Here is a 57,671-nt window from a genome sequence, read left to right on the forward strand (position 1 = left end):
CATCAAGCACCCTCTGGGTGACGTGGTACACCTGGATCTTCGCCACCTGGGTGAAGAGTATCTGCACGAGCGTCTGCCGTTTATCTGTGAGCTGGCCAAAGCTTACGTAAACGTTGACCCGGCGAAAGAGCCGATCCCTATCCGTCCAACCGTACACTACACCATGGGTGGTATCGAAACCGACAAGCATAACGAAACCAAAATCAAAGGTCTGTTTGCAGTTGGTGAGTGTTCTTCTGTTGGTCTGCACGGTGCGAACCGTCTGGGTTCTAACTCTCTTGCTGAGCTGGTGGTATTTGGCCGCGTAGCCGGTGAAGGTGCGGTGAAACGCGCTGAAGAATTCAAAGGCTGGAATGATAAAGCGATCGACGCACAGGTTGCTGAAATCCAGGCCCGTATCGAAGCCCTGCTGAACCAGGAAGGCGACGAGAACTGGGCTGATATCCGTACTGAAATGGGTAATGCCATGGAAGCGGGTTGTGGTATCTACCGTCAGGAAGACCTGATGCAGGCGACTGTCGACAAGCTGGCTGAACTGAAAGAGCGTTACAAGCGCATCAGCGTGAAAGACAAAGGTAAAGTGTTCAACACTGACCTGCTGTACGCGATTGAAATCGGTTACGGCCTGGAAGTGGCAGAAGCGATGGCTCACTCAGCTATCCTGCGTCGCGAATCCCGTGGTGCCCACCAGCGTCTTGACGATGGCTGCACCGAGCGTGATGACGTGAACTTCCTGAAGCACTCTCTGGCTTACTACAACAAAGATGCGGCTCCGACCATCGACTACAGTGATGTCACCATCACCAAGTCTCAGCCAAAAGCCCGTCTGTACGGTGAAGCAGCAGAGAAAGCAGCAGCTGAAGAAGCAGCGAAAGCAGCTGCAGACAAAGATGGCGCAGAAGAGGAGAAGGCATAATGGCGGCGAACCGTATTCAAAAAGTCGATATTCTGCGTTACGACCCGGAAAAAGACGCAGAACCGTATTTCCAGACTTTCGAGGTTCCGTTTGACGAAACCATGTCTGTTCTGGATGCACTGGGCTACATCAAAGACAACCTGGACAAAGACCTGGCTTACCGCTGGTCATGTCGTATGGCTATCTGTGGTTCGTGCGGCATCATGGTTAACAAGGTGCCAAAACTGGCGTGTAAAACCTTCCTGCGTGACTACCCGGACGGCCTGAAAATCGAAGCGCTGGCGAACTTCCCGATCGAAAAAGACCTGATCGTAGACATGACGCCGTTTATCGAGCGCCTGGAAGCGATCAAGCCTTACATCATCGGTAACGACCGCAAGCCAGAAGACGGCCCGAACCTGCAGACTCCTGAGCAGATGGCAAAATACAAGCAGTTTGCCAACTGTATCAACTGTGGTCTGTGTTACGCGGCGTGTCCTCAGTTCGGCCTGAACCCTGAGTTCATCGGCCCGGCAGCACTGACCCTTGCTTACCGCTACAACCTGGACAGCCGTGACGCTGGTCAGGCAGAGCGTATGAAGCTGATCAACGGTGAAAACGGCGCATGGGGCTGTACCTTTGTGGGTTACTGCTCAGAAGTGTGTCCGAAGAGCGTTGACCCGGCAGGTGCTGTTAACCAGGGTAAAGTTGAGTCTTCCAAAGACTTCGTTATCGCCATGCTGAAACCTCAGGAGGCTTAAGGATGAGTAACCGTAAACCTTATGTTCGTGAAGTAAAACGTACCTGGTGGAAAGATCATCCTTTCTACCGCTTCTACATGCTGCGTGAAGCAACGGTATTGCCGCTGATCCTGTTCACCCTGTTCGTCACCATCGGTCTGGGCAGTCTGGTGAAAGGTCCGGAAGCCTGGCAGGGCTGGCTGGAGTTCATGGCAAACCCAATCGTGGTAGCGATCAACATCGTTGCCCTGGCGGGCAGCCTGTTCCACGCGCAGACTTTCTTCAGCATGTTCCCGCAGGTTATGCCTGTGCGCCTGAAGGGCAAACCAGTCGACACTAAAGTGATCGTTCTGGCCCAATGGGCAGCAGTTGCGGCGATCTCGCTAATCGTACTAATCGTGGTTTAAGGAGACTGAAGATGGTTAATCGCAATCCAAAACGTTCTGACGAGCCGGTATGGTGGGGACTGTTTGGTGCCGGCGGCAGCTGGTTTGCCATGCTGACTCCTGTGACCATTCTGGTTCTGGGCATCCTGGTACCAATGGGCATCATCGGTGAAGAAGCGATGAGCTACGAGCGCGTATCTGGTTTTGTAACCAGCATTATCGGCGCCCTGTTCATCATCGCGACTATTGCCCTGCCAATGTGGCACGCAATGCACCGCCTGCACCACGGCATGCACGACCTGAAAATCCACACCGGCGTAGTCGGCAAAATCGTCTGCTACGGCATCGCAACGATTTTCTCAGCGCTGGCTGTTGTGTTTGTGTTTATGGTGTAAATAGAAGGCGCTGGGTACTGGGCTCTGGGCGCTAGGTGGTGCTTGTGATTAGTATCCAGGTCTAAACTAAGAAGCTGCGTAAGTTACGCAGCTTTTTTGTATCTGGCCTAAGAGCTCTGTTCAAACAGTTCTTTCAGCCAAAAGAAAACCAGTTTGCTTAAACCTGCCTTTCAGCACTCTCCCCCAGAGCCTAGCGCCCAGAGCCCAGCGCCTATAAAAAAGGCCGCTACAAAAGCGACCTCTTCTCTTCCCGTTTATTAATCAAACAGAAATTACTTAACGCGACCCACGTATTCTGCAGAGCGGGTATCAACTTTGATCACTTCGCCGATCTGGATGAACAGAGGAACACGTACTACCGCGCCGGTAGTCAGAGTCGCTGGCTTACCACCGGTGCCCTGAGTATCGCCTTTCAGGCCTGGGTCGGTTTCAACCACTTCCAGCTCAACGAAGTTTGGTGGCGTTACTGTGATTGGGTTGCCATTCCACAGAGTCAGCATACAGGTGTTGTTTTCTACCAGCCACTTAGCATTGTCACCTACCGCTTTTGCATCTGCAGCGATTTGTTCGAATGTTTCGTTGTTCATAAAGTGGTAGAATTCACCGTCGTTGTACAGGTAGTCCAGATCGATGTCCATTACGTCAGCAACTTCACAGCTTTCACCTGACTTAAAGGTCTTCTCAAGAACTTTACCAGACAACAGTTTACGAATTTTCACGCGGTTAAACGCCTGGCCTTTACCTGGCTTCACGTATTCGTTTTCCAGAATTACGCAAGGCTCGTTGTCCAGCATTAGTTTCAGACCGCTTTTGAATTCATTCGTGCTAACAGTAGCCATTTTTTCCTCTATACACTATTCGAGTTAAAATTTAATGCCGCACATCATAACCCGAAACGCCCCAACTGTTGAGCAAAATTGGCTCAAACAGCTGGCGAATGCGATCTCTGACCCTGAGCAGCTGCTTTGCGAGCTGGGTATTGATCCTGTGCCGTGGCAAAAGGGGTTTGTGGCCAGGGAACTGTTTGCGATGCGGGTACCGCAGAGCTTTGTACGCCGGATGGAGAAAGGCAACCCGAATGACCCCCTGCTGCGCCAGGTGCTGCCCCTGATTGATGAGTTTGAAGTGACTCCGGGCTACAGCGCTGATCCACTTGAGGAGCAGGACAACGACAAACCCGGCCTGCTGCACAAGTACCACAACCGGGTACTGATGATTCTCAAAAGCGGCTGCGCGGTAAACTGCCGCTACTGCTTCCGCCGCCACTTCCCCTACCAGGAAAACAAAGGCTCCAAAGCGGTGTGGCAGAAGAACCTCGAATACATCGCTGCCCACCCGGAGCTGAACGAGGTGATCCTTTCCGGCGGCGATCCGCTGATGGCCAAAGACCGCGAACTGGAATGGCTTATCCGGGAAGTGGAGCAGATCACCCATATCAAAACACTGCGTATCCACTCCCGTCTACCGGTGGTGATCCCGGACAGGATCACCACTGAGCTGTGCGCCCTGCTCAAACAGAGCCGGCTGAATATGGTTCTGGTGACTCATATTAATCACGCCAATGAAGTGGATCACGAACTGGCGCAAAAAATGTCACAGCTGAAAGCATCCGGGGTTACCCTGTTAAATCAGGGTGTTCTGCTCAAAGGCGTGAATGACAGCGTCGATGCACAAGTCGCCCTGAGCGAAACTTTATTTGCTGCCGGGATCCTCCCATACTATTTACACGTACTGGATAAAGTGCAGGGAGCAGCGCACTACTTTGTCTCCGATGACAGGGCGAGAGAAATCATGGCGGGTCTTATCACCCGGGTATCGGGTTACCTGGTGCCAAAACTGACACGCGAAATCGGAGGCAGGCCAAGTAAAACGCCGCTTGATCTGCATCTGGAATGATAATGAAAAGACAACTGGGATTTACCCTTATTGAACTGGTGGTCGTGATTGTGATCTTAGGGATCCTCGCGGTCACCGCGGCCCCACGTTTTCTGGATACTCAAAAAGACGCCCGCATCGCCGCACTGCACGGTCTGAAAGGGGCAATGCAAAGCGCTTCAAATATCGTTCACGGTAAAGCGATTGTGGCAGGCCAGGATAAAGCAGTCAGCGCTTCGCTGGACCTGGGAAATGGCGATACCGCACTGATTTACTACGGCTATCCCGGTGCCTACAACGCGCAGACCTGGTCAAAAATTTCCGATATTCGGGCAATCGATGCAACACACGATCCCGGAGAAGCTGACTGGTATTTCTCTCACAGCGGCGACAGCCCATTTATTTATTACAAACCCAATGGTAAACGCAGTACAGCCGACAACTGCTACCTGCTTTACACCCAGGCAACCTCTGTTGCCGAGCCCACTTTTGAGCTGACAACTACGGGTTGCTAGGGTACTGGGTACTGGGTACTGGGTACTGGGTACTGGGTACTGGGTACTGGGTACTGGGTACTGCAAGTAGGCTTCGCTATGCTGATCTTACCGTCAAGCTAAGACCCTGCTTTTCGGCAATACTTTCAAAAAACTCCCCCAGAACCCAGGACCTTAAAGCGAAGCGCCCCAGAGTCCAAAAAAAAGCCGCATTAAGCGGCTTTTTTTGTTTACTTCGCAAAGTTCACAATCGGGAAACAAGGCAGGAAGCCGTTGTCCGCACAGTTCAGCAGGCCGATCTGTACGCCGTCAATTTGTTTGGTCTTGTTGAACAGACCCAGCTGGAAGTTAGACTTCTCAGACAGGCTTACCACACCCACATCAGCCATGGTGTGACCTTCTGAGTAGTTTACCGCACTCCAGTTTACGCCCTGCACGTCGTTGGTTACGTTAACCAGACCCAGGTTAAGGCCTTTTGCGTTACCGGTGTTCCAGTTGAACAGACCCAGAGAAGCGCCTTTCATCTCCTGGTTTACTTTAGAAGCACCAAAGAAAAAGCCAAAGTTTACGCCAGTAGTTTTGTCGGTTTCAGACATACCCAGTACAGAGAAGTCGACACCTTTTACTTCGCTTACTTTGCCGTGCAGAACAGACAGACGTACACCTTTCACAGCATCATTCGCTGGTGCGTTGTAGCCATCCAGGGTTGAGAACATCGCACCTGAGCTGTCAGCCATTACAGGTGACGCCATTACAGCCGCAGCCAGTGCGGTAAACACGATTTTTTTCATTTTTACATTTCTCCAGTTGAGACATTAGTCACATTGCGGGGAATATAAGCGATTCCCTGCGCGGCAACAACCGATTTTTAATACTGCTCTTCAGGACTGTCACCCCTTCGGTGGTTATGTGTGTGACTGAATATCTTTTGCTTCTGTGCGGCCCACAGGTGACTGAAATCATCATAATGGTGAACAGGGAAGCACAGCGCCTTCACCGAAAGCGAAATGTCGATGCGCCCCCCCTGCTCCAGCCAGCATGGAGACAGCCTCAGCTCGGAACTGAGCACCTCCGCCAGCCAGTCTGCATGAGCCGGAGACTCAGCTGGCATAACGATCAGCAGGTCTCCTTCTTCATTCTGGGCAAACAGGTCCTGCCCGCGCAGACGCTGACCAAATACCTGAATCGCGTGCTGCTTCAGCTGCGAAACCACGCCAATCCCATACGCCTGGCGATACTCCTGCCACTGTGCGTCAGGTACCAGCAGAGCAGCAAGATACGGCTTCTCTTCCAGCCGGGTCAGCGCATCTTCCACCCCATTGAGGTTCAACAGGCCACTATCAGAGTGATTGAGCATCAGGTAGCGCTCATAGGCATACTTTACCGACCAGTTCTTTTTCATCAGCATTGAGATGACAAACAGGTACACCATGATCAGTGTGATCATCTGATAGTACTTGTTATGCCACAAATGACTCAGGTGCTGCTGCCAGCTCTGCTCCACGTTGAGGTACAAACGGGTATCCATATCCGCACTACGCAGCGGCTTCGAAATAGAATAATTGGTCAGCCGCATATGATTGCTGCCCGGCCAGTCTGAAATACGGTACTCACGGCCATAGCGCCCTTTGATCCTTGCGGCCTGCACATCCATCGCCAATACACCGATAAACTGCCCTTTACGGTACAACCCGGCCGTCAGTGTCACTGTCTGCCGGCCGGTAACCAAATCCTGATACTCGCCGGTAAAAGTAATATCACCATTATTTTCCGCCAACCCCTGCCGCATGGTATTAAGCCAGAACGGCCGCTCCTCTATAACCTTATCAAAGCGGCTGCCATTGACACTCTCTGCCAGTGACGAAGGCGACGCAATCATGTATTTATCCCGGGAGATAAAATAAAACGACGATACCTTGTCCACCAGCTTGACCAGATAGGCCATTACATCCGCAGCGGGCAAAAGGTCTTCTGCCTGATGCGCCAGTGCGTTGCCAGGCTCACACATTTCAACCGGTCCGGCGTAGACAAAGTCAAAACCCGGATCACGATGCTGGTCACTGTAGATGTAACACGCGTGCTGTTCGCGCTTTTTCACCAGTGAATACGGGTAGTTGGTACTGTGCACATCACTGTGCGCCGTCATCTCAAACTCAACCGAACGCAGGGTATGGGTAAGGTCCTGCAGCTGAATAAGAAGCTGACGTTTTTCAATCTGATACTCTTCCTGAGCCTCATCCAGGGCATCTATCAATATTAATAGTATAAAGATGCCGAATATCGCGGTTACACCCAACAGTGCCCGCTTTATGGGAAAAGAGTATTTATAAGCCACTGTTATACCTAGCCAAATTGTTTTTATATAGCGAGATAAACATAGCAGAAAAGCAGCAGATAGAAAGTAAAAACTGGGTGATTTTATAAGGGATCGGATGAGTATGGAAGGTTCTGGGCTCTGGGCTCTGGGCTCTGGGCTCTGGGCTCTGGGCTCTGGGCTCTGGGCTCTGGGCTCTGGGCTCTGGGCTCTGGGCTCTGGGCTCTGGGCTCTGGGCTCTGGGCTCTGGGCTCTGCAAGCAGCTTTTCTTACTCAAGCCTTACTGTCAACGCGATAGCTTCGTTTTCCACTTCAATGATCACGAGCTCCCCCAGGGCCCAGCGCCTGAAAAAACAAAGCCCCATCTTCCGACGGGGCTCTTTAGCATCAACAAGTGACGTGAACGATGATTACATCATCCCAGGCATACCGCCCATGCCACCCATGCCGCCCATGTCAGGCATGGCTGGTGCGTCTTTCGCTGGCATGTCAGTTACCATTGCTTCGGTGGTGATCATCAGACCGGCAACAGAAGCCGCGAACTGCAGTGCAGAACGGGTTACTTTTGTTGGGTCCAGGATACCCATTTCGATCATGTCGCCGTATTCGCCGGTTGCTGCGTTGTAGCCGTAGCTGCCTTCGCCGCCTTTCACGTTGTTGGCTACTACTGACTCTTCGTCGCCTGCGTTCATTACGATCTGACGGATAGGCGCTTCCATTGCACGAAGGGCAACGCGGATACCTACGTTCTGCTCTTCGTTGTCACCCTGCAGGTCAACAATCTTGTGTGCTGCGCGGATAAGCGCTACGCCACCACCAGCAACCACACCTTCTTCTACCGCTGCGCGGGTTGCGTGCAGGGCATCTTCAACGCGGTCTTTCTTCTCTTTCATTTCAACTTCAGTTGCTGCGCCAACTTTGATTACCGCAACACCGCCAGCCAGTTTGGCTACGCGCTCCTGCAGCTTCTCTTTGTCGTAGTCTGAAGTCGCTTCTTCGATTTGCTGACGGATTTGAGCAACGCGGCCCTGAATCATCGCTTCTTCACCGATACCATCGATGATAGTGGTGTTTTCTTTGGTGATGGTGATGCGCTTCGCCTGACCCAGGTCTTCCAGAGCTACTTTCTCAAGCTCCAGACCTACCTCTTCAGAGATAACAGTACCACCAGTCAGGATAGCGATATCCTGCAGCATTGCTTTACGACGGTCACCGAAACCAGGTGCTTTAACTGCAGCCACTTTCACGATGCCGCGCATGTTGTTCACAACCAGAGTTGCCAGCGCTTCGCCTTCCACGTCTTCTGCGATGATCAGCAGCGGACGTGATGCTTTCGCGACTGCTTCCAGAGTCGGCAGCAGTTCACGGATGTTAGAAACTTTCTTATCGACCATCAGGATGAACGGGTTTTCCAGATCAACTGCGCCCGCTTCCTGGTTGTTGATGAAGTAAGGAGACAGGTAGCCGCGGTCAAACTGCATACCTTCAACCACGTCCAGCTCGTCCTGCAGAGCCTGACCTTCTTCAACGGTGATAACGCCGTCACGGCCTACTTTTTCCATCGCTTCTGCGATGATGTTACCAACGGTCGCGTCAGAGTTTGCAGAGATAGTACCTACCTGAGCAATCGCTTTAGAGTCCGCACATGGTACAGACAGCGCTTTCAGCTCTTCAGTTGCCGCAGCAACCGCTTTGTCGATACCGCGCTTAAGATCCATCGGGTTCATACCCGCAGCAACAGCTTTCAGACCTTCGTTTACGATAGACTGAGCCAGTACGGTTGCAGTAGTGGTACCGTCACCTGCTGCATCGTTCGCCTGAGAGGCAACTTCTTTCACCATCTGAGCGCCCATGTTCTGGAACTTGTCTTCCAGCTCGATTTCACGCGCTACAGAAACACCATCTTTGGTGATGGTTGGTGCACCGAACGACTTGTCCAGTACTACGTTACGGCCTTTAGGGCCCAGGGTTACTTTTACTGCGTCAGCCAGAACGTTTACACCTTCCAGCATTTTGATTCGTGCGTCGTTACCAAATTTAACGTCTTTAGCAGCCATCTTTGATTTCCTTTCTTAATTCGTTTGTCGTTTTTAAGGTTCTTGAATCAGAGCAAAAAATTACTCAACGATTGCCATGATGTCGTTTTCAGACATGATCAGAACTTCTTTACCGTCGATTTTCTCAGTCTTGGTGCCGTAGCCCTCAGCGAAAATAACAGTATCACCAACTTTAACGTCCAGTGGCTGAACTGAGCCGTTCTCAAGGATGCGGCCTTTGCCCACAGCCAGAACGGTACCACGGGTAGATTTCTCTGCAGCCGAACCAGTCAGAACGATGCCACCAGCAGATTTTGATTCAACTTCCTGGCGTTCAACGATAACACGGTCGTGTAAAGGACGAATATTCATTGGTCGTCTCTCCTGATTAGATATTTCCATTGGATTTAAAGGGATTGCCGTCAACGGCTTGTGAAAGTTATATGTGGTTAGCGGGTGCGGATCCCAAGGGCTGAAAAGAAAAAAAGTGTGAGGAAGGTTGGAAAAACGGGTATGTGGGCTGGGTTCTGGGTTCTGGGTTCTGGGTTCTGGGTTCTGGGTTCTGGGTTCTGGGTTCTGGGTTCTGGGTTCTGGGTTCTGGGTTCTGGGTTCTGGGTTCTGGGTTCTGGGTTCTGGGTTCTGCACACAGGCTCATCCACGCAGGCCTTACCGTCAAGTCTATTTACAATAGTTTCAGAAAAATCCCCAGGGCCCAGGACCTGTAAACCCAGGACCCCAAAATAGTTCACCCCCCGCCCCTCCAGATTCAAATCCCTCTTCTGGTACGTCCCCAAAGTTTTCGCTATGCTAGCTCTCCCTCCATCAATAAGTTGTACCTGTTCCATGCAAGATAAACACGGGTTATTGAGCGCTCCGATTGCCGAAGTACTTCGGCGGATGACCATTCCGATGATTTTCGGCATGGTGGCGATCCTGATGTTTAACCTGGTGGACACCTTCTTTATCTCCCTGCTCGGTACCGATGCGCTGGCGGCGATCAGCTTTACCTTTCCGGTCACCTTTGCGGTCAACTGCATCACCATGGGGATCGGCACGGGGCTGTCGACCAATATTGGCCGGCTGCTGGGCCAGGGCGATATCCGCTGTGCGGCGCGGTTTTCTTCTCATGGCCTGCTGCTGGCGGTGATCCTGGTGGCCATCGCTTCGGCAACCGGCCTTGCAACCATCGACCCGCTCTTTCGTCTGCTTGGTGCAGAAGAGAAACTCCTGCCACTGATCAATCAGTATATGCAGGTGTGGTACCTGACCATTCCACTACTGGTAATCCCAATGGCAGGAAACGCCGCCATTCGCGCCAGCGGGGATACCAAAACCCCCGCCAAAATCATGATGCTGGCCGGCATCATCAATGGCGTGCTCGACCCGCTGCTGATCTTTGGCTACGGCCCTTTCCCGGAGCTGGGAATCCAGGGCGCAGCAATTGCCAGTGCACTGAGCTGGCTGGGCGCACTGTTTGGCTCATTATATGTACTGGTGAAAAGAGAGCGCCTGCTGGCCTGGCCACGCCTTGCGACCCTGCCGGATGACTGGAAGCAGATACTGAAAATTGGCACCCCGGCAGGCCTTTCCAGCGCAATGAACCCGCTCTGTGGCGCAGTGATGATGATGATGCTGGCAAGCCACGGCACCGCAGCGGTCGCCGCATATGGCGCAGCTCAGCGGGTTGAATCCCTGCTGATGCTGGTACTGATGGCACTGACCTCTGCCCTGACGCCGTTCATGGCCCAGAACCTTGGCGCTAACAACCCGGGCCGCAGCTTTAAAGGGCTGTTTCTCAGCATGCGCTTCTCCATCGTGTTCCAGCTGCTGGTATTTGTCATGATGGTCCCGTTGAGTATTCCGCTTGCAGCGCTTTTCTCCCAGGAAGAAGGAGTACGCAGCCTGCTGTGGCACTATCTGCTGGTCGTGCCCTTCAGTTATGGCTTCCAGGGCGTGGTGATGATGCTGGTCAGTGCGCTGAATGCGATGCACAAACCACTGAATGCGTTTTACTGGAGTGCGATGCGCCTGTTTGTGTTCACCCTGCCAGCGGCCTGGATTGGCAGCCAGCTGTATCAGGTGGAAGGACTGTTTATCGGTATTGCGCTGGGTAATGTGCTGGGTGGGGTGCTGGGGTATCTGTACGCATTAAAAGAGCGCCGAATGGCGCTCAGTCAGTAACTTTATACAGCACTTCATAACGTGCCAGAATGTTCTGCCGGAACGCTTCCGGGATACGGTTCCACGGCATCACCTGAACAAACAGAGGGATGTTGGAGTGCTGAAGGGCCAGTTTAAACTCAGCCAAATTATCTTCCACTCCTTCAGGTGAGATCAGTGCCAGGTCGAGATCGCTGGCATCATGGCAGGTTCCCTTTACCCGGCTGCCGTATGCCCACAACTCACTGCCGGCCGGAAGCAACTCCTGAGCCAGCAGGCAGATCCTGCTGCGGTCTTTCTCGCGTAACTCAATCATAGCTGTGTTGTTTAAATACCTGCTCAAGCCGCGTTGCATCAGCAATAAAATCCGGCAACAGCTTTAATGTAGTATCGGCAAACTCAACACCGTAATCATGCGCGGTGTTATTACGGTTGTCCCTGTACTCCAGCCAGCGTTCTGCTTCATCTGTGTCAATCAGGCCAAACTGAGCGGCATGACGAAATATGTCTTTAAAAAACAGTCTCTCTGCGGCTTTATCGGTGTGAAAATAAGGTTTAAGACACTTCTTCAGCAGCTTGCCTGACTGCTCAAGCAGGATTTCAAACTCCTTCACACACGCAGAGCGGTACATCTCATACTCAATACTCTCCGGATCCGCCTGAGAAGCCAGAGTGTATGCACGCTCCAGAGTTTGGATGCATTTCAGGTAAAAGCTGGTATCTATCATAAGTATCCTGATTGCGAGATTGCGAGATTGCGAGATTGCGAGATTGCGAGATTGCGAGAAGCTTAATCTCTCGTTTCTGGAAATCCAGCCTCTCGCCTCTGATATCTAAATTCCATCCCCGCCGGTAAAAGTCTGCGACTTACCGTTAAACTGCTGGTCCATATCCAGTGATGGCTTATCGGTTTTAGGCCGGCCAACCACTTTTGCCGGTACACCCGCAACAGTTGTGTGAGGCGGCACTGCCTGCAATACCACCGAGCAGGAGCCGATCTTGGCGCCCTCACCCACTTCGATATTACCGAGGATCTTGGCACCGGCACCGATCATCACGCCTTCGCGGATCTTAGGATGGCGGTCTCCGCACTCTTTACCGGTACCGCCCAGGGTTACATCCTGAAGGATCGATACATCATTCTCTACTACCGCAGTTTCACCGATCACAATGCCGGTCGCGTGGTCGAGCATGATGCCTTTACCGATACGGGCGGCCGGGTGGATATCCACCTGGCAGGCAACCGAAATCTGGTTTTGCAGGTAAGTCGCCAGTGCGCGGCGGCCCTGGTTCCATAACCAGTTGGCGACACGGTGGCCCTGCAGGGCATGGAAGCCTTTGAGGTAAAGCAGCGGCTGGGAATACATGGCCACCGCCGGGTCACGGTTGACCGTAGCGCAGATATCGCAGGCGGCAGCACTGGTCAGCGACGGATCGGCCTGAAAGGCCATATCGATCACTTCCCGCACCGCCATCGGAGGCATAGAAGCGGTTCTCAGTTTATTGGCCAGAATGTAACTCAGCGCTGCACCAAGACTGTCGTGGTTAATGATGGTCGCATGGTAAAAGCTGGCCAGCATCGGCTCCTGATCCGCCTGCTCGCGCGCTTCTTTAACGATCGCGTCCCACACCACTCTCTTCTCACACTGATTCATATTGCATTCCTGCCTTTCGACATTCTCATTACCCATCGCGTTCCCCTGCTCCTCCAGTAACTTCCCAGGGCCTCGAGCCCAGCGCCCAGTGCCTTTTACTTACGCTTCTGATTTCTTATCCCGCGCCAGCAAATCCTGCGCCGCCGCACGGGCATCTTTATCCTGATACAACACCTGATAGATCTGGTCAACAATTGGCATTTCTACACCCATGCGTTTGGCCAGCAGCCAGACCTCTTTGGTGTTGCGGTAACCTTCCACAACCTGACCGATTTCATCCTGCGCGGTATCCACATCTTTACCCTGACCCAGCGCCAGACCAAAACGGCGGTTACGGGACTGATTGTCAGTACAGGTCAGCACCAGGTCACCAAGGCCGGCCATACCCATAAAGGTCTCCTGCTGCGCGCCCAGCGCCATACCCAGGCGGGTCATCTCTGCCAGGCCGCGGGTAATAAGCGCGGTACGGGCGTTGGCACCAAAGCCAATACCATCCGACATACCGGCGCCAATCGCAATCACGTTTTTCACCGCGCCGCCAAGCTGCATACCGATAAAGTCACTGTTTGCATAGACACGGAAGGTTTTGCTGCAGTGAATTTTCTCCTGCAGATCCGCCACAAACTGATTGTCCGGAGAGGCGACCGAAATTGCAGTCGGCATTCCCATCGCCAGCTCTTTGGCGAAAGTCGGGCCGGACAGAACCGCCAGCGGGTATTCTTCACCAATTGCGTCAAACGCCACTTCTTTCAGCAGGCGGCCTGTTTCCGGCTCAAGGCCTTTGGTCGCCCAGCAGATGCGGGTGTCTTCACGCAGGTGCGGTTTCAGGCTCTGCAGCACGATACCAAATACATGGCTCGGCACCACCACCAGCAGATCGCGGCTGGCTTTTACGGCTTTTTCCAGGTCAGATTCAACGATCAGGGTATCAGGAAAGCCAACGCCAGGCAGAAACTCTTCATTGGCGCGGTCGCGCTCCAGGCGCTGCATATGATCCTCTTCATGTCCCCAAATCACTACATTGGCACCATTACGAGCCAAAGAGATCGCCAGTGATGTACCGTATGAACCGGCACCGATCACCGTCATCGAGATCTCTTTTCCATATACGTCTTTACCAGTTGTTTCCATTATTGTTCCGCCTGACAGCTTTATCGTTTATCGGGAGTAGTATAAATAAAAAATGCACATCATGGGATGTGCATTTACAAAAGGCGCGGGGTTCTGGGTACTTGGCTCTTGGCGGTGACGGTTATAAGTCACGAAACCACATAAACTACAGGCAGTTATACTTCCCCTGTTATAACAAAGCTTCCCTGTGGGAAGCTTTGTTGCTTTACCAAGTGCCCAGGAGCGAAGCGCCCCAGGGCCCAGAGCCTTCAGAAATTATGCTTCTGCTGTGCCTTCTTCCTGCTGTGCCTGGTTTTGCAGGTAGTTCATGAACAGTGCGTCGAAGTTAACCGGTGCAAGGTTCAGCTGAGGGAAAGTCCCCTTAACTACCAGGCTTGAAATAGTTTCGCGAGCGTACGGGAACAGGATGTTCGGGCAGAATGCGCCCAGGCAGTGTGCCAGCTGGCCTGCTTCCATACCTTCTGCAGAGAAGATACCGCCCTGCTGCACTTCACACAGAAATGCAGTTTCTTCAGCGTTCTTAACAGTTACGGTCAGGCGAAGTACCACTTCGTAAACGCCTTCGCCCAGCTCACGGCTTTGAGTGTCCAGGTCCAGTTTTACATCCGGGTTCCACTCTTTCTGGAACATGTTTGGAGAGTTAGGCGCCTCGAAAGACACGTCTTTCAGGAAGATGCGTTGAATTGCGAAGTTTTGTGAATCTTGTTGTGGTGCTGCTTCAGCCATCGTAAAAATCCTTTCAGTATTCGGTTTAGTTGCACTGAGCCTAAACGAGTCATATCCGATAAACCAGCAGGTTTCTCCAATACGTGCCAGCGCTCACAAGTTGTGGCGGACGATGGCGATGTTTCGCTCAGTGCTTAGATTCTGTCTCGGGTAAGGCTTATTTCTTACCGCGGATCAGTGGCATGTTTGCCTCACTCCAGGCAATCAGACCGTTTTTCAGCAGGTAGACCTTCTCAAAACCGGCTTTGTGCAGATCGTTTGCACTCGCCGCAGCGGCCTGGCCTGACTTACATACCACAGTAATTGGGCTGGATTTGTACTTTTCAAGGCTTGAGATGGAGCCATTTTTGATATCAGACGGCAAAACGTGAAGTGCCCCGGTAATATGGCCTGATTTGAACTCGTCCTTTGAACGGATATCCACCACCACGCCTTCTTCTTTGTTGATGAACTGAGTCAGTTCAGCCGGGGTGATCTCGGTGTAACCCGCGGTTTTACTCTTAAAAATGTTCATGATCAGGGCAACGAACAAACCCGCCCAAACCACAACCATAATCATATTTTGCGAAATAAAATCTGTGTACTCTTGCATGTCCTACGCTCTTGCAATCAGGTTGCTAAATTCAGTGAAGGGCTGAGTATAGCCCGGGAGTTGGTGAGATGCGAGAGGTGTGATTGCGGACTGCGAAGTTGAGAGAGGCTTTATATCACCGGTCCTATGGTTCTGTGGTTCTATGGGGAGCCGACAAAAAGACACAGAACCACAGAACCACAGAACCACAGAACCACAGAACCACAGAACCACAGAACCACAGAACCACAGAACCACAGAACCATTATCCACCAATCCCATTAATAGTCATTTCCTCTGTGACACGTGAGATGAGATCGTATATAAATAAGTAAGTTGAAATTTTGTAACAGCCATTGACGCCCATAATTTGATCTCACGGGGCTGCATTCGGCTCAAAGTGTAGTAAAATTACGCTAATTTTTTCTTAAAGTTTGAATTTGACGAGGTAGGAATATGTCAGCTAAGAAGCCTATGGCTCTGGTGATCCTGGACGGTTGGGGATACCGTGAAGATAACGCAAACAACGCGATTGCTAACGCAAAAACGCCGGTAATGGATGAACTGTTTGCCAGCCAGCCTAACACGCTGATTTCTGCGTCAGGTATGGACGTGGGTCTGCCAGATGGTCAGATGGGTAACTCTGAAGTTGGTCACACCAACATCGGCGCAGGCCGTGTGGTATACCAGGACCTGACCCGCATCACCAAGTCAATCCAGGACGGTGAGTTCGAACAGACTGAAGCTCTGGTTGCGGCAATGGACAAAGCGATTGCAGCAGGCAAAGCAGTACACCTGATGGGCCTGATGTCTCCGGGCGGCGTACACAGCCACGAAGACCACATCTACGCAGCCGTTAAAATGGCAGCAGAGCGCGGCGCAGAGAAAATCTACCTGCACTGCTTCCTGGACGGACGTGATACGCCACCACGCAGCGCTGAAGGTTCACTGAAGCGTTTTGACGAGCTGTTTGCTGAGCTTGGCAAAGGCCGCGTTGCTTCTCTGGTTGGCCGTTACTACGCCATGGACCGTGACAACAACTGGGACCGCGTTCAGGTAGCTTACGAGCTGCTGACTGAAGCGAAAGCAGAATTCACTTACGACTCTGCAACCGCAGGTCTGGAAGCGGCTTACGCCCGTGAAGAGAACGATGAGTTCGTTAAAGCAACTGAAATCCGCGCTGAAGGCCAGGAATCAGCAGCTATCGAAGACGGTGACGCTGTTATCTTCATGAACTACCGTGCTGACCGTGCCCGTCAGATCACCCGTTCATTCGTACCAGCATTCGAAGGTTTCGAGCGCGCGAAATTCCCTGCGATCGAGTTTGTCATGCTGACTCAGTACGCGGCAGACATCCCTCTGTCTATCGCGTTCCCACCAGCATCACTGGAAAACACTTACGGTGAGTGGCTGTCTAAAGCAGGCAAAACTCAGCTGCGCATCTCTGAAACCGAGAAATACGCACACGTAACCTTCTTCTTCAACGGTGGCGTTGAGAACGAGTTTGAAGGCGAAGAGCGCAGCCTGGTTGCCTCTCCTAAAGTTGCCACTTACGACCTGCAGCCAGAAATGAGTTCTGAAGAGCTGACCGAGAAAATGGTCGCGGCTATCAAGTCTGGTAAGTACGATGCGATTATCTGTAACTACCCTAACCCGGATATGGTTGGTCACACCGGCGTTTACGACGCTGCAGAGAAAGCAATTGAAGCTATCGATGTATGTGTAGGTAAAGTGGTTGAAGCTATTAAAGAAGTTGACGGCCAGATGCTGCTGACTGCTGACCACGGTAACGCAGAAATGATGGTAGACCCTGAGACCGGCGGCATCCACACTGCGCACACTAACCTGCCTGTACCTCTGCTGTACGTGGGTAACCGTGAGCTTGAGTTTGCTGAAGGCGGTAAGCTTTCTGACCTGGCTCCAACCATGCTGAAACTGACCGACATGGAAATCCCGGCAGAGATGTCTGGTCAGGTGATCGTTAATCTGAAATAATCATTCCCATAATCAAGGGCCTGGAGTTCCCGGGCCCTGACTATGGCGGAAAGATGATTCGGATGATCCTGACTAAGCAATTTCTTAACGCCAGTGCCCTTCGCACTGGCGTTTTTGCATGCCTGTTGTGCTGCGCTCCCCTCCAGTCCGCCATGGCCAGCCAGGCCAGTGAGCTCAAAGGAGTAAAATCAGAGATCTCCCGTCAGCAACAGCAACTCAAAACCAGCCAGCAGGAACTCAACAAACTCCAGGCTGAGCTGAAAAAACACGAACTGAGCATCTCCCACGCTGACAAAGAAATCCGCACCAGCGAACTCAAACTCCAAAAGGCCAACCAGAAGCTGACCCAGTTTCAGTCCCGCTACGGCGACCTCGAACTGCAGCGCGACCAGCAACTGAAAAGCCTCGAAGAACTGGTCAAAAGCTACTACGTTTCCCGCCACAAATACGATGCGGCCTCCATGCTTCAGGGCGGAGATAAAGCCGAACTGGACCGGATAAACCAGTACATCGGCTACCTGGCAGAGCAGCGCAGCAAAACCATCGCCGCACTCGAGCAGACCGAGAACGACATGGGTGACACCGCCCGCGCTCTAAAGCAGGAACGCGAACAGATCGCCTCCATTCTGGAAAAGCAAAAACAGCGCCGAAGCCAGCTGCAAAGCTCGCAGAAAAAACGCAAGCAGACCATCGCCAAAATCCGCGGTAATATCAAAAACGACAAGAGCTACCTTGCCGAGCTGCAGCGCAACGAAAACCGCCTGAAAGCCGAGATAGAAAAAGCCCGCAAACGTAATGCGGTACCAATGGATGGCCTGGCAAAACGCAAAGGCAAACTGCCATGGCCACTGAAAGGTAAAGTGCTGCACAACTACGGCAGCCAGCAAAACGGCCAGCTCCGCTGGAAAGGCATGGTGATTGGTACCAATTACCGCCAGCCGGTCAAAGCCGTCTATTCAGGTACTGTCGTGTTCGCCGAATACCTGCGCGGCTACGGCCTGATGGTACTGATCGACCACGGCAAAGGGGACATGACCCTCTACGGATACAACCAGACCCTGATGAAAAAAGAAGGGGATAAGGTGACGGCCGGGGAGACCATTGCCCTTGCCGGAGATACTGGTGGGCAGGATCGCGCTTCACTTTACTTTGAGATCAGGCGGAATAGTGAGGCGCAGGATCCGAGGCGGTGGTTGAGGTAAGAACACCCAGATAAACAAAGCCAGCATTAAGCTGGCTTTGTTTATTGAATTAGTTGCTATGATGGCGGGCATTCCAGACCAGATCACATATGCCATCTGTTGGCGTAAAACCTGTCGGTGCCTGCAAAAGAATTTCCCGGATGGCTTCATGATCGAACTCATGGCAAGCCCGGTCCAGCTTATCCAGCAAACTGGTGAAATCATCCAAAGAAAGGGAGTTTTCATTGGCAGCCATAATCCGGGGATGCTTAGTTTTAGACACGTTGTCGCCAATCAATAGCTCTTCAAAAAGCTTTTCTCCTGGCCGCAGCCCCGTAAAGCGGATCTCTACATCCCCGAGAGGATTACTGTCAGACTTAACTTCCAGGCCGGAAAGCCGGATCAAGTTCCTTGCCAGATCAACGATTTTTACCGGCTCCCCCATATCCAACACATATACGTCGCCACCTTTTCCCATGGCTCCAGCCTGGAGCACTAACTGAGCAGCTTCAGGAATAGTCATAAAATATCGAATGATATCCGGGTGAGTAACCGTAACTGGCTTCCCTTCCTTGAGTTGTTTTTTGAACAACGGAATAACCGAACCAGAGGAACCCAGTACATTACCAAACCGCACCATACAAAAACGGGTTCCATTCGTTTTCCGGGCTTCTTGCTCAGCAAGGGCCTGAAGACCTAACTCCGCCAGCCTTTTAGTCGTTCCCATTATGTTTGTTGGTCTTACAGCTTTATCCGTAGATATCAATACAAAGGACTCTACCCCGGCTTTAATCGCGGCTTTTGCTGTATAATAAGTACCAAATACATTGTTTCGTACGCCCTCTACCACATTGTACTCAACCAACGGGACATGTTTATATGCTGCTGCATGATAAACAGTTTGGACACCAAATGATTCCATCACAGCAGATAATCTGTTACTACGCTGAACTGAACCTAAGACAGGGAGAATTTTACAGGCAATTCCATGCTTTTTTGCGTGTTCCGTAAGCTCACGCTCTATTTGGTAAAGACCAAACTCCGACAGCTCAAACAGCACCATTCGTACGGGATTTTGAACCAAAATCTGACGGCATAGTTCTGAACCAATAGACCCGCCCGCCCCCGTAACCATAACAACTTTATGCTCAATATTTCTCTTCATGAGCTCATGGTCAGGCTCAACGGAATCTCTTCCTAACAAGTCCTCAATGGCTACCTCTTTTAAATTATCCAGGTCAAAGCCGCCAGCAAGAATGTCATCCATATTGGGCATTGAAAGCACCTCTACTGGGTACTCAGCCAATATTTCAACAATGACTCTTTTCTGACTTCTCGAAGCAGATGGCATTGCCAGCAGCACCTTACTAATTGAACTTTTCTCTAACAAGCGCTTAAGTTTGCTTCTGTCGTAAACCACAACTCCCTGTACTGTAGTTCTGCTCAGTTCTTTATCATCATCCAGAAAAGCAACCACTTTGTACTCGTTACCTTGCCTGATAAGATTCAGCAACTGGCGGCCTGCTGAGCCGGCTCCATAAATCACCACTTTCTCTCTTTTCGGCGATAAAACACTATTTATATAGTGCTTCATCAACATCCTGCTGCCGCCTAAAAACATCATCAGGTAGCTTGCAAAAATAACCGGAACAGAGCGGGGTAAGAAAGCCTGAAGATAATGAGAAAACAACACTAACGAGAACGCTGAGATAACTGATGCAAAGCACACTGCCAAAAAAGCCGAAGTACTCATATACCGGATAATCGCCCGATACAAACCAGCACGATTAAGAGCTACTATCGAAATACAGATCAGAATACACAGAAGCAACCAGTATTCGGGCTGGGCCATATAGTCGGCGACTTTTCCCATTCGGGTGTAATAAGCAGCCCAGAATGCAGCCGTGACACATAATGAATCAGATACATAACTGACTATTTTCTTTAATGGTCTGGATAGCGTAAGTAAGAAACGCACAGAAAGCATAACCTCTAGTTTGTTTATAGTGAGAACGTTACTTCAAAGATGCGAGTTCAAGCACCTCTCGCAACACTCGTGCTGTCAGTGCCATCTCATCTTCTGTCAGAGTCGGATGGACAAGCAGCATCAAGCTCGTCTCTCCTAATTCTTTCGCCTTCTCTAAACGTGCCCTCGGCCTCCAGGGGGTGCTATCAAACGCTTTTTCCAGATAAACTTCAGAACAGCTCCCCTGATAGACAGGAACACCTCTCTGATTGATGGCTTCAACAATACGGTCTCGTGTCCAGCCACATGCTAAGTGTTGTGAATTAACAAAGAGATAGTGTTTATACTCTGCATGCTCGCTATACTCAGGCACAACAACAGTGCGGACCACGCTTAAACCGGCCACGGCCAAATCAATCAATGCAGCATGCTCTTGTCTTTTTGCTGTCCACTCCGGCATTCGTTTAAGCTGTATACGGCCAATAGCGGCCTGCATCTCTGTCATACGCCAGTTAGTGCCAAAGCTTTCATGCAGCCATCTGAAGCCGGGGGGATGCTTACGGTTATATATAGCATCGTAGTTCTTACCGTGATCTTTGTATGACCACATTTTTGACCAAAGCTCTCTGTCATTGGTCGTTACCATTCCGCCCTCACCGCCAGTCGACATAATCTTGTCCTGACAAAACGACCAGGCCCCTATGTGGCCAATAGAGCCTACACTACGACCTTTATACTTAGCGCCATGTGCTTGAGCGCAATCTTCAATAACGTAGAAACCACACTCTTTGGATAGCTCCATAATTGCATCCATCTCGGCAGGCATACCAGCCAAATGAACCACAATAACCGCTTTTGTTTTTTCGGTCAGTACTGCTTTGATTGATTCAGCAGTAATTGCCTGGCTGTTAAGATCTACATCAGCAAAAACAGGGGCAGCACCAGCCGTAACGATAGATGATGCAGAAGCTAAGAATGTTCTGGGCGTAGTGATGACCTCATCACCCTCTCCTACATTAATAGCTTTTAGCGCCAGATCGAGAGCTAAAGTGCCATTACCTAATGCGATGGCATAATCACAGCCAACCCAGGCGGCAAATTCTTTTTCAAACTCCCGGCACTCGGTTCCTGTCCAGTAGTTCACCTTATTAGAGAGCAATACCCGAGATACAGCATCTGCTTCTTCTTGCGTATATAATGGCCAAGGGGAAAAGGGGGTATTTAGCACAGTAAAACCTTATTTTATAAAAGAGAGCGAGCGGGAGTTCCTACTACAACATCATCGTCATCGACATTGTTAATAACAGTAGCGCCAGCACCAATTGTGGCACCGGAGCCTATTGTTATCAGCTGTTTTACCTGAGAGCCAACTCCAATCCATGAATTTTCACCGATTGTAACTGAACCCGAAATGTTTGAACCAGGGCTAACATGAACTCCATCCGATAGTATACAGTCATGATCCACTGAAGAAGAAGTGTTGATGATACACCCGGCTCCCACCTTAACAAAAGGATTCACCACTGCATTGGCCATAACGACCGTACCATAACCCAGTTCTGCGTAACGACTCACGGTTGCTGATGGGTGTATCAGAGGCGAAAGCGTACTCCCCACTTGCTGTAACATTCTGAGCTTAATTAGACGGGTACGATTGTTCCCTATAGCCACCACAACCAGATCATACTCTTGCACTCTTTCTAGCAGAGATTGAGTATCTCCGCCGACATGCCAGTGTTCAACATTAGCCAGGCATGGCCAACGATCATCGAAGAAATGGATCTCTTTATATCCATTCAGCTCCGCCAACTCAGCGATGACTTTACCATGCCCACTCGCTCCTAAAATGGCACACTTAGTCATCAGCGTTTCCTTTAAATGGTTCTATCGTGACATGCCCATCCGCTGAAATCCCCTCTTTGATGAACACTTTCTTCACGGTCAAAAACAGAATTTTAATATCAAGCCAAAGGGAGCGATTATCCACATACCACACATCGAGCTTAAATTTTTCATCCCAACTGATGGCGTTTCGACCGTTAATCTGCGCCCAGCCTGTTACACCAGGGCGTACATCATGGCGCCTTGCCTGTTCTTTGTTGTAGAGCGGTAAGTATTGCATCAGCAAAGGTCGCGGGCCAACAAGGCTCATGTCACCTTTCAGTACATTCCATAGTTCAGGAAGCTCATCTAAACTTGAGTTTCGTAACTTGTCTCCAAATGGTGTCATCCGCTCAGAATCAGGCAGTACATTGCCTTGCTCGTCTTTTTCATCTCTCATGCTTCGAAACTTAACCATTTCGAACGGTTCACCATTTAAACCAGGGCGTGTCTGACGAAAAAGCACCGGTGAGCCCAGATTGTTTTTTATCTTATAAGCAACCAAAGCAATAATGGGTGACAAGAGCACAAGCGCAGTCAACGAGACCACGATATCAAACAACCTTTTCATTCCCCTAACCCCATAATTTCACATAACGCTTTGTTTACATTATGAACATCAAACTTATCAATAGCCATTTGATACCCTTTGTCACCCATTGTTTTCCATTCATCCGGATGCTCAATAAACCAAGTCATTCGTTCAACCAACTGGTCTACATTGGCTTTCTCAACTAGCCAGCCATTTTCGCCATTAACGACAGTTTGACGACAACCAGGCACATCAGTCGTCAGAACCGGGCGTCCCATTGCCATCGCTTCTAAGACGGTTCTCGGCATACCTTCATGGTACGAGGGCAACACAAAAATACTTGCCTGTTTCAAAAAGGGCCTAACATCGCTGCTTGGTCCATAGTAAGTAATACTGCCATCCTTCTGCCAATGTTCGACTTCTTCAATCTTAATACCATCTGGTGAAGGGTCTTCTGGTCCGACTAAATTAAACTCGGCTTCAGGATATCGCTGTTTGACGATTTTTGCGGCCTTAGCGTACTCGCGAATTCCCTTATCTCCCAGCAGACGAGCAATCAAAAGGAAGCAGGCACCTTCCTGTAATGGCTCTTTTTTAAAGTGAGATAAGTCAACACCAGAACCATTCACTACATGACACTTTGATTCAGGGACTATTCCCTGCTCAATAAAGACCTTCATATTATCGCTGTTCTGAAAAATCACCCCCTTCGCGCCTTTCAATGCGACTTTATACAGAAACTTAACGATTGAATTGAGCAAAGATTTGACTAATCCGCCGGGCTGAAAGGCATAACCCAGCCCCGTAACCAATGCATAAAAACGCCCAGCCCCAGCCATCCTTGATGCGATACCACCCCATACGATTGGCTTAATCGTGTACGCCAGAATAATATCAGGCTGACGCTGACGAAAAACACGAAAGAGCTCTAACAGTGTCTTGGTGTCAGAAACAGGGTTTAGTCCTGTTCGAGCAACATTGTAATCAACATAGCGCGTTGCGCGCTTTTCAATCTCACGCACTTCTGGCTCGGTTGCGCCAGATCCCATGGCGGTGACTTTAAAGCGTGCAGATAACCGTTTTAAAAGTTCGCCACGAAAATTGACAAGAGAGGAAGGCAAAACGCCTATTACCACAATGTTCATATACCCTCTGATAGAAAGAAATTTAGATTTACAGCCTTAAAACTGGCGCTCAGTGTAATGTAACTACTTCTATACTCTCACACCTCAAGGACAGATAAGTACTCCTCAACGATTCTTTCAATAGAAAAGGACGACCTCACATGCTCTATCATCGCGCGATTGGCCTCATCTTGCGCTGAAAGAGGTAATTGCAAGTAGCTTTGGATGTTACTCGCCAGGTTACCCGCATCACCAACGGGTGTTATTCTGCTTGATTGATTTAAGATGATCTCAGCATCTCCCACATCTGTACTGAATGCCGCGCAACCATGAGCGACCGCCTCTGCAAGTACGTTAGGAAAACCTTCGGTTTTCGAGCTCAGCACAAAAATATCCACTTGCTGATAGAAATCACTCATATCCTTAACCAACCCAAGCAGTTCCACCTGGCTGGAGCATATATCGGAATCTCGTATCAACTTGATGAGTTCCGGGTTGGAAGAGTCCATATTGTGACCACACAGTAACAATTTAGAGCCCGGGTTTGTTTTGAGCAGTGGCGACAGTGCTTTAAACAAAGTCGGATAATCTTTTGCGTCATGATAGCGACCGGCAGCGCCAAAGCGAACACTCGATAAATGAGTGCTCGTTCTATTTACAGGAGTCGAAAACTCATAGCCGTTAGGGATATAGCGTGATTTGAAAGACAGGTTGTAACCAAATTCTTCGTGCTGTGACATAGCTCTTCGGGAGCAATAGATAACTCTCTCAGGGGAAAAGTTTAAAAATTTTCCTATATATATCGCGATCTTAGTACTTAAGCTCTCACCTTCGAAGTCATCCAGTGAGTGCCTGACCCCCCAAACAAGAGGCGTATTACGCGCAGCAATCAACCTGGAAATTGCTGCAATCGCATTCGCATGATACATCCAGGCGTAAGCAATATCGTGCTTTTTCATGTATCTCATCAGCTTAAACGATGTCAACAGCATGGAAACTGGTCCGGTAGCTCCCAGACTAACAACCTTTACATGCCCGGGTAAACGCTCTTCCATTTGAGGAGAAACGCCCATCAATGAGACTATTGTTTGCTCTACATCATTTGGAGTGGCCCTTACTAAACGAATTAACATGCTCTCCGCCCCACCGGGCAAAGTAAAGTTAGTAATGACATGCAATATTTTTTTCATGATAAACCCTGGCATTTAATAGTTAAATGCAAACAAAAAACGGCTCAACACATTTATGTCAGCCGCTCATATAAACTAATTATGATTGTGTCACTTAACTACAAACAAAATCGCGAATTCCGCTTGCCCTGATAGCCCATGTGTAGTTATTAAGTAAGTCGTTGTAAGCACACAAAGCTATTTCACTGGCGTAATCATGATCGTGCATTAGCGTGCTTAATCCACTATGCCACTCTTCAACAGAACTCTCGTTTACCAGAAGCGCGTTACTACTGTTGAGGACCTCACCAAGAACTGGCAAATCAGAACAAACGATTGGCTTTTGTGCAGCCATATATTCAAAGATCTTTAATGGTGACATGTAATCAACGGTGTTTCCACCACCACCGGACACATTTACTACCTTCTGATACGGAGCCAGTAAAACATCGAATGAGTCAAGGTAACTTGCGACTAATGAGTTAGGCTGATGTCCATAAAAATAGACATTTTCGGTATCTGACTTGTTCTTCCAACGTTGAATGTCACTATCGGTACCACCAACCAAATGAAAACCAATAGTTGGGTTTCTATTAGCTAAACCAAGAATAATCTCTACGCCCCGTCCATTATACAAGTGGCCAGTGTACCCCACATTAAAGTCGTGACAACCTCGCAATTCTACTGTTTTCAACTGCTCCTCTTCCGGCAAGGTAGCACCATCATGGAATACTTTGATATCGCCGCTATTGACTACGCCTTCTGACAAAATCAGTTTCTTCAACGCTTCAGAAATGACGACAAACTTAATGTTTCGTCTTTTCCTGTAGAGTGTATCAATAGATTTCTTAATAACAGGATGAAGCTCACCAATAGGTTTATGCAGCTCAATAACAACGTTTCGCTTTCTATCAAACAGAGCCACAAGTAATAATGGGATAATGTCACGACCAAACACCAATTTAGGCCTGGCAGAAAACACTGAGATGGCAGAAAACAATGAGTACAAAAACAATGCAAGCCTTACCGGTAATTTTGAGAAAATTCTGGGCAAGGGATTAAAAACTGAGAAGCTTTCGTTGCAACCATACTGCTCTAGAACACTATCTAACGGCACATTTCTGTCATAACGAGCAACTAAAGTCACCTCATACCCCAATTTTGAAAACTCATCACACATCTTCATGACGTGAACACTATTAGCATTTTTTGAGGGTATTATCGATCGTGATAGATAAAAAAAGCTTTCCACTAACTGGCCTCGCTTATACTCGCGTTATAAATACTACTAAACTCTGGACTATTCACTAGTAGCTCATCAAATGTCCCATATGAATCAACATCTCCTTCTTTGATAACGAAGATCTTATCGTAATCTTTTATCGTAGATAATCGATGTGCAACAGTGATGACTGTTGTCTCGTGGAGTAGGTCTATCGCTTGCTTTATCTTTGCTTCTGAAACGTTGTCCAGTGCGCTCGTAGCTTCATCCAAAATAAGTATCTCAGGGTTCTTTAGTAAGGCCCGGGCAATACTAATGCGCTGCCGTTGACCACCCGATAACTGCGCTCCACTTTCGCCTATTATTGTTTCCAGTCCCTCAGGTAGTTCCTGAACAAAATCCCACGCGAATGCCGCTTTCAAGGCAGCCTCGACTTCTGCATCATCAGCATCACGAAAAAATAAAATGTTATCTTTAACCGAAGCGTTAATCATAAACGCTTCCTGAGGCACATAACCTAGTCGGTCATACAATTGCTCAATTCCATTTTTTGAAACTACTTGAGGCGCATAGTGGATAGAGCCGGACTGAGGTAACACAAATCCCAAAATCAAATCAATGATCGTTGACTTACCAGCCCCGGAACCACCGACAAACGCTAGCTTTTTGCCTTTTTCAATTGAGATAGACAAGTCATTAATCACAGGCTTGCCTTCATTATAACTGAAGTTAACACCATCGAATTCTATGATATTAGACTTAGACTTCACTGGTGGTTTAAGAGAAGAAGAAGGTAATTGATAGGCCTCAATCTTCTTGATCAGTCCGTTCACTCGCTGGATAGAAACGTAATGAAGTACAGTTTTATAATGGAAATTTTGAATCGACTGGAGACAAGTGTACAACTTAATTACTGCAGCCACATACACAAACAAGGTAGCTACGTTAAAATCGAAGATATGATAACCTGTAATAACTATCAGTAGTGCCAATGGATAAAATATACTGGACAGAGCCGCCTCAACAACTGATAATTTTACACTTGTATCCTTAAAACGAGTGTGAAGCTCATCTTGCTCACCCATTATTTTCCCATAAGCATTGGAAACTTTTAAACTTGAGAAACCGTTGAGAATTACATTTAAGTTAGAATAAAGAAGATCACTAATCGAACCAATCGCCTTACCATTTTTCTTGGCTGTTCTGTAGATTTTCTTAATGCAGAGATAGACTGCACCACCGCAAAGAACAGTATATAACGTCATTTGCCAGGATACAGTAAGAATTAATAGCAAGTAAACTATCGCCTGGAGGACTAAAGAAACGTTTTTTACAAAGTAATCCAGTAAGTTGGATGACAGCCGTGCATCATTTTGAACCGTATACGATATGTTACCGAAGTCAAGATTGGACATCATACTAGGGCTAACTTTTGCCAAGGCCTGATATATCCGGCTCTTCTGATGAACATCAAAATTAAATTTAATTTGGCTTTGTATCCAACTTGAATATACCGACAACATCGAAGCACTAGCCATAATTACAAAAGCAAAGAGCAATACCGATGATACTGTTAATGGCATTGAGATAAAGCGAAACATTTCACTTATAATCTTGCTTAAATTAGTAGATGGATCAGAGGAACTTGACGATAACTCAATCATCGGTGCAATAACAGATAGAGATAGGCCTTGTAACAAAGAAGATATAAAGAAAGTAAGGAAAAGCATAGTAGCCCACGCCTTTCTTTCATAAACCAAGGATAGAATATTTTTGTACATAATCAAATAGTCTTAATAATTTTCTTTATCTTTATCTTGCTGAATTTTCTTAAATAGGCAAATGTCATAGCCAAGCTAAACCTACTACGGTATTTCCTATAAAAGTCAGCCATACCTACAAGTATACTATCAAAATTAGTCAGCCTCTCTCCATCATATGCCCTGTGGTAGACACCAATATCATCTAGTATCAGGACACCATTTTTTTGATCCAGAATTTTAATAAGTAAATCTTTGTCTTCTGAAGTTTTTAGCTTTACATCAAAACCTCCAACATCATAAAACAAGTCTTTAGTTATGAAAATATTGCTTCCTGTAACTCCAGGATTTCTAATGAACAATGTTTGAAAAGAAAGATCAGCACTAGAAATAGATTTATAAGGAGAAACGACACCATCAACATACTTATCTAAACGAGTTAAGCAGACTTTATCCTGAGGGGACCAGTTATTTAAAACATGTTCTAAATAATCTTTTGGCCACAAATCGTCATCATCTAAAAAAGCCAATATTGAGTTCGATGCTAGTGATGCTCCGATATTCCTTGCTTGACTTACCCCACAGAATGGTACTGCGTTAATTACACGCACCACCCTGCCTAAATCAATATCATTGAAAACATCTTCCGCTATAAAGTCGGTATGGTTGTTGACAACAATGACTTCGTTGACAAAACTCCCTTCTTGCTTTAGCACACTTACTACTGCTTCGCGAAGTAAATCTTCCCTACCACACGTGGGAATAATGCAGGTTACTTCATACACAGTCAAGCACCTTATTATTGTTATTTGATTTAGCGATGTATGTACTAGTTGGCATTGTGGGCTTTCGCTCCATTAACATATCAATAAAGGCATCTAAAGTATTTCCCTCACTCTCATTATGTTCAAACAAGCTCTCCTCATAACCAATCAGCTTCAAAAAATCTGAACATTTCTTATGGTAAGACAATGTAATAAACGGAATATCTAATAGGTAAGACAAAATAATACTGTGTAGCCTTTCACCAACAAAGAATCCACATTCAGATAATTCTTGAGTAAAACCTATTGTTTCTTGATAGTCCACGACCTCAATGTTTTCTGAAACCTTAGCCAACTCATAGTTCATATTTTGGTCACCAAGAGTGGGACTTGTACAAAAACTAAAGAGTTTTACTCGCTTATACCTTTTAGCTAAGTTGATTAGTATGTTTTTATTACGTTCGATCAGGTGTGAGGAACCTGTTCTAACAAAACTAACACCAACAACATCATTTTTTTTCTGCCAGAGCAGAGAGTTAACTTGCTCGATATAGGCGCCAGCCAAATCGGTAGACGCAAAATACTTAGAGCTGAGATTATGTTTCTCAGCCCAGTCAAACGAAGCCTTGTCACGAAGTGAAAAAGCATCTAGTGAGTTCAAGAAATCAACACACATACTTTCGGCTAAATCTGTTTTCAATGGACCAACAGAAAGGTTAATGCCAACAACAGGAATACCTCGCTGACTAGCGCTATCGACCACTTCCTGCTTCCAGCGAATACTTTGTTCTGAATGTAAGATCGAACCTCCCCCAATCACAACGAGCTCACTGTTTTTAACCTGCTGCAGTGCGAACAATTTTTTGACTTGTTTCGGCAACCATGAAACAGGATATATAGAACTATGTGAACCGACATTCCTTACAGCCCCTTCACACATAACCATGTTTTCAACTATGCCAAAACGATCTTCGAGCCATTTATCCACAACATGACTCATTAGGTCATCGCCAAAATTTGCATGCCCTAACCATGCAACTCTAATTACTTTTTTCATTAAGCTTTCGATTTATTTCGTTTAAATATATAGAGTTCAAGATGCCTCTTGGATCTTTTTTATCATTCTCCCAAGCATCTACGTAATTATAATCCCACCCTGTATCATAAGCAGATGCTATAAAATTAACTAAACTCGCGTCATACTTTTCTTCATCGAGAGTCGAAAATTCATTAAGGAGTGATTTAATTTTCAATGACAATTGCCCCATATCCGTGTAGTGATGAGTATTCGGCAAAGCCATTGTTGTTCCCAAGCCACCAAGTTGAATAGCTGGAATCCGATAAATAGCCGCTTCCATTAAAGTCGTACTATTTGGGCTGACCACTAGTTTACTCTTTTTAAGGACCTCTTCTGAAGGTGTATCCCATCGGACTAATTTCACATTAGGGATATGGTAGATCTTATCGAGCAACTTGTGACTTCTAAAACCTAAAGCCGCCGGGTGATCTTTAACCACTAGCGTGAAATCATCAGGCAGGGCCATTGCAACCTGTCGAATTGCATCTAGCTGATTGGAGAAAACTGGAGCCGCAACATCGATTGAAGCTTCAGGCTGAAACTGAAGCGGAAAATAAACAACATTGTCTAAGTCCTCCAATTTATAGTAACATCGGCTAATACTCTTACGGATATTAACTTCGCGCTGAATAAAGTCTCTGAACAAGATTTTTGCAGGTTTATTGTCTATAGTAATACCCAATGTTTCAATAACGTTCACATTGCCCTTCAGAATACGTCGAGCTACAGACTTTGTCATTTTCAAGAATGATATTAGTGTCTGCTTATTACTCGCAACTACTGTATTTTTTGCCATGTAAACAGGTTGAGATAGTTTTTGACGATTCTCTTCCAAATAATTACGAGCCTTGGAGATATTTTGTGACTCTACCTTTCCGCTCTCTAATGCATTGTACCTATCAATGAACTCACAATCATCGTCAAGATAAGAATAAGCAAAAATATGATAACCTCGCACCTTACAATCCGTAACCCCTTGCATCGGAATTCCTTGCTTCTTTCCTAGGAGGTTAAGCATGATATGAGGCAATGCTACAAAGTTGGGTGCAATAATAATATCCGGTTTAACCTTATCCAAGATGTCACAACAAAACAAAAACAATGCTTTTACATAGGTTATAATCTCTTCATCACTACAATTTTGCTTGAATCCGTAGTAATACTTCTGGCCATAGTTACGCACGTGGTTGCGCAAAGAGTTTACTAAAGGCCATATCGAATCAACGCCTAACGCCTCACATACTTCAGCCAATGTAACTTCACGACTTAAGTATTCCTTAGGATTCTCCATTACGTCATCATGGCCAAATATGTAGCTAAACTTATCCTTATGATTGTTTTTTATTACATCATGAGTGCTTTTTTTCAACGTTAGTGCAGAGACTTTGAACCCTTCAGACAATAGTTTATCTGTCAAGGGTAAACCTATATTTAAAGCCCATTTTCTTTGTTGGAGGATTAATACATTTTTATTCATTTCTTTAGATTCGCAAGCAGATTTATTCCAACACCTACCTTGTAGGGTTATAATAGTTTGTTAGTAATGAAAATCACTAATTAATTACTTTCTTAGGTGTAGAATTACACCAATTTCATTACAAAAGCCAGATTTAAACTTCGCGATTGAACTCTCCTTTTCACTAGAACCATAGTATTCAGAAAAGCCAATACCTATTTCATAGCGCTTAAGGCGTTTAGACAACATTAGTTCAATCGCTTTATATTGAACAACATGCCCTAATGGCTCAGAAAATAAGTCCCGGCGATATGCGGCGCTACCATACGTTCCACACTGGGAATTGTACATAAAGAACCCTGCTCCCACCAACTCATTACTGTCATCTCTAAGCGTCACCAGAAAAGCTTCACCTTTATTGAGCATATCCAATTGTTTTTGCCAAGACTCTATACAACGTGTCTCTCTTCCTGCCACAGCAACATGCAGCTTTTTGTACTCCCAGAGTACGTCCGAGTTGCTTTCCTCAATAACATCAACCGCCCACTTTTTCAGACCTTTGTTGATAAGCGGCTTGTAACTTTTCCTGAAATTACTCTTAATTTGATCAAGTGATTTGTTCAAATTCACATCAAATTGTTGGCCCACACGAAGAACACTACCAGTTTGCACAAGGCCAGCCCCCCACATTGAAAGACCTTTAGATGATGTCGTGACTTGATACTCGTTTGCTTCCACGCCTAAGCACTTAGAAAGGTCACTCAGTATTTCCTCACAAACCCTAATAACGGTCTTCTCTTCTTTGTCTGACGCATTCTGTACAAGTAGCGGCTGATAAATAGGCCCACCATTTGAGACAATTTTCCCTTCACCATTTTGACTCAATATGGCAAGTGGAAATACAGCTATCGGCTTACCTTTAGTGTAGAATATAATAGGCAGATTCTGATATTCAAATTTCGCACTAAAATATGCATCCTGATATACAATATTGCCCCAATTATAGTGTGGTGAAGGAATAGAAGAATCATCTAGCACGCGATTCCACTCATCCCCACTACCGTCATAAACTTCAGGAACAATGTCTTTACTTGCATATTTACTTATTTCATCTAAAATTGAAGCAAAACTTTTCAATTTTCACTACCTTTCTGAGATTAACTTGGATATACCAAGAAATCGGTGCTATATAGTTTTTAGGTTATTATATTAACTCAAAGAAGTTAAGAGCATTACCCAAATGCTAACTATCTACAAGTCAGCAAGTTAATATAACCACGTCTGTATCTGCCCGACACAGTCCTATGAGAGCAGATACAGTTCAAACTTACGCAACCAGAACAAACAACAGATGTCGATATCGTCACCTATGAGTTTCGAGTTAATATTCGCTCGGTAGGCTATCTTTTTTAGACTGGAGAACTTCGTAAAGGAACTCAGCAAAATTCCAATCCTGCATATTGTCAATATCAACACAGTATTCTTTAGGCAACACAAATCCCGAGAAACCAAGGTCGCCTGAGTCACTTGTTTCTCCTCTGATGCGCTCAGCACTAAACGCGGAGAAAGTACCTGTGTCAAAATAAGATGGCTTTAAGTCTTGTGAGCGAGTTGAGAATGCCCCTGGAGTTTTAGGTTGCAAAAGTTCGCCACTCTCCATAGAAAATGCCCACTCCGCCGGAGCGGGAAACTCACCTACGGCCAGTAAAGCACTACTTTTACAAGAGTCAAAGGTATGAGCCGCCTCTAAAAGATGTGAAGATTGCAAAAGAGGTGCGCACGCGGATACAAGCCATACCTGATCAAACTCCTCTCCTCTTGAGCAATAGTCCTTGTAAGCATGCTCCAGGACCGGAAAGACACCGATCCAATCTCCAGCCAGCTCAGCAGGGCGTAAAAATGGCACGTCAGCCCCACAGGCCTTTGCAATTTCTGCTATCTCTTGATCATCCGTCGATACGACAACCTTATCAAACACACCAGACTTAAGTGCGGCATCAATAGAATACTGGATTATTGGCTTTCCATTGAAATGTCTTATATTTTTCTTAGGAATTCGTTTGGAACCGCCTCTCGCGGGTATAACGGCTAAACGTTTCATAAAACCTCCATTCTCAAGTTATCCTTAGCTGCATCTATACCAACATTCGCAATTAGGTCAACAATTGACAAATATGGGGTAAATTCCCCATTTTCTTGCGGATACTCGAGAGGCTTTTGCTCAAAATACCGAAGATTGATAGGCGAAGACTTGAAGACTTCAGACTCCTCCAGGTAACCCTTGGAGCCCGGCGCTGATAAATAAGTAGTAGCATCGACAGCCTCAGCAATACTATAAATCAGCTCTCCTTTAGATGAGTTCAAACTCAGTGAACTCGAGTATGAAAACTTAGTATCAATGGATAAAGCCTCACAGAACGCCATTATTATACGTATATTTAGACTGCATAAATCATCTGGCAAGGATTTATATATGGGCTCGATAATACTCAATACATCATCCAGGTAAGGTGAACGGCTATATCGATCCTTTATAAGGTTTAAATGTGATACTACAGCAGCCTTTTCAGCTAAAAGAACATCTCTTATTTTAGTCTTTTGACCATCAACCAAAGTAACAGGGACGGTCAACCACTTCTCTTTAGAGTTGCCCTCAATCTTATTTCTCTGCTGCCAAGATCTCTTATTAAATTGAACTGAGTCAAGAAAAACAAACTCATCTACGTTAGCGATTAGATTAAAATAACCGACCCAAGGCAAATATGTTGGTTGCATAATGGCAACAGTTTTATTGGTTTTATCCATGACTAATTGTCCTGCACTGCAACACAAATACCGTGCTCGCCATAATTGTTTCCATTATAGAAAGCAATATGTTGGTCGCCCAATTTCAATACAACAGGGTAGCATACCATATCATCATCATATCCGGTTTCATTACCCGGCAATAGTCCAGCACCTTCAGGATCTCTCACCCAATTGATGCCATCTTCTGACTCAGCATACTGAGGGATGTAATGATCTCCTTTGGAAGAAAACCACATTCGTAAAATGCCGCCATCATTAATTACATAAGGGCGAGCCAAAGCATTCTCTCCTGGAGCAAAATCTATAGCAACATCCCCTTGGCGTTCCCAATCAAACATGTTCTTTGAAAAGGCCGTTTGTATATTGTAACGAGGAAGATCAGCGTGTTTCCACTCCACACCAGCCACATAATACATACGGTATCCATCTTTCCACGGAACCACCCAAGGGGCTGTATTAATGAAGGGATTAACCCTGTTTCTTTCAATGATTGGTGCCTCCGACCAACGTGTGAAAGCTGATCCACCATCATTGCTAGAACATAGGCCGCCAAAAAGATCCATTCTGGTTGTTCCGCCAGGTTTGAAACCAATATGATACATCCAAAGCGAATCTTCTTGCGTTAGAACACACGAGGGTAGTACCCCATTATCATCAAACGTTCCTAGACGTCCCGGAGTTAATACCGGTTGAACCGATCTTTCCAAGACGCGAGATGGATCGCGAAGATCAATTTCAGCATAGTGTACATTCGACTGGTTATGATCATTTCTGCTTCCAAAATATATTCGGTAACGAGTTTCAGATAGCTTCAATGGTGTTGGAAGCATTGCATGAGATCTTTGCGATGGTAGTTCTTGGTCTGGCGTAATTACAAGGCCTAGCTTGCGCCATTTAATTCTAGGAAAATGCACGATGTTTAAACTCCGAAATATTTCTTTTTAATTGTTCGAGCAACTCTGTCTTCTGCGGCCAACACTTTGGATGGGTTGTCTAAAACGACACTACCCGGTGTTAAATCGCGGGTAACATTTGCACCCATTCCAATAAAACACCCTTCCCCGATTTTCAAGAAATCCTTCGTAGCACTATTTACGCCGAAGAAACATTTTTCTCCAATCTCACAATGACCAGAAATAACAACATGTGATGCTAAATAAACATGGTTAGATATTCTACTTTCATGTCCAATGTGGTTTCCGGACCAAAGTACAACATTATCACCTATTTCCACACCATTCTGTATTGTTTGATCTTCCAAAATGAAGCAGTTATCACCAATTTTCACATTACCGATGATGGTACATTTGGATGAAATATAAGAAACTAATTGATATCCCATCGACTTGAACAATAAGTATTTCTCTTTCCTAACATCGTTAAGTTTTTTATATGATAATGCAACATGAGCAACGTACTTATCTGTAGGGAATTTCTCTTCAACCTCTGAAATCCCCACCAGTGGAACGCCACAAAACTCATCTGACACCTTGCTTTCATCATCAACAACAAAGCCAGCAATTACATATTCTGTATCAAACTCAAAATACATTTTTGCTAACTCAGCAATCTCACCATTACCAAAAATAATTAGCTCTTTATTCATAAAATCAGTCCTTCAGGTCGCTCGGCAACAATGGTTGATTTTTCGCTATATGCCGATTTGATCTCTTAGTGAATAACTCTTCATAATTCATTGGGGAAAGCGCTCCCGACGAAGCAGGGCCTCTGGCTGTACGAACATTCTCCGCAGTAAATGCATCACCGGGTTTGATGTCTTGAAAGGTCCATAATTGGCGTAAAAATATTCCTCTATTAGTTAAATCATGCTCGTTGCCGTATTTGACTGTACCAAGAGAACACCACGCGTTTTTGACCTCTCTTACAAGAGTAGATAATTCATCAGGTTCGAGTGAAAAATGAGAGTCAACCCCACCATCATCCCTTGACTTCGTAAAGTGTTTTTCTATTACCGAAGCCCCCAGTGCTACTGCTGATACAGAGGTGGTAGTCCCCATTGTATGATCTGATAAGCCAACTGAAACATTAAATGTATCTCGGATATCAATCATAGTCCTGAGGTTGCTGTCTTTCGCTTCAGCCGGGTAAGCAGAGATGCAATGCAAAACGACTAAGTCTTTGCAACCATTTTTTCGCATAAACTCTACAGTTTTACCAATTTCCGCTTTACTCGATGTTCCCGTAGAAATAATAACTGGTTTACCAGAACGAGCGACCAACTTAACCAAAGGCCAATCAGTAAGTTCGTTCGAAGCTATCTTGTAAGCGGGAGCATTAAGGCTTTCCAGCAACTCGAAGCTTCTTTTGCAGAATGGCGTACTAAAAGCTGTAATACCAATAGAGTCTGCATATTCAAAAAGTTCACCGAACCATGACCATGGTGTTTCTACCTGCTTATACAGATCATATAGGCGATGCCCAGACCAAGCCCCACCCTTAATGATAAACTCCGGGTTATCAGAATCTAATGTTAAAGAATCAGCGTCATACGTTTGAAACTTAACGGCATCAGCACCAGAATCATGGGCTATTTTGATTAGTTCCTTGGCTCTTTCGATACAACCATTATGATTTCCTGATATTTCAGCAATAATATATGGCGCAGCTTCAGGACCTATTAATCTATTATTTATCTTCATTACCACTCCTTAAAAAATCCAATAGATCATCACATATTAGCGAAACACCTTCAGGCATCAACGTTCTATCGTTATCACTATCAATGAATTTTTCAAAGTTTTTCACAAGTATATCTGTCAAGATAGCTTTCAGCTCACTATCACTAGTCGTTGAAAGCGATCCCATATATTTAGAATTCGTCTGCTCTTCAAAGAACAAACTTGAAGGAATATGATCATCAATTATAGCGCCAAAGATAACAGGTACACCTGCTACAATAGCTTCATACCTTGACATCCCTGAGCCTGTAATTAAGACATGAGCTTTTTCTAACAAACTTAATAGGTTTTTAGGTGAGTATATCAATGATAAACTATCTATTTTACTACCAAGAAACTCAACTTCCTTAACCATTTCTTTATCAAAGTCGGGACCAATAACCACTGTGACTTTATAATTTTTCAAATTAATTTGAGAAAGAACATTTACAAGCTTTGCGGTATAACCTTGAGGATCAGCAGCACCAAACGATACCAATATGTTATTTTCGGAGGATGACTCTACAAATTTACTCGACTTCAGTTGGTAGTACTCACGACCAACCAATGCATACTCCCCCCCCCTTATGGCCAATGCGGTGTTTGGCTTCGGAAGCTTTTCCGCTCCATAATAAGGCTGGATTAGAACATCGATATATTCAGACGAGCGAGCACTGAAAGAGTCCTCGCCGAATCCGTCAAGTGCTACTGTAGTAAATCCCATAGACTTTGCTGTTCTGACATAATACTCTAACTCATTAAAACCAGCTGATAACCGTTCTGAAGAGAAGAGATCAAGTATCAAAATAGCATTATCAGGATAGACTGCAAGTTCCTCTTCTATGCTACCAAAGTCCAGTTCAATTAATTCGTCTTTTCTTAAACCGGCACTTACCAGCCTTTGGGTAAGCACTGCTGGAACAGCGAATTTAGCACTCACATTTCTGGCTTTTAACTCACTGTACAATGTGAGGCACCTGGATACATGCCCAAAACCACTTTTTGAGGAAAATTCTGCTCGAATAATTATCACAATTATATTTACTTTCTGACTTTAAAAAGTGGTCGCAATACATCACAGCGAAGCTGGTCCTGAAGTAATGCTTCCGTATCGCTTTTCACGATAAGATCAAATAACTTTTGATAGGCTGAGATTAACTTATCTACATGCTCATGCGTATGACTGAAATTAATCACATGAGACCCCAACGTCAACACCCCATTATCCATCATTGTTTGTAAAAACAGAGTCTTGAGAATATCTCTATCAAATATTTCATTTTCTTTAATAATGAAAAAAGATAGCACAGGGTTACCAGATACAGCGAATAGATGGCCTAGTTCGTATTTTTTTATTTCTTCATTCAATCGTTCCATTAAGGATGTTCCAATCTCTCGAAGATGCTCTACTACGTTCTCATGCTCCAGCTTCTCAAGCGATGCAAGAGCAGCTGCAAGTGATAGTGTTTCACCACCGTATGTAAATGAAAAATACACTTCATCAAACAAATCCATAATCTCACGCTTACCTGCCACTGCAGATAACGGCATTCCATTTGATAAGCCTTTACCTAAAGCAACCAAATCGGGGGTAACACCATACAACTCCTGAGCACCACCGTTTGCATGCCTGAAGCCTGAGACCACTTCGTCAAAAACAAGGAGTGCACCGTGCTCTGACGTTAGTTTTTTTAGTTCTTGCAGATATCCAGGGTTTGGTTCCTCGACCGAGACAGCCTCCAGCACAACAGCAGCCACATTCCCAGCGTTGTCTTCCAGCAGCTTCCGGACTGAATTCAAATCATTGAACACGAAGCTTTTAGTCAGCTCTTTCGTACTTTCTGGTACACCCAGGCTTTTTGGAGTGCTTCCAATATACCAATCCTGCCAGCCATGGTAGCCCCCCACCAATACAACTTCACGTTTTGTATATGCACGAGCAAGTCTTACGCAAGCAGCAGTCGCATCAGATCCATTCTTCCCAAAACGAACCTTTTCCGCACACGGAACCATCGAAACGATTTTTTCTGCAACTTTCATTTCCAGTTCATTGGAAAGAGTAAAAATACTACCAAGCTCCAGTTGATTTGCTATTGCATTATTTACGTCACTGTCACTGTAACCTAAAGTTATCGCTCCCAAAGCACTTACAAAATCAACAAATACATTACCATCTACATCAGTGAGTTCAGCCCCCTTGCCCGAAGCGGCAAAAAAGGGAGAGACACCCAGAGGATACTGAGTAACACTCTTACTAAAGGTTTGACTACCAAGTGGAATTAATTGCTCAGCAGCAACCAGCATTTCTTCAGAACGCGCGTACAGGTTCATATTATTAGACATAACAGTCCTCACCAATTAGATGGATTTAGTAGTTTTGTTGGCACACGAGGCAGGTCATCGCACAACGTAAGCCCATTTTGATTAAATAAAGATACCGAATGTATGATCTCTTCCAGGTTACTGGCACTGTTAACTCCTATCACCAGCTTATCAATATATGGGTTGTTTAAACCCCAAGCCACACAAGCATGGAGCCGACTGATTTGCGCTGATGTGCAAGCTTTATCAAGAGAAAGTACGAAGTCCCTAATTCCTGCCATTGAGTCAGGTATCTCGTCCGTATTCATCAACAATGTACCCTGAAGAAAAATCGACCGTACGTGAACCTCTATTCCTTTATCTTTTAACCTTTTTAAGACACCTGCTCGCTCAAGTCTGTCATCTGCTATACTCGCAGGAAGTTGAATGACATCAATTGATATTTCTAGTTTTAACAACTCATCAACTTCATCGGCGGAATAAACAGACGCACCTATCCGCTGGGTCAGTCCAGTATCTTTTAGCCTTTTCAATAAGTTTATGTAAGATTGGGAATCCCCATCGAACAAGTCCCGGCTATGATGAACCATTAGACAATCAACGGAATCAACCCCCATATTAACGAGTGATTGACGAAAGTTTTGCTCTACCGCATTCATTTGTTCGGCTAAACAGCCCTCAAACATAGATAAAGGGGCCAGCTTAGTTATAATATCAAACTCTGATAACTCACCGACTTTACCCAGAACTTTGTCACAATTCCCATAAGTTGTTGCGGTATCAATCGTTTTAATGCCTGCCTTGTGGGCTAGTCTCATTATTTCTTTGACTGATTTCTCGGGCACCTGGTTAAAACCACTTGCCATACCGTAAGGTAACCCAAACTGTACTGTTCCTAACGCTATCTTCATAACCATATTACCGATAAACTTAAAAACTCATCACGTGAATATACCTCTTCATACATAGATAGACTTTCAACATAAGTTAGCGAAGGCACTAGTATTATGAGGCCGGATATTTATTTCATTAAAATACTCTTGAGAGTATCAACAACATAATTCTGTTCATCTTCTGACAACAGATGATACATCGGTAAAGATATCGCTTCAGCATAGTAACGCTCAGCTTCCGGAAAATCGCCAGGCTTAAAGCCCATCGCCTGATAGTAAGGCTGGGTATGAACGGGAATATAGTGCAGATTTACTCCAACCCCACCACCCCTGAGTGCATCGAACACTTCTTTATGGGTCAGCGAGATTTCATCCAGCTTCAAACGAATGACGTAAAGGTGCAAACCTGAATAAGTATTTTCAAGCTGATACGGCAATGTCAGCGGCAAACCTTTCAGCAGTTCATTATAACGTTTGGCCAGTTTATGTCTGGCGTCAACAAACTGATTCAGGCGCTTCATCTGACTAACACCCAGCGCGGCCTGAAGCTCAGTCATACGGTAGTTAAAGCCAAGATCAACCTGCTGATAATACCAGCCTCCATGGCTTTCGCCCTGCATTAAAGACTCATCCCGGGTAACACCATGGCTTCTTAACAGAGCCATTTTGTCAGCCAGTGCTTTGTCATTTGTAAGTGCGGCACCGCCCTCAGCTGTAGTGACAATTTTAACCGGGTGAAAGCTGAATACCGTAATATCTGAGTACTGACAATGACCAACTGGCACATCACGATACTTACCGCCAATCGCATGTGAAGCGTCTTCAATCACTTTAAAGCCATACTCTTTTGCCAGCCGGCTAATTGCAGCCATATCGCAAGGCTGACCACAAAGGTGCACAGGAACAACAACTTTTGGCAGCTTTCCGTTCGCCTTCGCGGTAATCAGCTTCTGCTCCAATTTTTCCGGGCACATATTGTAAGTATCTGGGTCAATATCAACGAAATCGATACTGGCTCCACAATACAGACCGCAGTTTGCAGATGCGACAAAGGTGACTGGTGAAGTCCACAACCAGTCTCCTTTTCCTAATCCTAATGCCAGGCAGGCTATATGCAATGCAGAAGTCGCACTATTTACGGCCAGCGCATATCTGGCTCCGGTATGCTCAATCAAAGCATTTTCAAAAGCGGGAACTTGTGGTCCCTGCGTAAGAAAGTCCGATTGAAGGACTTCCATAACTGCTTTGATATCCTGTTCCGAGATATCTTGTTTTCCGTATGGGATCACTGACTTACTCACACTGTAAAATTAGGATCAACGTGTTCTTTAATAAGCGCCCGCAGACTCTCAACGCTTTCCCATTCAGTGTTCGTACCAGAGTTATACTTAAAACCAAATGGTACTTTGCTGGCTTTATGATGACTGAGGTATTCATCTTCTGTATACGTAAAAGACACGGACGGAAGAATGGCGTAATACTTACCCAAATCGATAGTATTCAGGGAATCCGTATCAGTGATCATCTCTTCATGAAGCTTCTCACCCGGACGAATACCAACGACTTCAACTTTACACTCAGGAGCAACGGCTGTTGCTACATCAAGGATTTTATAAGAAGGGATCTTAGGAACGAAAATCTCACCACCAAGATGGTTTTCCAGTGCGTACATCACCATGTTCACACCATCCTGAAGCGAAATATTAAACCGGGTCATCTCTGCGTGAGTAACCGGCAACACACCATCTTCTTTTTTCTTAATGAAAAATGGAATCACCGACCCCCGGGAGCCCATTACATTTCCATACCGGACAACACTAAAGCGCACATCTTTTGAGCCCTTAATGTTATTTGCCGCAGTAAACAGCTTGTCAGATGCCAGCTTAGTTGCACCATAAAGGTTGATTGGGGCACATGCTTTATCAGTTGAAAGTGCAACAACATCTTTCACACCACACTGCAGTGCTGCATGAATGACGTTCTCAGCACCTGTAACGTTAGTCCGAATGCACTCTGTCGGGTTATACTCGGCAGTGTCGACCTGCTTGATCGCAGCCGCATGAATAATAATATCCACACCTTCACAAGCCTGAACCATACGCTGTTGATCTCGCACATCACCGATAAAAAAACGCAGTTGCGGATAGTCTCTTTCAGGATACTGCTGCTTCAGCTCGAACTGCTTCAACTCATCTCTGGAGAAAATGATAATTTTTTTAACTTTTGAATAGCGCTCCAGAATCGTTTTTACAAACTGCTTTCCAAATGATCCTGTTCCGCCGGTGATCAACACTACTTTGTTATTTAACATGAGAAATCTCTTCAACAACTACAGTGAAGCCAGTTATGACAAGGGGAGATGTAGTCACTTCCTGATGCTCCACTGTTTTAAAACCAAATACCTGTTAACGCGAAAGGAAAGCCTTGTACCACGGCATCGCCTTACTAATACCCGACTGGATATTGTGAGACGGCTCGTAACCTAACTTGCTCTTTGCTTTATTAATGTCAGCCTGAGAATGCCTTACATCGCCAGCTCTAAAGTCCTGGTACACGGGCTCATGAGAAACAACGATGTCATTCTGAGCAAGAGCATGTTTAATTAAACCATGCAACTCATTCAGGGTCGTACGGTCACCAACAGCAACATTATAGACCTCGTCTTTACCCGCTTCATCAGCGGTTGCCGCCAGTATGTTCATCTGTACAACATTTTCGATAAAGCAAAAGTCCCGGCTGGTTTCGCCATCACCGTTAATCTTAACGACTTCTCCCTCAATCATCGCCGCTGTCCACTTAGGTATCACCGCGGCATAGGCTCCATTTGGGTCCTGCCGCTGGCCAAATACATTGAAGTAACGAAGACCAATTGACTTGAAGCCGTATGTACGGGCATATACACCAGCGTACAGCTCATTCACATACTTGGTCACCGCATAAGGGGAAAGAGGACTGCCAATGTTCTCCTCCACTTTAGGAAGCGCGGGATGATCACCATAGGTAGAACTGCTGGCTGCATAAGTGAAGCTACTGACTCCCTCTTCTTTAGAAGCATTCAGCATATTGAGAAAACCCGTAATATTTGCCGCATTTGATGTCAGGGGATCAGCAATTGAACGAGGCACAGAGCCGAGCGCAGCCTGATGAAGAACATAATCAACCCCTGCAACCACCTGCTGGCAGGTTGAGTAATCGCGGATATCGCCTTCAGTAAACGAAAAACGGGACCACTGCTCCTCTGTAACCTGACGCTTAACCTCATCCAGGTTGTACTGGTGACCCGTTGCAAAGTTATCCAGCCCGATCACTTTCTGGCCCAGCTTCAACAAAGTTTCCAGAAGATTGGAGCCTATAAAACCAGCCACTCCCGTTACCAGCCAGGTTTTTGGCTGTTGTTGCAACTGCTGCTGGACATCTTGATATTTTGACATAATAAATTCCATAAACTGACAAACTGGATTACAGGCGCATATCTACATCGTCTTTTGCCAGCACATATTTCAGATCATAAAGCACGTGTTCAGGCTTACCGTACGACTTGATTTTTTCCGCACCTAACTGCTTAAACTCATCATGAGAAACCGCCATGATAATGGCATCATAGAAGCCTGGCTTCTCCTCATCACACAGAGTCAACCCATACTCTTCATGCGCCTCCTCTCCGGAGCACCATGGATCCATCACATCGACATTGATGTTGTACTCTTTCAGCTCTGAAATAATATCGATGACCCTGGTGTTTCTCAGATCCGGACAGTTTTCTTTAAACGTCAGCCCCATCACCAGCACATTTGCTCCCTCAACATGAATGCGTTTTTTCAGCATTTTTTTCACCAGTTGAGAAACCACATACTGTCCCATACCATCATTCAGACGACGGCCCGCGAGGATCATTTCAGGATGGTAGCCCAGCGACTGCGCTTTGTGTGTCAGGTAATATGGGTCAACACCGATACAGTGCCCCCCAACCAGACCCGGGCGGAATGGTAAGAAGTTCCACTTTGTACCTGCCGCTTCCAGCACTTCCAGCGTATCGATACCAAGCTTATTGAAGATGATAGAAAGCTCATTGATCAGTGCAATATTGACATCCCGCTGAGTGTTTTCGATCACTTTAGCGGCTTCTGCCACCTTTATAGAGGAAGCTTTGTGAGTACCAGCGATGATAATCGACTGATAGAGCTTATCAACAAACTCAGCTACTTCCGGAGTCGAACCACTGGTCACCTTAAGGATAGTTGTGACACGATGCTCTTTATCTCCGGGATTTATACGCTCCGGAGAATAGCCGGCAAAGAAATCACGGTTAAAAATCAAACCCGACGCCTTCTCAACAACCGGAATGCAGTCTTCTTCAGTTGCACCAGGGTAAACTGTTGATTCATAAATAATGATATCGCCCTTAGATACAATACTACCCAGAGCTTCAGAAGCCTTGATGAGAGGAGTCAAATCAGGCTGCTTATGATCATCGATAGGAGTGGGGACGGTAACAATATAGACATTACACTGACCTAAGTCCTGAAGTTCAGAGGTATAGGATAATAATGGAGCCTCTGCCAGTTCAGCATCACTGCACTCCAGAGTACTGTCATGACCTGCGGAAAGCTCATCAATCCGGCTTTTGTTAATATCAAAACCTACCGTCTCGAACTTCTTCCCAAACTCTACCGCCAGAGGAAGTCCGACGTAACCCAGGCCAATAATGCCGATTTTTGTATCACCAGGTAATATCATTAATCTGTGCCTTAAAACTAAAATGTCATTTGTTTAATAATCAGCTTGAAGCATTCCCATCCATAGGGATTGTGTGCAAAGCTCATTTCTCGATACTCGGTTGATTTCATTGACAACTCATCAATACATAAAGTTATCAGCGCTGCATTTACCCCACCCAATTTTTACTTCTGTCCAGAGCCGAAAAGCGAGGGAAGCGCTTAAGTCCGAAGCCGTCATTACTTTTTCTACCATCAGCAAAAAACCGACAACAATGTTCCCCGTATACAGCTCAGCTTCAATGTGCCCAGTTGCTTAACCACAGTTATCGCTGTACAACCTTGATTCAGCACAACAAACCCGTCTTCAGGCCCGATTAAACACGCTACCGCCCTGAGGTTTACCGTGCCCTCAAGACGTGAAGCTGCAAATTAGATGAAACTGGCGGGTATTATACCCCCATAACCACAATAACAACAAAAGCCGTGTTCATATGGCCTGAATGTCGTGAAGCTGTATGCCCGGTTTTCCTTTACGCCTCACCACCCGCTCCGGAAACAACCAATATTATAAACAGCTCTGTCCGACTTGCACTCTGCCCTTTCCTGTACGATATTTAAACACCCAGGGAATGGATTTCAGAGGTACACATGGACGATACCAGCTAGTACTACCTGTCAATAACAAGAAACGATTGCATCTCCATTCAGTGGCAGGTTTCATTATGGCTTTGACTCTTCTTCTCAGCCTCGGGCTATCCTGGGGTTACCTGTGCGCGGCGCACAAGTTAGCGCTGCGATTCAATCTGCTTGATCTTCCCGATCATCGTAAGCATCACCAGGGTGCTGTTCCTTTAACTGGCGGCATCGCGTTAGCGCTTACTGTCATCTCGATAGCTGTATTTCAACCGGCGATTACGGGACACTCCGCCTGGTTTAGCTTCGCAGTTTTAATACTCGCCATACTGGGGCTACTGGACGACAGATTTGATCTTAGCTGTCGTTCCAGGTTACTGGTTCAGGCCCTGCTGACCATCAGTATGATTTGGTTTACCGGCCTCCAGCTCAGTTCTTTTGGCAATCTGTCAGGAAGCGGTGATATCACTCTGGGGTGGTTTGCTCCACTCCTGACAGTGATGGCTGTTATCGGAGCGATAAACGCATTTAATATGGTCGATGGAATAGACGGCCTGTTGGGTGGATTAAGCATTGTCACCATCACTTCCATTGCTGTCCTGCTGATGATGGCCGGACACGTTCAACTGGCATTACTGTGCGGCGTGATCATCACTGCACTTATCCCATACCTGGCCAGAAACCTGGGGCTGATTAAAGGTAAGGTGTTTATGGGTGACACCGGCAGCATGGTGATCGGTTTTATCGTGATTTGGCTTCTTCTTCAGCTAAGCCAGCCTGGCCAGTTAGACGTTATCCGCCCGGTCACGGCGCTGTGGCTGATTGCCGTCCCACTGACGGATATGGTCGCTATTATGGTCCGGCGTGTACTGCATGGTCAGTCTCCTCTGAAACCAGACCGGGAACACCTCCACCATATCTGCCAGCGCATGGGGCTCTCCTCCAGACAGACTTTGGTTGCTATCTGCCTGGTCGCCACTGGCTACGCTGTAATTGGGATCTATGGCGAACTCAGCCAAATCCCCGAAAGCACCATGTTTTACTCATTCCTGGCCTGCTTTGGGGTCTATCTTTTTGGGTTGATGTACGCATGGCGGGTTACACGAATTGTGCGGGGGTTGAAAGACAGGAAAAAGACTTGGGAGGTTCGGGGGACGAGGTTCTAGGTTCTGGGTTCTGGGTTCTGGGTTCTGGGTTCTGGGTTCTGGGTTCTGGGTTCTGGGTTCTGGGTTCTGGGTTCTGGGTTCTGGGTTCTGGGTTCTGGGTTCTGGGTTCTGGGTTCTGGGTTCTGGGAAAGCGTTAATTAATCCGCTTGCCGGGCGCAAGTAATTTGTTGATTTTGAACTGACTTGCTTTCAAAAACAGCGAGAGCATAACCCCCTGCTGCAATGCCTGCAGTATTCGCAGCCAAATCATAGAACGATGCTTCACGACCAGTGAAGTGCTGCAATACCTCAATGCTTGCTCCCATGGAAAAAAGTAATATCGAGATAATGCTTACTCGCCAGTTTGCTCCGCGCAGAAACAGAACCGTTAAAACACAGTAAGCCATGAAATGCTCCAATTTATCGGCATTCGCGAAGTTCCACAGCCTGATTTCCGTTGGAAACAGAGAAAGTGCGATGATCGCTATTGCTCCAATACAACACAGCAACTGTATGAAAAGTCGTCTCATTAATAGGAACTCCAAAAAATAAGAGAAGGATAATTCTGTGACTCTGTTGCACTGCACCTCTTCAGCTTAATCAAGCACATGACAGTTACCATAGTCAATGGTGCCTAATCTATCAATATCAAGGCCTCTGAACCTTTCCCGCATCTTAACCTCTTACCTCTCAAACCTGTCTTCATTACAGACCCATTTTCGATTAGAATATGCCCACAAAAAAAGGAACTACAATTCTAAAATAACAGTTGGCAGGATTATGTTTTTAGAGCTTTTATTCGTATTTTTCTTCTCTTTCGCGACCCTCTTCTTAATGCGCAAGGTCGCCAGGCATGCAGGCCTGGTCGATAAACCCAACGAACGCAAGCTTCACACTGGTGCGGTGCCTCTGGTTGGTGGCATTTCGATCTGCATTACTCTGGCTCAGTTCATTATTCATAAACCGGATATCATTTTACACAGTGAACTGTTTTTGGGCTGCATTGCTATGCTTACCGGCCTTGGAGCACTGGATGATAAGTTTGATGTGAGCTTCAAAGTGCGGATGGTGGTTCAGGCGGCGCTGTCTGTGGCGATGATTTATATTGCAGGCCTGAGCCTTCACTACCTGGGTAACATGTTTGGCCCCGGCGTACTTTGGCTGGGTGAGGGTGTCGTCAGCACCATCATTACCATTCTGGCGGTAATCGGGGCAATTAACGCATTCAATATGGTCGATGGCATTGATGGCCTGTTAGGCGGGCTTTCTATGGTAACGTTTGGCGCATTGGCTTTGTTACTTCAGTTGGACGGGCAGCACGGACTGGCTTACCTGTGCGTAGTGATTGTAATCAGTATGATTCCATACATCTGTATGAACCTTGGCCTTCTGGGCAGGGAGAGAAAAGTATTTATGGGTGATGCGGGCAGCATGATGATTGGCTTTAGCGTGATCTGGATTTTACTCAGCGCCAGCCAGGCCAATGCCGGTAACGGTGAACTGCTTATGCGCCCGGTCACCGCACTTTGGCTGATTGCCATTCCGCTGATGGACATGGCTGCAATTATGATCCGCCGTGTGCGCCGTGGCGATTCACCATTCAAACCAGACCGTGAACACCTCCACCATATCTTCCAGCGTCTTGGGCTCAGCTCCCGTCAGACTCTGCTGATTATCTGCAGCTTTGCTGCTGCATTTGCCGGATTTGGCATCTACGGTGAAGCAGTTGAGATTCCTGAACCGGTTATGTTCTGGTTGTTTATTGCTACTTTTGGAGTGTATGCACTGCTGCTGGCTTATGTGTGGCGTATTACCAGTGCGATTCGCAAATGGCGGGGCATGCCAGAGAAGGCGTTTTAAAAGTGAGATCACAGCTCTAGAATCAAATACAAAAATGGCACCTTTCAGAGGTGCCATTTTTTTGGGGAGGGTTACATAATGAACAGCAAGATCTACCACTGTGTTGTATCTACGGACTGGATCAGTTGCAGCACTTGCCCTACTATGTTTTGCGCTTTTTCTGGCGAGCTTGACTCAGCATAACAACGCAACTCAGGCGCATTACCAGAAGGACGCAGATGAATAATATCTGCGGTATCCAGCGTCATTCTCAACCCATCAGTCGTATCAACTAAGCTCACCTGAGCAGCATCAAAACCTAGCACACTCAATAAGTTATCTTCTTTTCCCGTCGCTTTGGCGATAATTTCACGACTTCTCTCCGTTGCGAAATTCTGAATGCGATCGCTATCGGTATAACGTGGCTGCAAAGCGTTAACCAAAGCTGCAATGCCACACTCTTTTGCTGCAGCTAGCAACATAAGAGCAGGCAGCACTGCATCGCGAGTTGGCAGAGCCTTAATGGTTTTACCATTCACTACAACATCACTACCCAGAAGGAAGCCACCGTTGGCTTCAAAGCCGGCAATTGCGCCAAACTCCTGGCTAAGCTGAGAAAACGCTTCAATGACATAAGGTGAACCAATTTTTGTGCGCGATACTTTGGCAAACTTTACTGAAGAGTCAATAACAGTGTTGCAGCTCACCGGTACGGCCAGCGCTTCAATGTTCATCGCTTCTGCACACAGCAGCCCAAGAATATCACCGCGAAGCCACTCTCCATTTTCATCCGCTACTAACGGCCGGTCTCCATCACCGTCTGTAGAGAAGATAAAGTCTAAGTTGTGCTCTTTTGACCAGGCACGTGCTTTGGCTTTATCCACTTCAGCAACCGCTTCTGTATCAATTGGAACAAACTCATCGGTACGCTCCAGCGAGATAAATTCTGCCCCTAAAGCCTCAAACAACCCCTGGTACAGCTCTCTGCCAGCACTAGAGTGTTCGTAGATACCGATGCGTTTGTCTGCCAACAGGTTATCTGGAAACAGCTCTGTATATCTTGCCACATACTGCTCAGCAGCTCTGTTAGATACCTTCAGCTCTTCTAATTCAGGCTCAGAAAACACCACTTCAGCCGATAAAATCGCTTGCTCATCTGCTTTAGTGATCTCACCATCTGGGCGGTAGAATTTAATACCATTGCGATCAAACGGAATATGGCTGCCAGTGATCATGATGCAAGGTATTCCATCCTGCATCGCAGAATATGCCAGCGCTGGCGTCGGGATCACGCCATAATAGACAGCTTCAAGCCCCATCGCTTTAATTGCAGCAATTGTCGCTTGCGCCATCGCAGGGCTACTTGGGCGATTGTCAATGGCAACAGCTACCATATTAAAATCAAAGGATGCTTTAATTCCGCTAATAAACGAATAAGCAAAGGCGGCACACACTCGGGGAGTAAACTGCTCAACCAAACCTCGGGCACCACTAGTACCGAATTGGATTCCTGATTCAGCAATCACCTTATTAGAAAGCAGCATTCGTTACCTCTTAAAAAACTGTGGTATTTTTGAAAAATTCTTAATCAACAAAGCAATCGGCCAAAATAGCTGATTATTCTTTAATGCTTGAATGTCTTCTTTGGTTTTATCAATGATATTCGACAAGCTACGGTTGCTCGCGCCACCCACTCTCATTTTTGTGACAACTTTGGGTAAGTAACTCGCGGTCACATTGTTCGTCCATAAGTAACGAAGGAGTGAGTCGTAGTCAGCTGCGATTTTTAAACCGAGATCAAATAGACCAAGCGACAAATACCGCTCTCTTTTCATGAAAAAAGTAGGGTGAGGAGGCATCCACCCTGAACGTAGCTTTTGTTGATCATACTCACCAGAAGTCCATTTTCGGATAACTTTAGACGTATCCTCTTTTGCAACGTACTCTAGATCAGCATAAACAGCGTCAGAGCCTTCTCGTTGCATGGTATCAACCAGATCATTTACTGCATCGGGATAAGCAAATAAATCATCAGAATGTAAGAAACCAACAACATCCCCCGTTGCCGAATTGATACCTTTGTTCAGCGCATCATAAATACCATTGTCGGGTTCTGAAATTATCGTCGCAACTCGGGAACAATTATCTTTGATTACCGACAGCGTATTATCTGATGAGCCACCATCAACAATAATATACTCAATGTCTGAGTATGTTTGCTCATTTAAGGTTCGAAGCGTATCTGATATCGTTTCGCTACTGTTATAGGTTGCTGTAATAATGGAAACTTTCACTAATATCCCACTCCATAGCCTTCCTCTACACGAACAATATCGTCTTCCCCAAGGTAACTGCCTGAGCGCACTTCAATCAGAATGAGAGGTACCTTACCCGGGTTCTCAATACAATGTGGAGAGCCAACAGGAATAAAAGTCGATTCATTCTCACCAACCAGGTAAACCTTATCACCGTTGGTCACTTTTGCCGTACCTGAAACCACCACCCAGTGTTCTGCTCTGTGATAGTGCATTTGAGTCGCGGTTCGTTGACCAGGCTTAATGGTCAAATGCTTAACATGGTAACGCTCGCCTTCGGTGATCGCATCATGCTTACCCCAAGGGCGATAGACTTCTCTATGCTGTAAGTGCTCACTTCGCTTAGCTTGTTTTAACTGATTTACAATGCTTTTCACGTCTTGAACTTTGTCTTTTTCTGCTACTAAAACCGCGTCTTTAGTTTCAACGACTACAAGGTTGTCTACACCGACAGTAGCGACTAACTTATCTTGAGCATAGATATAGCTGTTGCTTGTATTTTCAGTAAGAACATCACCACGAATGGCATTGCTATCGTCGTTCTTATCATTAACTTCCCAAAGCGCAGACCAGGAGCCGACATCACTCCAGCTTGCATCCATAGGAACAACAACCGCATCTTGAGTTTTTTCCATTACGGCATAATCGATAGAATCATCGGGGCATGCGGAGAAACTTTGAGTATCCAGACGAATAAAATCCAGATCGTCATACGCGCCTTTTAGTGACTCCTCACAAGCGCTCAAGATATCAGGGCGGTGCTGTTTAAGTTCATCTAAATAACGAGATGCTTTAAACAAAAACATGCCGCTGTTCCAGTAGTAATCACCACTGGCAACATAATCTCTCGCTGTATCTATGTTAGGTTTTTCAACAAACTGAGCGACCTTAAAGGCACTGTCATCATGCTTTGATTGACCACGCTGAATATAACCATAACCGGTTTCTGGTGCAGTTGGCACAATGCCAAATGTAACTAGCTTACCTTGCTGCGCAAATGGGATAGCAGCTTCAACTGATTGAGCAAAAGCTGACTGATTTTGAATCACATGATCGGCAGCTAAAACTAATAGCAGAGGATCATCGCCATTTTGCACCGCTTTTAAAGCCGCAAGGGCGATAGCTGGCGCTGTATTGCGCCCAACAGGCTCTAAAATGATGCCACTATGAGCTTGCTCTTGTTGACGAAGCTGTTCTGCAACGATAAAGCGATGCTCTTCATTACAAATGAGCAATGGCGCTTGATGCTCAATAGAAGCCAAACGGCTAACCGTTTCCTGCAACATGGTTTGGCTACTGGTGAGCGACAGGAACTGTTTTGGGTAAAGTGTACGAGACAACGGCCATAAGCGGCTACCCGAGCCTCCCGCCATAATCACTGGTAATAACATCTTGATTTCACTCATTGAAAATAGAGCTTAGTGTTGGCGTGAACCTTATCTGAGCCTAGCAGCTCATCCACACTAAACCACTGATAGGTGCCATGCTGCTCTTTAGGCAACATTGTTATATCGATATCGAGCTTCAGGCGATAGCCTAGTACGACATAGTGGGTGCTGAAATCATCGCCCGAGAAGTTGTCTTGATATCGGTGCTCGTATGGGCCGAGAAACTCAGCGTCCTGTATGTGCTGATGCAAACCGAGCTCTTGCTGAACTAAGCGCTCAAAAGCCTGTGCCATGGTCTCATCTTTTACGATCCTCCCACCAGGGACAAACCAATAGCCTTTGGCTGGGCGATTTAATCTCTGGCCGAGCAAGACTCTCCCTTGAGAGTCTTGCACGATAAGGTCGATAGAGATGAGTGGAGTATGGGCCACAACGGTTTTAAACAACTCCGTGTCTAACCGGGACATATCAACTATCCTTTCGAATGTTACTTACGGAAGTTATCTTGGTTATCTAAAAACCACTGGTAAGTCTTGGTTAGACCTTCTTCCAGGCTAATGCTGTACTTCCAGCCTAGATCCGCTAAACGGCTAACATCCATTAGTTTGCGTGGCGTACCATCAGGCTTACTGCTATCAAAAGCGACCTTGCCTTCAAAGCCCACCACTTTGGCCATGGTTTCTGCCATTTCACGAATAGTGCAATCTACACCTGTGCCTACATTGATATGGGATAGCATTGCCTCTGTGTTGGCTTGATAGGTATCATTATCTAACTCCATTACATGCACGCAGGCTGCCGCCATATCATCGACATAAAGAAACTCACGCATTGGCGTGCCCGTACCCCAAACGACCACTTCATCCGCATTATTTAACTTAGCTTCATGGAAACGGCGCATTAATGCTGGAATAACGTGCGAATTTTCAGGGTGGAAGTTATCATTCATGCCGTATAAGTTAGTTGGCATTACGCTGCGATAATCCCGGCCGTACTGGCGGTTATAGGACTCACACAATTTAATACCAGCAATTTTGGCAATCGCATACGGCTCGTTAGTCGCTTCCAGCACGCCTGTTAAAAGCGCTTGCTCAGTCATTGGTTGTTCTGCGAGTTTAGGGTAAATACACGATGAGCCCAAAAACAGCAGGTGCTGAACACCGTTCACATGCGCGGCATGAACGATATTATTTTCAATCATCAAGTTCTGATAAATGAACTCGGCAGGATAAGTATTATTCGCATGGATGCCACCGACTTTTGCTGCTGCCAAATAGACTTCATCAATCGATTCAGCGGCAAAAAACGCATCAACAGCAGCCTGGTTGGTTAGATCCAGCTCCTCAAAGCTGCGAGTGACAAGTTCTACATCACCACGGCTTGTCAATTGTCGAACAATAGCAGAGCCAACCATACCGTTATGGCCAGCAACAAAAACTCGCTTCTTAGTATTGCTCATCATCATTAACTCTCTACCGAGATGGATACATCAAAGCCATTTGCTTTAAGCAATGCATGTTGCTTGGCTTTGTTTACGTCACACTGCACCATTTCTGCACACATCTCTTCGACAGTAATTTCAGGAACCCAACCAAGTTTAGCCTTAGCTTTGCTTGGATCGCCTAGCAGCGTTTCTACTTCTGCCGGGCGGAAGAACTTAGGGTTAACGCGAACAATAACATCACCCACGGATACTGCAGGCGCTTTCTCAGCGTCTACCGCAACAACGGTTGCAATTTCATCTACACCTTCACCGCTAAACTCGAGCTCAATGCCGGCCTCTTTAGCAGACATGCGAACAAATTCGCGCACTGAGATTTGCTTGCCTGTTGCGATCACAAAGTCATCTGCAACTTCTTGCTGTAGCATCATCCACTGCATTCGCACGTAATCTTTTGCATGGCCCCAGTCACGCAATGCGTCCATGTTACCTAATTGAAGGCAAGACTCTAAACCCTGAGAGATGTTTGCAATAGTACGGGTAATTTTACGGGTAACAAAAGTCTCACCACGGCGCGGAGACTCATGGTTGAACAAAATACCATTACATGCGTACATACCGTAAGACTCGCGATAGTTTACAGTAATCCAATATGCGTACATTTTCGCAACAGCATAAGGCGAGCGTGGGTGGAAAGGAGTAGTTTCGCGCTGTGGAATTTCTTGCACTTCTCCGTAAAGCTCTGAGGTAGACGCTTGATAAAAACGTGTTTTCTTTTCCAAGCCATTAATACGAATAGCTTCGAGTAAACGAATTGTACCCATAGCATCAACGTCAGCCGCATATTCCGGGGATTCAAATGAGACCGCTACATGAGACATTGCACCTAGATTATAGATTTCGTCAGGCTGAATTTCCTTTACCAGTCGAATCAGGTTCGATGAATCTGTTAGATCACCATAATGCAGGTGAATCTTATCTGAACAGTCTAAAGCGGAATCTATTCGCTCTGTATTAAAAGATGAAGCCCGACGAATAATACCATGAACCTCATAACCCTTCTCTAGGAGAAGCTCTGCTAAATACGAGCCGTCTTGCCCTGTAATTCCAGTTATTAACGCTACTTTATTTTCAAACATTTTAATCTCATTTCTCGTTATAAATCTCGTACCAACGCTGTGCAACTGATGCAGTACTATAGTGTTCGATGACTGCTGCACGCGCCTGTTTACCTAGTAACTCTAACTCTTCTTCATCCTTAAAAAGGTAAGAATAAACTCTTTCGCTTAAAGCATCAGTATCAAAAGCCGGCACAGTAAAGCCATCTATGCACCTATCAACTACCTCGCCAAGGCCTGAATTATCAAATGCAAATACCGGTGTACCACATGAGAGGCTTTCAGCTGCAACCTGACCAAATGACTCGACCCTCGATGGTATAACAACCAAATCAGCAGCAGAATAAAGAACTGCTAACTCAGACATACTATCAACCCTGCCATAATGCACTGCTTTAAAACCATTGACATCGGAGCTATCCTGTCGACGGCCTCCAAAAATTAACAGCTCTACATTCTTTGTAAAACCGTCCAACTTATGTTGCAAGTCAGCCAGCATATTTGTAAGCAGATCATAGCCCTTCAAGTAATTAGACGTACCACCTACCGCACCGAAAGCAATAATAACACTATCGGACTTGAGCCCCAATCTCTCTCTAGATGATAGCTTATTCGAAGGTATAAAAACATTTGTATCCAGTACATTAGGCACATATCGAATGTCAGCATCACGCAATATCAAGCTACCTTTTGCTTTTTCCATCATCCACAAAGAAGGAGCTGTAAAAATAACGTTAGGATTATCCAACAATGGCTTTAAACGTTTTTTTCGTTCAAAGCCCAAATACTCCAAATTAAGCCCATAACCTAACTTTCTCATTTCTGAATAGCCAGTTTTGTACCTCTCATCCTGAAAGACACTATGTTCAGTCCCACAAAATAACCAATCATCATGAAGAGTGATCACTATTTTCCCGTCATAACTCCTTAGCAATCGTTTCAAAAAACGGACAGAAAGCGTATCGTTATTAAACCAATGCAAATGGATTACATCCGAACTAAAGTCAATATTTTCTATCACATGCCTTGAACTAAACAAATTAAGAGAACGCTTACCTGGAGCAACCCCAAACTGAAGCTTAACTATTAGCAGTGAGCACAATCTCAAAACAAAATGAATGAAATACGAAAAAAACGACGGGCCAATAATAATATTGTCATCGCTTCGTTTTTCTGCTACAACGTAGTTTATTTCCATGTCGGAATATAAATCTCGCATCATCTTAACTTGTCGTGTAGCAGCTTTTGCAGCACCGCCTCGAATATCAGAAAAGGAAACAATTGTAATCTTCATAATCATATTACCCTTTTAGATACAAAAAGACGAAATAGCCTAATAAATGGAATAAGAGCAAAAACAGAAACCAAACAAAAAGAAGTCATTTCTAGCCACGAACTAAAAGACACAAAACGAGATATGACATTCAAAGCAACCACATGAACAATATAAAAAACCAGAATCTCGCCTGAAAGATAAGAAATAAAACCAGCTCCAACCAAATATCTTTCTAAGGCACTGCCGACATTTATCATAATCAACGAAAAAACCAGCAACATCAAAATCTCAACAATAAAGCCAAATTCAGGTGACACTAAGAAAAACGACAGATAGATAAATAACATTATAGCCGCCACTGAAAGTCGACCTCGAGACAAAAGCCCCCTAATAGAATCGATAAATGACAACAAAATACCAAAAACCCCAAACGCCAGGTAATAAGCCCAGTAAAATCCATAGCTGACATATATGCATATCAATACAAAAAACAGGGCAAACACCGCTAACTTCTCGTAACTAGCGCACCCCTGCCTTACTAAAGAATAAAATGCAACCAATAGCGACAAAGGAAATAAAATATACAACCCAGGCTTCCCTGGAGTATTATACTCATATAGAAAAAAGAACTCATGAAAAGGTCTTTCATTCCCCCTTAAAAAATAACTTACAAAAGCAAACACCAAAGATAGAACAAATAACTTTATTGCTAATCTCACATGCTTTGGAAATGAGCTATAAGTCTTATCAAATGAAAGCCCCAAAGTGTAGCCTAATACAAAAATAAAACCTGACGTAACAGGAATAAAAAAAGAATAGACGCTTAGTTCATTTACAGAGTACTCGACTAAAGGCTCATCGAACAAGAACAAAGGTGCATGCCTGAACATCATACCTACTACTAGCGAAAACTTCAGGAAATCTATAGAGAAATATCTAGCCTTCATTTGCATCATTCCTAAAAACCCACACCAGCCTATAATTCAGACCAATAATAAACCAAGGTAATGGTAACGAATATGAAGCCGTTTGCAACCAAAGAGAAAGGATCAGCAACGTAGAAAACAATAGGTATCGCTTAATTTCCACATTTCCAGATAACTTCCGAGAAGAAAAGAGCGGACCGAACATTATTAACAATATAATGAGTACACCAAACCCACCCAAGTCATGGGCGATCCCTCCCATAAAGGACATAGGTGGAATATATTTAGCCTCGTGGAACGCATTTTGTATTTCAAACGCTTGCGGGACGTCGGATATTATATTTAGTTGTGTTACGATGCTCATCCAGTTAAAAGAATATGAACCAGTCCCCCACCCGAACAAGTAACTAGTCAAAGCACCATAATATGTTGATAATATAAAATAAAATCTTGATGAAAGAGACTGGTCGAGCAGCAACATTGAAGGAGATTCAATGAGAGTCTTTAACATTGTTAAACTTCTTGCTTCTACTTCCATTTGAAGAAGAACAAACAAAGATATGGCAGGAATTATGATGAGCGCCAACTTTACATACATCTTTATTTTTGAAAAAGCCACTTTTAGCACTATATAAGACATAAGTAATAGGATAGCGTTCGATGAA

Annotated in this window: 56 protein-coding genes (2 of these 56 cut by a window edge); 11 read left to right on the forward strand and 45 right to left on the reverse strand. The window is 45.9% G+C overall.

Annotation, left to right across the window (positions count from 1 at the left end):
• The 4 genes in view from frdA to frdD are tightly spaced (at most 11 nt apart) and all read left to right on the forward strand, a layout consistent with a single transcriptional unit that may run on beyond the window.
• Positions 1 to 916 carry the 3' portion of a fumarate reductase (quinol) flavoprotein subunit gene (gene frdA, locus ACVB80_RS18940; protein WP_481082847.1) on the forward strand. 911 nt of this gene lie to the left of the window's left edge, so only the last 916 of its 1,827 coding nucleotides appear in the window; its start codon lies beyond the left edge, outside the window; its stop codon occupies positions 914 to 916.
• Positions 916 to 1,656 carry a succinate dehydrogenase/fumarate reductase iron-sulfur subunit gene (locus ACVB80_RS18945; RefSeq protein ID WP_481082848.1) on the forward strand — a complete coding sequence of 247 codons (741 nt, stop codon included), beginning with the start codon at positions 916 to 918 and terminating at the stop codon, positions 1,654 to 1,656. The genes frdA and ACVB80_RS18945 overlap by 1 nt, the downstream gene beginning before the upstream one ends.
• Before the next feature lie 2 nt (positions 1,657 to 1,658).
• Positions 1,659 to 2,042, forward strand: coding sequence for a fumarate reductase subunit FrdC (frdC, locus tag ACVB80_RS18950; protein ID WP_481082849.1), 384 nt, complete (start codon positions 1,659 to 1,661; stop codon positions 2,040 to 2,042).
• Positions 2,043 to 2,053: 11 nt separating this feature from the next.
• Positions 2,054 to 2,416, forward strand: a complete 363-nt coding sequence (gene frdD, locus ACVB80_RS18955) for a fumarate reductase subunit FrdD (RefSeq protein WP_481082850.1) — start codon at positions 2,054 to 2,056, stop codon at positions 2,414 to 2,416.
• Positions 2,417 to 2,688: 272 nt separating this feature from the next.
• Here the strand turns inward: frdD and efp are convergent, their stop codons facing one another.
• Positions 2,689 to 3,255 (reverse strand): elongation factor P, encoded by a 567-nt coding sequence (gene efp, locus ACVB80_RS18960; protein ID WP_481082851.1) that lies wholly within the window; start codon positions 3,253 to 3,255, stop codon positions 2,689 to 2,691.
• Between the two features lie 34 nt (positions 3,256 to 3,289).
• On the opposite strand from efp, the gene epmB reads away from it, so the two are divergent.
• Complete coding sequence (epmB, locus tag ACVB80_RS18965) at positions 3,290 to 4,312, forward strand: EF-P beta-lysylation protein EpmB (protein ID WP_481082852.1); 1,023 nt, start codon at positions 3,290 to 3,292, stop codon at positions 4,310 to 4,312.
• A 2-nt stretch (positions 4,313 to 4,314) separates the two neighbouring features.
• Positions 4,315 to 4,806, forward strand: a complete 492-nt coding sequence (locus tag ACVB80_RS18970) for a pilus assembly FimT family protein (RefSeq protein WP_481082853.1) — start codon at positions 4,315 to 4,317, stop codon at positions 4,804 to 4,806.
• A gap of 209 nt (positions 4,807 to 5,015) precedes the next feature.
• Here the strand turns inward: ACVB80_RS18970 and ACVB80_RS18975 are convergent, their stop codons facing one another.
• The 4 genes from ACVB80_RS18975 to ACVB80_RS18990 all read right to left on the reverse strand — a co-directional run bounded on the left by ACVB80_RS18975 (position 5,016) and on the right by ACVB80_RS18990 (position 9,507).
• Positions 5,016 to 5,576: a VC2662 family protein gene (locus ACVB80_RS18975; RefSeq protein WP_481082854.1), complete on the reverse strand. Its 561-nt coding sequence runs from the start codon at positions 5,574 to 5,576 to the stop codon at positions 5,016 to 5,018.
• A gap of 77 nt (positions 5,577 to 5,653) precedes the next feature.
• A complete protein-coding gene (locus ACVB80_RS18980; RefSeq protein ID WP_481082855.1) occupies positions 5,654 to 7,120 on the reverse strand; it encodes a PDC sensor domain-containing protein in 1,467 nt (488 codons plus the stop codon).
• A 389-nt stretch (positions 7,121 to 7,509) separates the two neighbouring features.
• Positions 7,510 to 9,156 carry a chaperonin GroEL gene (groL, locus tag ACVB80_RS18985; protein ID WP_481082856.1) on the reverse strand — a complete coding sequence of 549 codons (1,647 nt, stop codon included), beginning with the start codon at positions 9,154 to 9,156 and terminating at the stop codon, positions 7,510 to 7,512.
• Between the two features lie 60 nt (positions 9,157 to 9,216).
• Complete coding sequence (locus ACVB80_RS18990; RefSeq protein ID WP_007462982.1) at positions 9,217 to 9,507, reverse strand: co-chaperone GroES; 291 nt, start codon at positions 9,505 to 9,507, stop codon at positions 9,217 to 9,219.
• Between the two features lie 471 nt (positions 9,508 to 9,978).
• Here ACVB80_RS18990 and ACVB80_RS18995 point away from each other — a divergent pair, with 471 nt between their 5' ends.
• Positions 9,979 to 11,316: an MATE family efflux transporter gene (locus ACVB80_RS18995; protein WP_481082857.1), complete on the forward strand. Its 1,338-nt coding sequence runs from the start codon at positions 9,979 to 9,981 to the stop codon at positions 11,314 to 11,316.
• Here the strand turns inward: ACVB80_RS18995 and ACVB80_RS19000 are convergent.
• The 6 genes from ACVB80_RS19000 to ACVB80_RS19025 all read right to left on the reverse strand — a co-directional run bounded on the left by ACVB80_RS19000 (position 11,306) and on the right by ACVB80_RS19025 (position 15,399).
• On the reverse strand, positions 11,306 to 11,611 hold the full coding sequence (locus ACVB80_RS19000) for a nucleotidyltransferase family protein (protein WP_481082858.1): 306 nt from the start codon (positions 11,609 to 11,611) through the stop codon (positions 11,306 to 11,308). The two genes, ACVB80_RS18995 and ACVB80_RS19000, sit on opposite strands and share 11 nt — an antisense overlap.
• A complete protein-coding gene (locus ACVB80_RS19005) occupies positions 11,604 to 12,023 on the reverse strand; it encodes a nucleotidyltransferase substrate binding protein (RefSeq protein WP_481082859.1) in 420 nt (139 codons plus the stop codon). The genes ACVB80_RS19000 and ACVB80_RS19005 overlap by 8 nt, the downstream gene beginning before the upstream one ends.
• Before the next feature lie 105 nt (positions 12,024 to 12,128).
• The gene (cysE, locus tag ACVB80_RS19010) at positions 12,129 to 12,950 is read right to left on the reverse strand and encodes a serine O-acetyltransferase (RefSeq protein ID WP_481082860.1); all 822 of its coding nucleotides are present in this window, start codon (positions 12,948 to 12,950) and stop codon (positions 12,129 to 12,131) included.
• Between the two features lie 99 nt (positions 12,951 to 13,049).
• Positions 13,050 to 14,081: an NAD(P)H-dependent glycerol-3-phosphate dehydrogenase gene (gene gpsA, locus ACVB80_RS19015; RefSeq protein ID WP_481082861.1), complete on the reverse strand. Its 1,032-nt coding sequence runs from the start codon at positions 14,079 to 14,081 to the stop codon at positions 13,050 to 13,052.
• A 255-nt stretch (positions 14,082 to 14,336) separates the two neighbouring features.
• Positions 14,337 to 14,807 carry a protein-export chaperone SecB gene (gene secB, locus ACVB80_RS19020; RefSeq protein WP_481082862.1) on the reverse strand — a complete coding sequence of 157 codons (471 nt, stop codon included), beginning with the start codon at positions 14,805 to 14,807 and terminating at the stop codon, positions 14,337 to 14,339.
• A 157-nt stretch (positions 14,808 to 14,964) separates the two neighbouring features.
• Positions 14,965 to 15,399 carry a rhodanese-like domain-containing protein gene (locus ACVB80_RS19025; protein WP_481082863.1) on the reverse strand — a complete coding sequence of 145 codons (435 nt, stop codon included), beginning with the start codon at positions 15,397 to 15,399 and terminating at the stop codon, positions 14,965 to 14,967.
• 435 nt (positions 15,400 to 15,834) lie between these two features.
• Between ACVB80_RS19025 and gpmM the strand changes: the two genes are divergently transcribed.
• Together gpmM and ACVB80_RS19035 are read left to right on the forward strand one after the other, a co-directional pair.
• Entirely contained in the window at positions 15,835 to 17,373 is a 1,539-nt protein-coding gene (gpmM, locus tag ACVB80_RS19030; RefSeq protein ID WP_481082864.1) for a 2,3-bisphosphoglycerate-independent phosphoglycerate mutase, read from the forward strand.
• Positions 17,374 to 17,435: 62 nt separating this feature from the next.
• Positions 17,436 to 18,575: a murein hydrolase activator EnvC family protein gene (locus tag ACVB80_RS19035; protein ID WP_481082932.1), complete on the forward strand. Its 1,140-nt coding sequence runs from the start codon at positions 17,436 to 17,438 to the stop codon at positions 18,573 to 18,575.
• Between the two features lie 49 nt (positions 18,576 to 18,624).
• On the opposite strand, the gene ACVB80_RS19040 is transcribed toward ACVB80_RS19035, so the two are convergent.
• From ACVB80_RS19040 to tviB, 24 genes are all read right to left on the reverse strand, one after another.
• Positions 18,625 to 20,541: a polysaccharide biosynthesis protein gene (locus ACVB80_RS19040; RefSeq protein WP_481082865.1), complete on the reverse strand. Its 1,917-nt coding sequence runs from the start codon at positions 20,539 to 20,541 to the stop codon at positions 18,625 to 18,627.
• A 28-nt stretch (positions 20,542 to 20,569) separates the two neighbouring features.
• Positions 20,570 to 21,748 carry a DegT/DnrJ/EryC1/StrS family aminotransferase gene (locus ACVB80_RS19045; protein ID WP_481082866.1) on the reverse strand — a complete coding sequence of 393 codons (1,179 nt, stop codon included), beginning with the start codon at positions 21,746 to 21,748 and terminating at the stop codon, positions 20,570 to 20,572.
• 14 nt (positions 21,749 to 21,762) lie between these two features.
• Positions 21,763 to 22,383: an acetyltransferase gene (locus ACVB80_RS19050; protein WP_481082867.1), complete on the reverse strand. Its 621-nt coding sequence runs from the start codon at positions 22,381 to 22,383 to the stop codon at positions 21,763 to 21,765.
• Positions 22,376 to 22,972 carry a sugar transferase gene (locus ACVB80_RS19055; protein ID WP_481082868.1) on the reverse strand — a complete coding sequence of 199 codons (597 nt, stop codon included), beginning with the start codon at positions 22,970 to 22,972 and terminating at the stop codon, positions 22,376 to 22,378. Before ACVB80_RS19055 ends, ACVB80_RS19050 begins: the two co-directional genes overlap by 8 nt.
• The gene (locus ACVB80_RS19060) at positions 22,969 to 24,078 is read right to left on the reverse strand and encodes a glycosyltransferase family 4 protein (protein WP_481082869.1); all 1,110 of its coding nucleotides are present in this window, start codon (positions 24,076 to 24,078) and stop codon (positions 22,969 to 22,971) included. The genes ACVB80_RS19055 and ACVB80_RS19060 overlap by 4 nt, the downstream gene beginning before the upstream one ends.
• 77 nt (positions 24,079 to 24,155) lie before the next feature.
• Entirely contained in the window at positions 24,156 to 25,247 is a 1,092-nt protein-coding gene (locus tag ACVB80_RS19065) for a glycosyltransferase (protein ID WP_481082870.1), read from the reverse strand.
• A gap of 94 nt (positions 25,248 to 25,341) precedes the next feature.
• The gene (locus ACVB80_RS19070; RefSeq protein WP_481082871.1) at positions 25,342 to 26,412 is read right to left on the reverse strand and encodes a glycosyltransferase; all 1,071 of its coding nucleotides are present in this window, start codon (positions 26,410 to 26,412) and stop codon (positions 25,342 to 25,344) included.
• Positions 26,413 to 26,477: 65 nt separating this feature from the next.
• Positions 26,478 to 28,229 (reverse strand): ABC transporter ATP-binding protein, encoded by a 1,752-nt coding sequence (locus tag ACVB80_RS19075; protein WP_481082872.1) that lies wholly within the window; start codon positions 28,227 to 28,229, stop codon positions 26,478 to 26,480.
• A gap of 2 nt (positions 28,230 to 28,231) precedes the next feature.
• On the reverse strand, positions 28,232 to 28,993 hold the full coding sequence (locus tag ACVB80_RS19080) for a glycosyltransferase family 2 protein (protein ID WP_481082873.1): 762 nt from the start codon (positions 28,991 to 28,993) through the stop codon (positions 28,232 to 28,234).
• Positions 28,986 to 30,029, reverse strand: coding sequence for a polysaccharide pyruvyl transferase family protein (locus ACVB80_RS19085; protein ID WP_481082874.1), 1,044 nt, complete (start codon positions 30,027 to 30,029; stop codon positions 28,986 to 28,988). The genes ACVB80_RS19080 and ACVB80_RS19085 overlap by 8 nt, the downstream gene beginning before the upstream one ends.
• Positions 30,013 to 31,527, reverse strand: a complete 1,515-nt coding sequence (locus ACVB80_RS19090) for a capsular polysaccharide export protein, LipB/KpsS family (protein ID WP_481082875.1) — start codon at positions 31,525 to 31,527, stop codon at positions 30,013 to 30,015. Before ACVB80_RS19090 ends, ACVB80_RS19085 begins: the two co-directional genes overlap by 17 nt.
• 84 nt (positions 31,528 to 31,611) lie before the next feature.
• A complete protein-coding gene (locus ACVB80_RS19095; protein ID WP_481082876.1) occupies positions 31,612 to 32,643 on the reverse strand; it encodes a hypothetical protein in 1,032 nt (343 codons plus the stop codon).
• Between the two features lie 244 nt (positions 32,644 to 32,887).
• A complete protein-coding gene (pseF, locus tag ACVB80_RS19100) occupies positions 32,888 to 33,607 on the reverse strand; it encodes a pseudaminic acid cytidylyltransferase (RefSeq protein ID WP_481082877.1) in 720 nt (239 codons plus the stop codon).
• Positions 33,604 to 34,311 (reverse strand): WbqC family protein, encoded by a 708-nt coding sequence (locus tag ACVB80_RS19105; RefSeq protein WP_481082878.1) that lies wholly within the window; start codon positions 34,309 to 34,311, stop codon positions 33,604 to 33,606. The genes pseF and ACVB80_RS19105 overlap by 4 nt, the downstream gene beginning before the upstream one ends.
• A gap of 2 nt (positions 34,312 to 34,313) precedes the next feature.
• Entirely contained in the window at positions 34,314 to 35,144 is an 831-nt protein-coding gene (locus ACVB80_RS19110; protein ID WP_481082879.1) for a glycoside hydrolase family protein, read from the reverse strand.
• Positions 35,145 to 35,233: 89 nt separating this feature from the next.
• Positions 35,234 to 35,920, reverse strand: coding sequence for an acetyltransferase (locus tag ACVB80_RS19115; RefSeq protein WP_481082880.1), 687 nt, complete (start codon positions 35,918 to 35,920; stop codon positions 35,234 to 35,236).
• 4 nt (positions 35,921 to 35,924) lie between these two features.
• The gene (gene pseI / locus ACVB80_RS19120) at positions 35,925 to 36,974 is read right to left on the reverse strand and encodes a pseudaminic acid synthase (protein WP_481082881.1); all 1,050 of its coding nucleotides are present in this window, start codon (positions 36,972 to 36,974) and stop codon (positions 35,925 to 35,927) included.
• The gene (locus ACVB80_RS19125) at positions 36,961 to 37,959 is read right to left on the reverse strand and encodes a hypothetical protein (RefSeq protein WP_481082882.1); all 999 of its coding nucleotides are present in this window, start codon (positions 37,957 to 37,959) and stop codon (positions 36,961 to 36,963) included. The genes pseI and ACVB80_RS19125 overlap by 14 nt, the downstream gene beginning before the upstream one ends.
• A 74-nt stretch (positions 37,960 to 38,033) precedes the next feature.
• Positions 38,034 to 39,335 carry an aminotransferase class III-fold pyridoxal phosphate-dependent enzyme gene (locus ACVB80_RS19130; protein WP_481082883.1) on the reverse strand — a complete coding sequence of 434 codons (1,302 nt, stop codon included), beginning with the start codon at positions 39,333 to 39,335 and terminating at the stop codon, positions 38,034 to 38,036.
• Between the two features lie 8 nt (positions 39,336 to 39,343).
• Positions 39,344 to 40,225 (reverse strand): aldo/keto reductase, encoded by an 882-nt coding sequence (locus ACVB80_RS19135; RefSeq protein WP_481082884.1) that lies wholly within the window; start codon positions 40,223 to 40,225, stop codon positions 39,344 to 39,346.
• 110 nt (positions 40,226 to 40,335) lie between these two features.
• Positions 40,336 to 41,508, reverse strand: coding sequence for a UDP-4-amino-4,6-dideoxy-N-acetyl-beta-L-altrosamine transaminase (gene pseC / locus ACVB80_RS19140; RefSeq protein ID WP_481082885.1), 1,173 nt, complete (start codon positions 41,506 to 41,508; stop codon positions 40,336 to 40,338).
• Positions 41,505 to 42,518, reverse strand: a complete 1,014-nt coding sequence (gene pseB, locus ACVB80_RS19145) for a UDP-N-acetylglucosamine 4,6-dehydratase (inverting) (RefSeq protein ID WP_481082886.1) — start codon at positions 42,516 to 42,518, stop codon at positions 41,505 to 41,507. Before pseB ends, pseC begins: the two co-directional genes overlap by 4 nt.
• Positions 42,519 to 42,612: 94 nt before the next feature.
• Positions 42,613 to 43,638 (reverse strand): SDR family oxidoreductase, encoded by a 1,026-nt coding sequence (locus tag ACVB80_RS19150; protein ID WP_481082933.1) that lies wholly within the window; start codon positions 43,636 to 43,638, stop codon positions 42,613 to 42,615.
• Positions 43,639 to 43,666: 28 nt separating this feature from the next.
• Complete coding sequence (tviB, locus tag ACVB80_RS19155; RefSeq protein WP_481082887.1) at positions 43,667 to 44,944, reverse strand: Vi polysaccharide biosynthesis UDP-N-acetylglucosamine C-6 dehydrogenase TviB; 1,278 nt, start codon at positions 44,942 to 44,944, stop codon at positions 43,667 to 43,669.
• Positions 44,945 to 45,647: 703 nt separating this feature from the next.
• Between tviB and wecA (ACVB80_RS19160) the strand changes: the two genes are divergently transcribed.
• Entirely contained in the window at positions 45,648 to 46,724 is a 1,077-nt protein-coding gene (wecA, locus tag ACVB80_RS19160) for a UDP-N-acetylglucosamine--undecaprenyl-phosphate N-acetylglucosaminephosphotransferase (protein ID WP_481082888.1), read from the forward strand.
• A 137-nt stretch (positions 46,725 to 46,861) separates the two neighbouring features.
• Here wecA (ACVB80_RS19160) and ACVB80_RS19165 read toward each other — a convergent pair whose 3' ends face one another.
• A complete protein-coding gene (locus ACVB80_RS19165; protein ID WP_481082889.1) occupies positions 46,862 to 47,233 on the reverse strand; it encodes a VanZ family protein in 372 nt (123 codons plus the stop codon).
• A gap of 250 nt (positions 47,234 to 47,483) precedes the next feature.
• On the opposite strand from ACVB80_RS19165, the gene wecA (ACVB80_RS19170) reads away from it, so the two are divergent.
• Positions 47,484 to 48,563, forward strand: coding sequence for a UDP-N-acetylglucosamine--undecaprenyl-phosphate N-acetylglucosaminephosphotransferase (gene wecA, locus ACVB80_RS19170; protein ID WP_481082890.1), 1,080 nt, complete (start codon positions 47,484 to 47,486; stop codon positions 48,561 to 48,563).
• A 92-nt stretch (positions 48,564 to 48,655) separates the two neighbouring features.
• On the opposite strand, the gene ACVB80_RS19175 is transcribed toward wecA (ACVB80_RS19170), so the two are convergent.
• The 9 genes in view from ACVB80_RS19175 to ACVB80_RS19215 are tightly spaced (at most 20 nt apart) and all read right to left on the reverse strand, a layout consistent with a single transcriptional unit that may run on beyond the window.
• Positions 48,656 to 50,086: a phosphomannomutase gene (locus ACVB80_RS19175; protein WP_481082891.1), complete on the reverse strand. Its 1,431-nt coding sequence runs from the start codon at positions 50,084 to 50,086 to the stop codon at positions 48,656 to 48,658.
• 3 nt (positions 50,087 to 50,089) lie between these two features.
• Positions 50,090 to 50,836, reverse strand: a complete 747-nt coding sequence (locus ACVB80_RS19180; protein WP_481082892.1) for a glycosyltransferase family 2 protein — start codon at positions 50,834 to 50,836, stop codon at positions 50,090 to 50,092.
• Positions 50,836 to 52,248: a mannose-1-phosphate guanylyltransferase/mannose-6-phosphate isomerase gene (locus tag ACVB80_RS19185; protein ID WP_481082934.1), complete on the reverse strand. Its 1,413-nt coding sequence runs from the start codon at positions 52,246 to 52,248 to the stop codon at positions 50,836 to 50,838. Before ACVB80_RS19185 ends, ACVB80_RS19180 begins: the two co-directional genes overlap by 1 nt.
• 11 nt (positions 52,249 to 52,259) lie before the next feature.
• Positions 52,260 to 52,712, reverse strand: coding sequence for a GDP-mannose mannosyl hydrolase (locus ACVB80_RS19190; protein WP_481082893.1), 453 nt, complete (start codon positions 52,710 to 52,712; stop codon positions 52,260 to 52,262).
• Between the two features lie 20 nt (positions 52,713 to 52,732).
• Entirely contained in the window at positions 52,733 to 53,710 is a 978-nt protein-coding gene (gene fcl / locus ACVB80_RS19195; RefSeq protein WP_481082894.1) for a GDP-L-fucose synthase, read from the reverse strand.
• A complete protein-coding gene (gmd, locus tag ACVB80_RS19200) occupies positions 53,710 to 54,825 on the reverse strand; it encodes a GDP-mannose 4,6-dehydratase (protein WP_481082895.1) in 1,116 nt (371 codons plus the stop codon). The genes fcl and gmd overlap by 1 nt, the downstream gene beginning before the upstream one ends.
• 7 nt (positions 54,826 to 54,832) lie before the next feature.
• Positions 54,833 to 56,098, reverse strand: coding sequence for a glycosyltransferase (locus ACVB80_RS19205; RefSeq protein ID WP_481082896.1), 1,266 nt, complete (start codon positions 56,096 to 56,098; stop codon positions 54,833 to 54,835).
• Positions 56,099 to 56,100: 2 nt separating this feature from the next.
• Positions 56,101 to 57,027, reverse strand: a complete 927-nt coding sequence (locus ACVB80_RS19210; protein WP_481082897.1) for a heparan-alpha-glucosaminide N-acetyltransferase domain-containing protein — start codon at positions 57,025 to 57,027, stop codon at positions 56,101 to 56,103.
• Positions 57,017 to 57,671: the 3' portion of a hypothetical protein gene (locus tag ACVB80_RS19215; RefSeq protein ID WP_481082898.1), read on the reverse strand. It continues 611 nt past the right edge of the window; the window shows 655 of its 1,266 coding nt (coding positions 612–1,266); its start codon lies beyond the right edge, outside the window — the gene reads right to left on this strand; the stop codon is at positions 57,017 to 57,019. Before ACVB80_RS19215 ends, ACVB80_RS19210 begins: the two co-directional genes overlap by 11 nt.

This window comes from Vibrio sp. 9-16B-A1, assembly GCF_056726165.1.

Bases quoted from the DNA above. Each gene is read 5' to 3' on its own strand.
- ACVB80_RS18945 (WP_481082848.1), top strand. From the start codon at position 916: ATGGCGGCGAACCGTATTCAAAAAGTCGATATTCTGCGTTACGACCCG.
- frdC (WP_481082849.1), top strand. From the start codon at position 1,659: ATGAGTAACCGTAAACCTTATGTTCGTGAAGTAAAACGTACCTGGTGG.
- frdD (WP_481082850.1), top strand. From the start codon at position 2,054: ATGGTTAATCGCAATCCAAAACGTTCTGACGAGCCGGTATGGTGGGGA.
- efp (WP_481082851.1), bottom strand. From the start codon at position 3,255: ATGGCTACTGTTAGCACGAATGAATTCAAAAGCGGTCTGAAACTAATG.
- epmB (WP_481082852.1), top strand. From the start codon at position 3,290: ATGCCGCACATCATAACCCGAAACGCCCCAACTGTTGAGCAAAATTGG.
- ACVB80_RS18970 (WP_481082853.1), top strand. From the start codon at position 4,315: ATGAAAAGACAACTGGGATTTACCCTTATTGAACTGGTGGTCGTGATT.
- ACVB80_RS18975 (WP_481082854.1), bottom strand. From the start codon at position 5,576: ATGAAAAAAATCGTGTTTACCGCACTGGCTGCGGCTGTAATGGCGTCA.
- groL (WP_481082856.1), bottom strand. From the start codon at position 9,156: ATGGCTGCTAAAGACGTTAAATTTGGTAACGACGCACGAATCAAAATG.
- ACVB80_RS18990 (WP_007462982.1), bottom strand. From the start codon at position 9,507: ATGAATATTCGTCCTTTACACGACCGTGTTATCGTTGAACGCCAGGAA.
- ACVB80_RS18995 (WP_481082857.1), top strand. From the start codon at position 9,979: ATGCAAGATAAACACGGGTTATTGAGCGCTCCGATTGCCGAAGTACTT.
- ACVB80_RS19000 (WP_481082858.1), bottom strand. From the start codon at position 11,611: ATGATTGAGTTACGCGAGAAAGACCGCAGCAGGATCTGCCTGCTGGCT.
- ACVB80_RS19005 (WP_481082859.1), bottom strand. From the start codon at position 12,023: ATGATAGATACCAGCTTTTACCTGAAATGCATCCAAACTCTGGAGCGT.
- cysE (WP_481082860.1), bottom strand. From the start codon at position 12,950: ATGAATCAGTGTGAGAAGAGAGTGGTGTGGGACGCGATCGTTAAAGAA.
- gpsA (WP_481082861.1), bottom strand. From the start codon at position 14,081: ATGGAAACAACTGGTAAAGACGTATATGGAAAAGAGATCTCGATGACG.
- secB (WP_481082862.1), bottom strand. From the start codon at position 14,807: ATGGCTGAAGCAGCACCACAACAAGATTCACAAAACTTCGCAATTCAA.
- ACVB80_RS19025 (WP_481082863.1), bottom strand. From the start codon at position 15,399: ATGCAAGAGTACACAGATTTTATTTCGCAAAATATGATTATGGTTGTG.
- gpmM (WP_481082864.1), top strand. From the start codon at position 15,835: ATGTCAGCTAAGAAGCCTATGGCTCTGGTGATCCTGGACGGTTGGGGA.
- ACVB80_RS19035 (WP_481082932.1), top strand. From the start codon at position 17,436: ATGATCCTGACTAAGCAATTTCTTAACGCCAGTGCCCTTCGCACTGGC.
- ACVB80_RS19040 (WP_481082865.1), bottom strand. From the start codon at position 20,541: ATGCTTTCTGTGCGTTTCTTACTTACGCTATCCAGACCATTAAAGAAA.
- ACVB80_RS19050 (WP_481082867.1), bottom strand. From the start codon at position 22,383: ATGACTAAGTGTGCCATTTTAGGAGCGAGTGGGCATGGTAAAGTCATC.
- ACVB80_RS19055 (WP_481082868.1), bottom strand. From the start codon at position 22,972: ATGAAAAGGTTGTTTGATATCGTGGTCTCGTTGACTGCGCTTGTGCTC.
- ACVB80_RS19060 (WP_481082869.1), bottom strand. From the start codon at position 24,078: ATGAACATTGTGGTAATAGGCGTTTTGCCTTCCTCTCTTGTCAATTTT.
- ACVB80_RS19065 (WP_481082870.1), bottom strand. From the start codon at position 25,247: ATGAAAAAAATATTGCATGTCATTACTAACTTTACTTTGCCCGGTGGG.
- ACVB80_RS19070 (WP_481082871.1), bottom strand. From the start codon at position 26,412: ATGAAGATGTGTGATGAGTTTTCAAAATTGGGGTATGAGGTGACTTTA.
- ACVB80_RS19075 (WP_481082872.1), bottom strand. From the start codon at position 28,229: ATGTACAAAAATATTCTATCCTTGGTTTATGAAAGAAAGGCGTGGGCT.
- ACVB80_RS19085 (WP_481082874.1), bottom strand. From the start codon at position 30,029: ATGAAAAAAGTAATTAGAGTTGCATGGTTAGGGCATGCAAATTTTGGC.
- ACVB80_RS19090 (WP_481082875.1), bottom strand. From the start codon at position 31,527: ATGAATAAAAATGTATTAATCCTCCAACAAAGAAAATGGGCTTTAAAT.
- pseF (WP_481082877.1), bottom strand. From the start codon at position 33,607: ATGAAACGTTTAGCCGTTATACCCGCGAGAGGCGGTTCCAAACGAATT.
- ACVB80_RS19105 (WP_481082878.1), bottom strand. From the start codon at position 34,311: ATGGATAAAACCAATAAAACTGTTGCCATTATGCAACCAACATATTTG.
- ACVB80_RS19110 (WP_481082879.1), bottom strand. From the start codon at position 35,144: ATGCTTCCAACACCATTGAAGCTATCTGAAACTCGTTACCGAATATAT.
- ACVB80_RS19115 (WP_481082880.1), bottom strand. From the start codon at position 35,920: ATGAATAAAGAGCTAATTATTTTTGGTAATGGTGAGATTGCTGAGTTA.
- pseI (WP_481082881.1), bottom strand. From the start codon at position 36,974: ATGAAGATAAATAATAGATTAATAGGTCCTGAAGCTGCGCCATATATT.
- ACVB80_RS19130 (WP_481082883.1), bottom strand. From the start codon at position 39,335: ATGTCTAATAATATGAACCTGTACGCGCGTTCTGAAGAAATGCTGGTT.
- ACVB80_RS19135 (WP_481082884.1), bottom strand. From the start codon at position 40,225: ATGAAGATAGCGTTAGGAACAGTACAGTTTGGGTTACCTTACGGTATG.
- pseB (WP_481082886.1), bottom strand. From the start codon at position 42,518: ATGTTAAATAACAAAGTAGTGTTGATCACCGGCGGAACAGGATCATTT.
- ACVB80_RS19150 (WP_481082933.1), bottom strand. From the start codon at position 43,638: ATGTCAAAATATCAAGATGTCCAGCAGCAGTTGCAACAACAGCCAAAA.
- tviB (WP_481082887.1), bottom strand. From the start codon at position 44,944: ATGATATTACCTGGTGATACAAAAATCGGCATTATTGGCCTGGGTTAC.
- wecA (WP_481082888.1), top strand. From the start codon at position 45,648: ATGGCTTTGACTCTTCTTCTCAGCCTCGGGCTATCCTGGGGTTACCTG.
- ACVB80_RS19165 (WP_481082889.1), bottom strand. From the start codon at position 47,233: ATGAGACGACTTTTCATACAGTTGCTGTGTTGTATTGGAGCAATAGCG.
- wecA (WP_481082890.1), top strand. From the start codon at position 47,484: ATGTTTTTAGAGCTTTTATTCGTATTTTTCTTCTCTTTCGCGACCCTC.
- ACVB80_RS19175 (WP_481082891.1), bottom strand. From the start codon at position 50,086: ATGCTGCTTTCTAATAAGGTGATTGCTGAATCAGGAATCCAATTCGGT.
- ACVB80_RS19185 (WP_481082934.1), bottom strand. From the start codon at position 52,248: ATGTTATTACCAGTGATTATGGCGGGAGGCTCGGGTAGCCGCTTATGG.
- ACVB80_RS19190 (WP_481082893.1), bottom strand. From the start codon at position 52,712: ATGTCCCGGTTAGACACGGAGTTGTTTAAAACCGTTGTGGCCCATACT.
- fcl (WP_481082894.1), bottom strand. From the start codon at position 53,710: ATGATGATGAGCAATACTAAGAAGCGAGTTTTTGTTGCTGGCCATAAC.
- gmd (WP_481082895.1), bottom strand. From the start codon at position 54,825: ATGTTTGAAAATAAAGTAGCGTTAATAACTGGAATTACAGGGCAAGAC.
- ACVB80_RS19205 (WP_481082896.1), bottom strand. From the start codon at position 56,098: ATGAAGATTACAATTGTTTCCTTTTCTGATATTCGAGGCGGTGCTGCA.
- ACVB80_RS19210 (WP_481082897.1), bottom strand. From the start codon at position 57,027: ATGAAGGCTAGATATTTCTCTATAGATTTCCTGAAGTTTTCGCTAGTA.